This is a genomic window from Paenibacillus sp. VTT E-133280, from assembly GCF_002264385.1.
In the GTDB taxonomy this organism is placed as follows: Bacteria; Bacillota; Bacilli; order Paenibacillales; family Paenibacillaceae; genus Paenibacillus_AQ; species Paenibacillus_AQ nitricinens.
The window spans coordinates 1-57671 of sequence record NZ_NFUX01000032.1; the positions used below are offsets into that span (position 1 = coordinate 1).

Genomic DNA, 57671 nt, shown 5'->3' on the forward strand with positions numbered 1-57671 from the left:
ATCTGACCGGGATGACGAAGGGGTGAATCTGCCCGGCGGCTCCATTCCGATGTCTCAAGGCATTATAGATTATCAGAATGAGAAAATTAAGAAGTTACAAGCAGAAGGCAAATACGCTGGTAAAATCATTTTTTCTGGCTTTGAGTGGGATATGCCCCAATATGATCATGCTGCGGTTGGGATTGTTACAGATCATCCAGGGTCTGCAGAAGCTTTGAAGGCTATTAATCAATTTGAATATTTATTTACTAATCGGGATGTAAGTATGTTTGATCCGGCAGATGTGGCTAAGTGGAGTACGGCAGATAAGAGATCTTTTTCTACAAAAGAAGATACTCGCACAGCTATGAAATGGCTAAGTAGTCATTATCCAGATAGCTATGTACTGATCAATCACCCCTCCAGAAAAAATGGTACAAGCTCGGAGCTTAAAATAGAGGATATCCGTGATTTTAACAATATCGATCCGAATCTTGTCTTCGGCTTTGAAGGTATGCTGGGCAATCAGATGGCGAGTGATCGGGGAGAGACGCCTGAGACTTACGGAGGTACAGACGTCAAAGTTGCACAGCTTGGAGGAATGTGGGACGCACTGCTGGGTGAGGGACGCAGATTTTGGAATTTTGCTAACTCAGACTTTCATTTCAAAACAAAAAATGATCAATTTTCTAGCGGTTACTGGCCTGGTGAATATTCCAAGAACTATACCTGGGTGGATGGCTCCGATATTAACGCTGTCGTAGATGGCATGCGGTCAGGGAAATCCTTCTCTGTTTTTGGGGATCTCATCAACGCATTAGAGTTTAACGTGTCTGGAGATGGACAAGAGGAAGAAATGGGCGGCGAACTGGACGTAAAACAAGGGGACGACCTAGAGCTTACGATCCGTTTCAAAAGTCCACAGCAAAATAATAATGGCGACGCTGTTAAGGTAGATCATGTAGATTTAATCTCCGGTGAAGTCCATGGCAAGGTTGATCCAGGCACACCTGATTACACCAAAGCGACTAACGATTCAACACAAGTGTTGAAACGTTTCACAAGCGAGGACTGGACTACCGATTCCGAAGGCTACAATGTTATTAAGTATAAGGTAGAGGCAGTGGACAAGGATCGTTACTTCCGGTTAAGAGGAACTAACCTGGGAACTGATGTTGCAGGAGAAACGGTTAACGGCGAACCGCAGATTGATCCAAAAAATAATACTTTCGATAACCTGACTCGTTTCGAAGAAATCAATGCCCGTAATTATAGTGATATGTGGTTTTATTCCAATCCGATTTTTGTGGATGTGGAGTCGTACACCGATCAGCAGGCAGTTAATGATACTATGACTGAATTAGATCTAGGAGATACAAGCGCAGTAACTTCTGATCTAACGTTGCCTACAGAAGGCAAACACGGGACAAGTATTGTGTGGAAAAGCTCCAATCCGGTCCTGATGACGAATGCAGGTAAAATCACCTTCCAACCTAAGAAGGATACGAAGCTGACCTTAACAGCTACAATCCAGCGGGGATTAGCTACGGAAACGAAGGCTTTTGAAGTAACGCTGAGCGGAGATGATCGTATCACCCCATTGGCCCTTCATAGCACATTAAAGACTGAGAACGGACAATCTTATTTAAGTGGTGACTGGACGAATCAGAGTGTTTCTGTAAGCGTGTATGCTAGCGTATATATTCCTGGTGCGGATGTATCCATTCAATTGGCGAACGATGTAAACGGCAATTTCCTACCCTATGAAAGTGGGAAAGTGGTTGAGATTTCGGAAGAAGGCCAACATCAACTGCAATTTAAAGCAACGGATTCTTTAGAAAATACGACTACACTGCCCATTGCTGTGAATATCGATCGTACAGCACCTGTGATTACCCTGAAGGGGGATAGTCATCTGAATCTGACCCAAGGGAATGGCTTCAAGGACCCGGGCGCAGAGGTTGCGGACAAGGTTGGGATTGCGGGGGCTATCCTGGTGACAGGAACAGTGGATGTGCAGACTCCAGGAACCTATAAACTGAAATACAATGCCACAGATTTGGCTGGTAATGCGGCTACTGAGGTTGTACGCACAGTAGTTGTAACCGCGGGCACTGGCAGTGGAGGGGGAAATAATAACGGAGGAGGCAGCGGACCAGTTCCAACTCCAGCTCCTACCGCGACGCCATCTCCTACAGGGCAGCCCGCTACAACTCCGCGTGTGGAATTGGAGGTAAAAGCACAGCAGGGAGGAACGGGCACACTTAAAGACGTGGGCAGCTTTACGATTCCGGCTGGAGCGTTGTCTGGTAACAGCGAAATTTCCTTTTCGGTTGTTGCTACTGGTGAGACACCAGCTAAAGGCGATCTTCAGGCTGTGAGTGTAGCCGTTGAGCTTACTAGCGGCAAGACGGGCATGCTCAATAAACCTGTAGAATTGTCTCTGAATTACGATGCTGCTCAGATTACATCAGGTCATAAAGCGGCAATTTACTATTATAACGAACAGCTTAAAAAATGGATTTACGTGGGTGGTCAAAGCCAAACGGCTGGGATTATAACTGCAAATGTGAATCAGTTCGCTAAATATGCTGTATTTAATTATCAGGCTCCATCGATTACTGATTTGAATAATCATTGGTCTTCTACATTTACAGACCGTCTAATCGGAATGGGTGTTATGAAAGGGTATGAGGATCATACCTTCCGTCCGAATGAGGAGGTTACCCGCACACAGTTTGCGTCTATGATTGTACGGGCGCTAGGTTTGCAATCTATGGGTAGCACGATGAAATTCGCGGATCAAAGTGCGATTCCATCTTGGGCTGCAAATGATGTAGCAGCGGCGGTAAATGCCGGAATCCTTCGTGGATATGAGGTAAATGGCAAAATGTTCTTCGAGCCTTTGGAGAAAATTACCCGTGCTGAAATGTCAGTTATGCTCGCCAATGCTTTGAAGGCTAATGCCCATAAGCAAACGGATAAAGAGGGGAACTTCGCGGATCTTACCTCCATTCCACAATGGGCACAGGTATCTGTAAAAGCGGGTGTTGAAGCTGGTATTTTGGGTGGATTCGAGGATCATACGTTCCGACCTGAGAACCATGCTACAAGAGCGGAAGCAGCAGCGACCATTTACAAGCTGCTCGAGGCCCTGTATCTATAATATATGGATGGCGAGGCCATCCTTTAATCTCTAATTAAAAACGCCGCTTTTCCCAATTGTTTTGGGGATAGCGGCGTTTTTAATAAGACAGACTAACCTCCGATTTGAGACATACGCCGAGTCGTCGGCGTGTGGCTTTGTGCTTTTTTCTCCAAGGCTAATGCCATTTCGTGGTTATGCGGCTTGTTACCCAGAGCTTTGCGGAATAAGGCCTGCACTGCTGCAGGATCGCTTATTAGGGGACGGACATTGTACTCGTCTTCCCAATACAGACAAGCTTTGATATGGCCATCTGCAGTTAGTCTTAGACGATTGCAGTTATCGCAAAAGTGATCGCTTACGGGATGAATTAATCCGAACGTTCCTTGCGCTCCAATAACCCGCCGATTCTGGGAGGGACCATTGCCAGAGGGCATCTCTGCCTCCACGGTTTCCCATCCAGCTTCAGTACAGGCATCAATAACGGTCTCCAGCGGCAAATAGGATTGGCGCCAAGAATCAGTAGCACTTCCGATAGGCATATATTCAATAAAGCGTACATTTAGTGGACTGTTCAGCGTAAGGGAGATGAAATCCTTGATCTCGTCATCATTAATCCCTTTCATTAGTACAACGTTAAGCTTGATCGGCGCCAGCCCAGCAGCTTGTGCTGCCTCAATCCCCTTTAGTACCTTGGAGACCTCACCGCCGCGTGTAATCATAGCGAAGCGATCTTGCCGTAATGAGTCTAGGCTGATGTTCACACGTGTTAGTCCGGCTTGTTTTAACAACTTTGCTTTAGCTGGTAGCATTAATCCATTTGTAGTCAGTGAAATATCGTCGATCCCCGGAATGGCAGATATCATAGCCACTAGCTTTTCGAGATCTTTGCGTACAAGAGGTTCTCCACCGGTTAACCTTACTTTACGTAACCCGAGAGGGGCTAGCGAATCCACCACTGCGGTGATTTCCTCATAACTCAGAATCTCGTCCTGTGGCTGGAATTCCATCCCTTCCGCTGGCATACAATAAATGCAACGCAGGTTGCAGCGGTCGGTAACCGAAATGCGGATGTAATCGTGTAAACGCCCAAAAGGGTCCGTCAGCGGCTCCATAGCGTTGCTCCCTTCAATTGTCGGTATAGTGAATGCTTCTCTCCTTAAGAGGAGATGAGGGCTGTTATACTTGTTTAGAATTTTAAAGATCACTTGGGGGTACGTCAATGAGCAAAGTAGTGGACGTGTTAAGCACCCCCCCTAATTAAATAAGGAAGGTTATGATTTTATTGCATAATTATGGACAAACTAAATAGAATGATGAAGCCGAAATAGTCTTGCGAAAATGTGACAAAAGTACGACAAATGATGTGATTAGTCATAGAATGCTCACGGAAAGCGTTTTAAATATCCGATATAATCTAGGTGCGGATTACTTTATTCTTTCACTTTTGCGAAAACAGAAAGGATACCGGGAACTTCACATCGTAATGTGACGGTGTGTGACCGGGAAACCCAATGAGGAGGATTTGCAAAATGACTATGCAAACTGTTCCATCGCTCGCCGTGCCGGAGGCATTTAGCCATTGGTTGGAAAGTCGGGGATTAATATATCAGCTTTTAGTGGATTTTTTGGGTAGAAAACCATCACTCTCTCTTGTGGCTCAGTGGAGCCGCAATCGCAAGATGAGTGTTGCTGCAGAAATGACGGAAGGCGGGCGGGAACTGAAGCGTTATCTGAGTCAGGAACCGAACCAGCTCCTGAAGATATGCGAGAAAGAGTGCCTGGAGTATAAACGGCTTATGCACGAACAGACAGTAAGCTCTTTTAAATTACGTGAAGCTGCTATTCTGGGTCGTTCTGAAGATTTCTGCAACGTGCTTGCTGATGTGTATACTTCCGCAGGAATTGTTTTTAACAAATGTAATGGTGAAGCTGATGATCATATTGCTATTGAGCTGGAATTTATGGCAGTAATGCATGAGCGTATGTTGTATAATAGCTTTTCCATTAGAAGTGCTATGGAGCTGCTTGATATTCAGGAAGCCTTTTTGGAAGAACATTTACTGCAATGGACCCCACAGTTCTGCGACAAATTGAATGCAGCAACAGATAGTCCGTTGTATCTGGGGCTTTCCCATATGCTCGCAGAATTTCTGCCCCTTGATCTACAAATGCTGCGTTCCTGGAGAGCTTCACTAGAGAGCAGTGCAACAGCAATGCTATAAGAACACTATAATACAGAGCCCGGCCTATAAATTAGGTCGGGTTTTCCTTGCTGTGGAAGTGTAAATAGCGATTTAAATGAAGGTCCAAGTAAAAAAGAAGCTGTCCCCTAAGTAGTATTCACTACTTTGGAGACAGCTTCTTCATGTTTACTTGATATGCATCAAGTGTTCTAGTCAATTACCTTTTTACTGCGGAATTTCATCAGGAACTCATACACGACTGGTACTACTACAAGTGTCAGTAGCGTGGAGCTGATCAAACCGCCGATAACAGTAACGCCTAGTCCTTTGGAGATGATACCTGCACTGTTTTCAAGTCCTGTAACCAGTGGCAGCAATGCGCCAATCGTTGCAAGTGCAGTCATCAGGATTGGACGTAAACGTGTGCCGCCTGCTTCAAGCAAGGCTTGACGTGTGGTCATTCCTTCTTTTTCCTTATGAATAACGCGGTCGATGAGGACAATGGCATTCGTGACTACGATACCAATCAACATCAGCGCACCCATGAGGGAGGAGACGTTTAAGGTTTCTCCAGCGATTAGAAGAGCCACTAGTACCCCGATAATGGTGAAAGGAAGTGAGAACAGGATAGCAAATGGAGCTAATCCACCGCCAAATGTAACCACAAGCACGAAGTAAACGATGGCAATAGCAGCCGCCATAGCGATACCTAATTGACCAAATGTGTCATTGATCTGCTCGGTTACACCACCGAAGCTAACTGTTACGCCGTCAGGTAAGTCCATAGCATCTACTTTTTCCTTCACGAGGTTAGAAGCACTGTTGACGTCACTTGAAATAATCTCGGCAGTGACATCCACCTTCATTTTACCGTCCATCCGAGTAATCGAGTCTGGGGAAGACCCATTTTCAATTTTAGCGACTTGCCCGATTGGCACGGAGATGCCTAGTGGGGAAGTCAATGTAGCTTCTTCCATTTCTTTAATGCTCTTATACGTTTCTTTATCAGTTTCGATATAGACTTTGTAGTTCTTGCCGTCCATTTCTACTTCTGTGAGTACTGGACGTGTACCTGCAGGAGCAAGCTTCATCGCAATTTGTCCCGCTGTAAGTCCAAGGGAGCTAAGCTTTTCTTGGTCCGCTACAATCGTATATTGATCGTAAGCTTCTTTGAGACTTGTTTCTCCATCTTTGAAATTAGTGGTATCAGCCTGCACGATTTTGGCGATCTCATCTGCGACTGGCTTGATTTGATCTAAATCATCTCCGAATACATTCACGGTTAGTGAGCTTCCACCCATACCTCCGCTCATCATCGCAGACATATCGCCCCACACACCATCTGGGACTTCTGCGGTTAAGCCCTCGATCAACTTCTCTTTCACGGATTCGAAATCAGGAGTTTTGCTATCATAAACGATGAAGAAAAGTCCCGAATTGCTCGATCCGCCCATACCCATAGGGCCGCCGCCGCCGATGGAATATTGCATTTTATCTACATGCTGTTGCGCTAAAATATATTTCTCTGCTTTCAGACCTTGCTCTTGGACTTCTTCAGTTCTTTGCCCAGCCTTCGGTGAGTAGGTTAGCATAACCGTTTTATCCTCTTGGGAAGGCATAAAGCTAACGCCGATAGGCTTGATCAGGAACAAGCTGCCCGCAAGGAGCAGAACGGCTACTCCGAACGTAACGAGTTTATGGGAAAGACACCAGTTCAGAATCTTTTGGTAACCGGCAGACATTCTGTCTGGTTTCTCACTATGCGTCTTCTTACCTTTCAATCCGTTCCGGAACAGGGAGTGCGCCATTGCAGGAACTAGGGTAATCGCAACTACCAATGAAGCGAGCAGGGCGAAGACCATGGTTAAGGCGAAAGGCAAGAACAGCTCTCCAACCATGCCACTTACTAAAGCAAGCGGTAAGAACACTGCGATGGTTACAATTGTAGAGGACATGATTGGTACGAACATTTCACGTGTGGCTGCACTGATTAATTCCCGGCCTTTTAGCTTCTCCCCAGATAAGGAGAGTCGCCGGTATATGTTCTCTATGACTACAATCGAGTCATCGACTACCCGTCCGATGGCAACGGTCATCGCACCAAGGGTCATCATATTAAGCGTAATGTCCATTTGACGCAGACATAACACTGCGATCAGCAATGATAAAGGAATAGAGATGATAGAAATGATCGTCGAACGAATATTCCGCAGGAAGACCAAAATGATAATGACTGCGAAAAGGGCGCCAAATACCGCTTTGGACAACATTGTATTTACGGAGTCCTCAATCGGCTTACCTTGGTCAAGCAGAACTGTAAGGTCAATGCCTTTATATTGTGCTTTTAATTCTTCAGTTTTGTCCTTAACACCATTTACGACATCAACAGTGTTGGCATCGTTGGCTTTGACAATCTGGATACCGATCGATTCTTTACCATTCGTACGGGAGATCGATTCAGAATTCCCAACAACCTCAATTGTAGCAAGCTCTCCCAGCTTCACGGTCGGCAAGCCCATATTTGCAGCTCCGCCAGCAGCGCCTGCACCGGCAGCGCCAGCTCCAGGAGCTCCAGCACCAGCAGCACTCGCAGCACCAGTTGGCATTACTGGAATAGTCACATTTTTAAGATCCTCAACGGTGGTGATGTTGCCATCCACGACAACTGCCTTTTGAGCTTTGTCCATCTCGAACAGTCCTAGTGGAACGCGGAGGGAAGAGCCTTGAATAATCCCTTTAACCGTATCTTCTGTCAGTCCGTATTCCTTGAGCTTCTCTTGATTGAACTTAAGCGAAACTTCTTTGACGTATTGTCCAGAAATTTGAATAGAAGCAACACCCTCAACATCTTCAAGGGCGGGGCGAATATCGTTCTCGGCAATACGGGTTAGTTCTTCGAGATCTTCTGAATCCCCATTCGATAAACTAAGGGAGACTACAGGCATTGAGCTAAGGCTAAACCGGGAAATGGAAGGCTTTTGCACATTGTCCGGCAATGAGACCTCATTTAGCGCTTCGCGAACTGCTGCTGTAGCATTATCCAGATTCGTTCCATAATCAAACTCAATTTGAATACTGGAGGCATTCTCCAGAGAAGTGGAGGTGATTGTCTTTACGCCATCCACATTGCGCAGTTTTTGCTCTAATGGTTTGCTGACATCATTAACAACGCCTTCTGGTGCAGCCCCCGGATAGATGGTTGTTACGCTAAGATAGGGTATACTAATATTAGGTAGGGTTTCTTGCTTCATTGTCAGTCCGCTGTACAAACCGGCAAATACAATAATTATCGTCAGAAGCCAAATGGCAAATTTATTTCTGAGCGAGAAATTAATTAAGCTTTTCATAAGTTTTGTTTCTGCTCCTCTCGGGCCTTATCTTTACGAAATAGGGCGCCATTTTGAAAATTTATAATACTCACTATCCATTTTCTTCTCTCTCACGAACTCTTTATAGAGCAATTAACGAAATACGCATGAATGATTTGAAAAAGAGGTAACCAGCTTCCTCAATTCTTTCAATGGTGTAGTGAGCTCTGAGCAGGATTGGAGGTTGGACAACATCCCCTGTATGATTGCTTTGCGTGGGTGTGGTAAGAGAACCTCGCCTTCTAGAATGTTGAGTGATTCCAGTAAATCGGCTGACTCTTCGGGAACAATACTATCTAATTTACTGACCAGAGTCTTCATGTCCTTAATGATCTGTAGTGGGTTTTTTCGCTTACTCTCCTCATTCTCTTCCATCCAGCTTGCTAAAATAGTCGAGTTGATGAGTGGAGCCTGCTTACTTGTAAGAAGACCAGCTACAATAATATCCAATAGATTCATTAGATGATCAGCCATAACAGCAAGGGACAAATGGGTGTCCTGACGAAAAATAACCGCAATATACGATTTGATTAGTCCATGACCTACAATACATAAATCTCCGGTATAGGGAACGATCTCTTTTCCATAAAGGGTCTCCATCTTCACCTGAAACCAGCGCAAGAAGGAAGCATTGTTTCTGCGCAGCCATTCCGGTACTTCAGTATCAAACCCTTTTCCGGCAACCTCCTGGATCTGACGCTGCAAGAACTCACGTAATTCGTACACATGACTCAGTAGAATTTCTATTTGATTCCTAAGCTTCTCACGCGGTGTTCTTTGGGTTTCTTGTTCTTCACGTAATAAGGGATCACGAATCATTCGGTAACAATAGAGAAAAATGCTGCGTTCCAGCTCCTCTTTTGATTTGAATACTAGATACAAGCTTCCCTTCGAAATTCCGCATAATTCGGCGATCTCTTGCATAGACGTGGAGGACGAGCCTTTCACAGCGAATAATTGCATGGCGATCTTAATAATCTGTTCCTGCTTGTCCATCGTTTTATCACTCATTGGGGAATAACCTCCTTTCTGACTACTCAGTTCTATAATTGACTAATCGGTCAAAATAATTATATTCGATCCATCCTGTCATTACAAATTTCACCACAGAAGGGTTACAGTTTTGTTGTAAATAGATTTTTACATAGTAATTAGCTAGGAAGAAATAGGTTCTTCATGTAATATATAAATGTGTCATTTCAGTGTTGTTTGTATGAATAAGAAGGTAGGTACAATATGAGAAGAGGACTTCAATCTATAATTATCATTGGGGCATTTATAGCATTTTATTATTTTGGTTTTGGTATTTTTGGGAGTACTGCAGGAACGATTATTAGTATTTTCTCCACACTGACCGTCATTTCGATTAGCTTGGCTATTTTTATGGAGAACCGTAATCCTTCCACTACGATGTCTTGGATTCTTTTGCTTGCGTTGATCCCGGTGCTCGGACTGGTCTTCTATTTTCTATTTGGTCAGAATGTGTTTAAACGTCGTAAATATGATAAAAAAGCACAAAGAGATCTTATGGCTTATGAGCGAATTGAGAATGACGCTTTGCGTACGCATCAAGATTGGTCGGTCTTTGACCCCTCGCGTCAAAAACTACTATTATTATCCAAGACTCTAGCACGTACTCCTATTTCCTTTGCTTCAGAGACGCGTATCCTAACCAATGGTGAGGAGACGTTTGGGACATTACTGCTAGAGCTGAGACAAGCGAAGCACCATATACATATGGAGTATTACATCTTCCGTGCAGATCACATTGGAACGCGTATTCAACAGATTCTGATCGCGAAGGCGCGTGCGGGAGTGTCTGTCCGATTTATGTATGATGCTGTAGGTAGCTTTCAACTCTCCAGAGCCTTTTTGAAGGAGTTAGTTGACGCTGGAGTACAGGTGGCTTCGTACGGTAATTCCACCTCCTTTTTCTCTAGCCGGGTCAATTACCGGAATCACCGAAAAATCGTCGTCATCGACGGTGATGTCGGGTTCATGGGTGGACTCAATGTGGGGGATGAATATCTAAGCCGTAGTAAAACTTATGGATTCTGGCGTGACACCCATATGTTAGTTAGAGGTGAAGCGGTACGGACGATGCAAATCATCTTCTTGCAAGATTGGATGCATACTACAGGTGAAAAAATATTGGAGCAGGATTATCTCACACCACAGCTACACTTTATGACAGGGGACGGAGCTGTACAGATCATTGCGAGTGGGCCGGACAATGAACGCCGTGCACTCAAAAATATATTTTTCTCCATGATCACCTCAGCTGAGAAATCAGTTTGGATTGCCAGCCCTTATTTCATTCCGGACGAGGATATCCTGACTGCGATACGTGTAGCGGCTATATCTGGTCTAGATGTTCGATTATTATTCCCTGCTAAGCCGGATAAATGGATTCCGTTTCTGGCTTCGCATTCTTATTTCCCGGCATTGCTGGAGGCTGGGGTGAAGATTTATGAATACGAGAAGGGCTTTATACACTCTAAGCTGTTAATCGTGGATGGTGAAATAGCTACTATTGGTACAGCAAACATGGACATGCGGAGCTTCCATCTTAACTTTGAAGTTAACGCACTATTGCTTCAAACAGAGAGTGTTACCCGAATCGTTGCTGATTTTGAACGGGATTTATTATCTACCACTCAGATTGTGCAGGAGACCTTTATGAATAAACGCATGGTGGTACGTATGCTGGAATCTGCGGCCAGACTAATGTCTCCGCTGCTATAGCCTTATAACAGAAAAACCACCGTAGAGGGTGTAGCCTTCTCTACGGTGGTTTTTTGAAATATAAGAAAGTATAAGATTAGTACCTATACTTTATGTTTTATATTTCTCACTTAAAAAGTAGTAAAGCCCAGGTTGGTCTGCAATCGGAACAGGATGTACTTAAACCAGGTCACATCGCTCTGATAGGCCTCAAAGGGTAAAGTGAACACATGGCCTTCATTATTCCACAGCCGATTGAAATAGGCTTCCATTTCTGTGAACAGCGGCTGATCACGCTTCATAGAAATCCACAGATCATTCTCCAGATTGTAGTCATCCAGATTACGTTTGGTAAAGTTAGTAGAGCCGCCAAGAAGGATGGAACTGCCGGTTTGTTTGGCGATAAAGAGCAACTTCGGATGATATTGCTCCTTGGTTGTATTGTACCAGCGAATAGAGATTTCGCCATTCGTGCGCTTGTTCAGGTCCATGGCAACTGGACGGTTAGGGATCCCGATTTTATCACGCCCGAAGGTGTTCTGATTGGGATCCAGAATTAGGTTTACCTTAGCCCCGCGTGAAGTCGCCTCCACCAACGCATCCAGAATGGCATCATCAGCAAGATAGAACATACCCATCCATACGGTATCCCCCTTCTGGGCGGATCTGATGCCTTGCAGCGCATACTTGTACACCTTTCCTTCTGTTAAATAGCGAACCTCCAGGGGTTCAGCTGACGGTACGCTCTTTTCTTGGGTGAATTTGGGCTTATGAACCAGCAGAGGGCCTGCGTCGGAAAGATTGGCTGCTGCTTGCTCGGTCTGGAGAATATCAGCAATAATTGGACCTTGTACCTCTAAAGCAATATTGGAGTGGTAGGCGCTGGCATCGTGAACATTTCCAGAGGAAATTAGTGCAGTGTTCTCACTGACAATTACTTTACGATGGTTCGCCTTCACATTCAGCAGCTTCAGATAAGATCGAGCGGTAATATCCGGTCCGCCACTGGCCATAAGATTGGGAATAAAGCCCTTACCGGATTGTCCGAACCATTGAATGAAGGTGCGCCAGACGGCTGAATAGGCAGGTGTAGAATCTCGCAGCGCATTAACATCGGTCATGATGACTCGGATCCCTACGGCCTTCATTTCTTCCAGAAGATGGTTGGACGCTGAGTTATAATTGGTATTGACCTCATCGGTGATAAAGACAATCTCCATTTCAGGATAGGTTTGCTTTTGTGAGATTAATCTATCTGTCAGCATTCGACTGACTGGAGGGAATGACTGATCTTTATGGGTATAATCATTAAACAGGAACAGGTCGATGACTAAGAACTCCCTTGACTCCTCGATGATATGCAGCATTCTCGGGAGGATTTCACTCTCCTGCTTACCTGTATCCGTACCGTCTGGATAGGTTAGGTCATGCCAGAAGGATACATTATTCACTTTGTATATAGGACTTTCATAGGAAATCCCTGCGGGAAGAGGTTTATGTGTCTGGTATATCGTGACGCCGATTAACCAGAGAATTAGAATGATGCAAGCCCATATCACTCTTTTGCGGCGTCGTGAAGAGGTGCATTTCTTTGGATCAGGAGAATGGGTTTGATTTTGAATGATTTGAGGCTGAACGGATTGTTCGTGATCTGATTTCATTAGTAAATCCTCCTGAAAGTATTACAGTGCGCATTTCTTTAAGTTAATATGCGCCGGCATGTTACCAACCTATTAACACTTAGTGAGGAGAAATGAAGCAGTCTCTGTATTTTCATTGACCTCATATTGTAAATTCAACTGTAGGGATATGTTATAATAAGTACAGTTTAGGAATAGGAGGAACGGAGCATGAATCATACGCCAGAAGAGGCCGTGCCATATGATGCGAATAGGCAGTCTGGCGCGGATCATGACAATGGCCTACCAATTGTAGAGGTTTCGGACAAGAAGTCTTTATTGCCTGCATCAAGGACAGGTGAACGCAAAATAGAACATGTACGCCTTTGTCTAAATGAAGAAGTCGGTGGCGTCGGTGTGACTACGGGGTTTGAACAATACCGATTTCGGCATAATGCTCTTCCAGAGCTGAATTTTGATGATATATCCTTGCAGACTACCTTTCTGGAACGTGAGCTGCGTACACCGCTGCTGATCAGCTCGATGACAGGTGGAAGTGCCGCTACCGGAGCCATCAATGCCCGATTAGCAGAGGCAGCACAGCGTCGTGGATGGGCGCTGGGTGTTGGTTCTGTGCGGGCGGCGGTGGAGCGCTCTGAGCTAACCGAAACCTTTTATGTGCGGGACAAGGCACCTGATATACCGGTTATCGCTAATATCGGCGCCGTACAGCTGTCCTATGGTTTCGGGATTGAGGAATGCCGCCGGGCTGTGGATATTGCTGGTGCAGATTTTCTTGTCCTGCATCTCAATGGTCTGCAAGAGGTCTTTCAACCGGAAGGGAATACTGGCTTTGCCTCCTTACTATCGCAGATAGCAAACGTATGCCGTGCACTTGAGGTTCCTGTAGGTGTAAAAGAAGTCGGCTGGGGCATTGACGGTGATACAGCAGCGCATCTTTATAATGCAGGGGTAGCTTTTGTTGATGTAGCGGGTGCGGGTGGAACATCATGGAGTCAGGTCGAGAAGTTTCGGAGTAGAGACCCTATACGGCGCGCAGCGGCTGAAGCTTTCGCGGACTGGGGTACTCCAACCGCAGAATGCATTGCAGAAGTGCGTGCTGTCTCCCCGAAAGGGGCTTTAATTGGCAGCGGCGGCTTGAAGCATGGCGTGGATGCGGCGAAGGCATTAGCTCTCGGTGCTAATTTAGCAGGTTTTGGACGCAATCTGTTAGGGCCAGCAGTAGATTCCGAAGAGGCGCTAGAAGCTGCACTGGCTCAGGTAGAGCTGGAGCTTAAGATAGCAATGTTCGGTATCGGAGCTCCCGATTTAGCAACTTTACGTGGGACTCCCCGTTTAATACGTAAATAAATGAATGTGGTAAATATAGAAGCGAGGAAGTGAAAAAAGAAGATGATTAAATTGGTTCATATGGATGAGTCCGCCTTTCAATTTTTCTTGGGTCAAGCTACCCGTGACTACGCTGAAGACAAGATTAAAGCAGGCGCTTGGGATCCTGAAATCGCGATGAAGCTATCGGAAGAAGCAATAACACAATCTCTGCCCAAAGGGTTAAATACAGATGGCGCTTATCTATACTCCATAGTAGAAATAAGTAGTGATATCCAAGTGGGATATATCTGGTTTAATGTAAGTGAAGGCCGCGGTGGGCGAGAGGCGTTTATATATGATTTCTACATTTTCGAACCGTATCAGAGTAAAGGTTATGGCAAGCAGGCTATGATCGCACTTGATGAAGAAGCTCGTGAAATGAACGTCACAAGAATCGGGTTACATGTCTTCGGTCAGAACAATCGTGCATTTGAACTGTACAAAAAAATGGGATATACCGTAACCGACATTACGATGTCTAAAGATTTATAATACTATCCGTGCAGACCTCGAAAGAGGTCTTTTTTTTGTTGTTCTAAGAAATACAATGTAAATAATTGTGATAAATATATTTGAATTAGGAGGAGTAGAAAAATATGATTATTAAATAAATTCCTGAAAATGGATTCGGTGATATGGAATATTAGAAGGGGGATTAAGGTGAGACCAAGGTTTGTATTGTCGGTGGTTATATCTGCGACTGCAATACTGTTAATGGTTAGTTGTAACAGTGGAGATTTGCCAGGGAGAAAGCAATTGGAGTCTGAGCAAGTTCAGGCAAGTCCGAATGCGCCGGTAGTCTCTTCAAAGGTAGCGGAAAAACTGCCTGAAGCAGCGGTGTCTCCATTGACAGTGAAGCAGAGACTAGAAGACTTTGATTACATGTGGAAGATTATTGAGGAGAATTATCCTTTCCTAGAGGTGAATAAGCGTCTGAACGGAGAGGATTGGCTTGCAAATAAAGAAGAGTACCGTAATAAAATTGCAGCCACAAAGACGGATGATGAATTTTTGAGACGAATGAGATTCGTCCTTAGCAGGTTAAATAATGGGCATACGAATTTTATTTCTAAGGAAGAATACCCTTGGTATCTAAATATCTATGTTCAGTTAGGTTTTGGTTATGAGCCTTGGATCAACGTGTTTCAGCAGCCTAATGTATTGGCACGTTATAACCAGAAATCTTTAGCGGAGCAGCAAAACTCTAATGACATCGTTAACGATATGAATAGTGGTGCGGCAGGGAGTCAAGCAGGAGAGACTTCCGGAAATATAAAAAAGGTCATTTTAGAGCCTGATCAAATAGCGTATCTAGGTCTGCGAAGCTTTGACGGCAGATTTATGGAGATGGACAGTTCAGAAATTCATGATTTTCTGGTAGAAGTAAAAGATTATAAAACATTAATTCTAGATATCCGTGGAAATGGCGGAGGAAACAGTAATTACTGGAGAGTTCATATTGCTCCTCTGCTGATTAATAAACCTATCGAATACAATACATACTTACTTTATACAAGAGGCAGATATGCTGAGACCTTTATGCAGGCACGTCAGATCACAAAGGGGCAACAACCTATTTCCGGCATCAAAGACGAGCAACTGCCCAATCTGCCAGCTGAAGCTTTAAAGATGTTTAAAACTTATAGAAAAATAGCTGATGTAGTAACTCCTAATCATTATGTTGGATTTAAAGGGAAAATCTATTTGCTGGTAGACAGCTCTGTGTATTCAGCATCGGAAGGTTTTGCAGCATTTGCAAAAGGCACCGGGTTTGCAACGGTTGTAGGTGGCAGAACAGGTGGGGATGGACTAGGGATAGATCCGCTTGTCGTTGCATTGCCTAATAGCGGTTTTGTGTTCAGATTTTCCTTTGAGATGGGTCTGAACTCTGATGGAAGCTGTAACGAGGAAGTGAAGACGGTCCCTGATGTGGAAGTTGATCCAGATACTTCTAAGCCCCTATTGGATCAGCCGGCGGTGCAAAAGGTATTGCAACTTGCCAAATCCCATTGAAATGGACGCGCTTGGATAAGGCTGGATTGACACATCTGTAAGACATCCGGTGTTGCTGGAGAATATGTTCTAATATATAATGGTTTAGATCGTATTACTTATTCGGATGATCAATTTAGCTGAAAATAGGAGTTGTCATATAAATGGCTTTGAAAGCTGGAATCGTCGGTCTTCCTAACGTAGGAAAATCCACATTGTTTAATGCAATAACGCAAGCGGGAGCAGAATCCGCAAACTACCCTTTTTGCACGATTGATCCTAACGTTGGTGTCGTTGAAGTTCCGGACGAACGTCTTGATAAACTGACTGAGCTGGTACAACCTAACAAGACTGTACCTACTGCTTTTGAATTCGTTGATATCGCTGGCCTTGTGCGCGGTGCAAGTAAAGGTGAGGGATTAGGCAACAAGTTCCTAGCTCATATTCGTGAAGTGGATGCTATCGTTCATGTCGTTCGCTGCTTTGAAGATGAGAACGTTACCCACGTGGATGGAAAAGTAAATCCGATCAGCGACATTCAGACCATTAATTTGGAACTGATTCTTGCTGACATTGAGAGCATTGAGAAGCGGATTGAGCGTTCCCGTAAGAACATCAAAGGCGGCGACAAGAAATACGCTCAAGAAGTTGAACTGCTAGAACGTGTCAAAGAAGTGCTCTACGAAGATAAGCCTGCACGTAGTATAGAATTGTCCGATGACGAGAAGCTTATTATCCGTGATCTTCACTTGTTAACATTGAAGCCAGTGCTGTATGCGGCGAATGTAAGTGAAGAAGAAGTAGCAAGTGCTGAGAATAATCCTTATGTGCAGCAAGTGCGTGAATTTGCAGCAACTGAAGGTGCTGAAGTTGTTCCGATCAGCGCTAAAGTAGAAGCTGAAATTGCCGAGCTTGAGGGCGAAGATAAAGCGATGTTCCTAGAAGAACTTGGGCTAGAAGAATCTGGCCTGAACCGTTTGATCAAAGCGGCTTACAAGCTGCTAGGCTTGTATACGTATTTCACGGCAGGCGTTCAAGAAGTTCGTGCGTGGACCATTCGTAAGGGGACTAAAGCACCCGGCGCTGCTGGTGTAATTCACACAGATTTTGAACGTGGATTTATCCGTGCTGAGGTAGTGGCTTACGCAGATCTTGTGGCAGCGGGTTCTATGAATGGTGCGAAAGAGCGTGGTCAATTGCGTCTAGAAGGTAAAGAATATTTGGTGCAGGACGGCGACGTTATGCATTTCCGTTTCAACGTTTAAGAGGACTAAAGTTTACCAAGAATAAGAGGATCATCTCAGTCGGTAGAGGATATCTACTACTGGGATGGTCTTTTTTAAAATATAAGTCATTTATTAAGGTGTTTTCGCGTACCGAACTGTAGCCATTTCACAATATCTTTGGTATAATATAAAGTCGTATATCTAATTTTATGACATGTGTTTTAATGTCTTTATTTGCGAATTTGAAATTGAACTAGGAGAGGTGAATTCCCTTGTTGGACCGATTGCAATCCCTGGCGGACCGCTATGAGAAGCTCAGTGAACTGCTTTGTGATCCGGATGTTGCAAACGACAGTAAGAAACTGAGGGATTATTCCAAAGAACAATCAGACCTACAGCCTGCATTTGAGGCGTATACTGAATATAAGAATGTAATGGAAGAGCTTGAAGCTGCTAAGCAAATGCAAGGCGAAAAGCTTGATGATGAGATGAAGGAAATGGTCAAGACGGAAATTGACGACCTTTCCAAACGTCAGGTAGAGCTGGAAGAGCAAATCCGAGTATTACTGCTGCCTAAAGACCCAAATGATGATAAGAACGTAATCGTCGAAATTCGTGGTGCAGCGGGCGGAGATGAAGCAGCATTGTTTGCTTCCGATCTTTACCGGATGTACACCCGGTTTGCAGATTCACAAGGCTGGCGCGTGGAGTTAATGGATGTCAACGCGAGTGACCTTGGTGGATTTAAAGAGGTAATCTTCCTTATTAACGGCCGCGGTGCATACAGTAAGCTGAAATATGAAAGTGGTGCGCATCGCGTACAACGTATCCCAGCGACTGAATCCGGTGGACGTATTCATACCTCTACTTCTACCGTATCGGTGATGCCGGAAGCTGAGGCATTTGAGATTGAAATCCATGATAAAGATATTCGTGTGGATACCTTCTGTTCAAGTGGTGCAGGCGGACAGTCTGTAAATACAACCAAATCTGCAGTACGTGTAACCCATGTACCTACAGGCATCGTTGCTACCTGTCAGGATGGTAAGTCACAGAACTCCAATAAGGATAAAGCGTTACAAGTTCTTCGTGCCCGTATTTCTGATATGAAACGGCAGGAAGAAGAAGCGAAGTATGCTGGTGAACGGAAGAGCAAAGTAGGTACGGGTGATCGTAGTGAGCGTATTCGGACGTATAACTTCCCGCAGAGCCGGGTTACAGATCATCGTATTGGCTTGACACTGCATCGTTTGGAGCAGGTTATGAACGGAGAAATCACTGAAATTATTTCGGCTCTTTCAATTGCTGAACAAGCTGATTTGATGGATAGTATGGACAATGGATAATAATGCTTTGAACGATGGCGTATTTGTCATGTCGGAAGTGAAAAGCATCCGGGAAGCCTTTGCGGAGGCTTCTTCTTTTTTGAGCCAGAGCGGTTGTAATGAACCGCAGCGTAGTGCGCAATTACTGCTTGAGCATGTGCTTGGCTTGTCCGGGGCAGCGTATTATATGGCGCTGGCGGATTCTTTTCCGGCTGCGGTCAAGGAAAAGTGGGAGGCGGGAGTTACCCGCCGGAGTGAGGGTGAGCCGGTGCAATATATCATCGGCGAGCAAGAGTTCTACGGGCGTCCCTTTGAAGTGACGCCGGATGTGCTTATTCCACGGCCGGAGACGGAGCTGCTCGTCGAGGCGATTTTGCGGTACGGCGCGGAGCTCTGGCCGGACGGTACGGTTGCGCCGAGTGAACTGGCGCAGGAAGAAGGCGCTGCTTCGTTAGCAGCAGCGCAAGATCGTGCGGGCGGCGCGGAAAGTGGACGCGCCGTACGGCCGCTGACCGCCGTCGATATCGGCGCCGGCAGCGGAGCGATCTCCGTCACGCTGGCGGCGGAAGCGCCGGCGTGGCGGGTCTGCGCCGGCGACATTTCGCCGGCGGCCCTAGCTGTGGCGAAGCGCAATGCGATGCGCTCAGGCACAGCCGTGGACTTTCGGCTCGGCGATCTGCTCGAGCCGTTCGCGGGGATGGAGACGGAAATTCTCGTCTCCAACCCGCCGTACATTCCCGGCGAGGATATCGCCGGGCTGCAGCGTGAGGTGCGCGACCATGAGCCGCGCACTGCGCTGGATGGCGGAGCGGACGGGCTGGACCCGTACCGCCGCATGATGGAGCAGTTGGCGCTGCTCCCGGCACCGCCGCGCCTGATTGGCTTTGAACTCGGCTTCGGGCAAGCCAAGCAAGTGGCCGCGCTACTTGAAGCGGCGGGCTATTGGAAAGAGATCATTACCATTAATGATCTTGCTGGAATTCCGCGTCATGTGCTGGGTATAGCGCGATAATACTGCATTCTTGCAGGGGGTTCATATGTTCGAGAGAGTGAAATTTGTATTTTCGATCTGACTTCCTTTACAATAGAATTTAACAGGATTTCTTGGCGGGTCATAAGGAAATTCCAGATATAGAGTAGGGAGGCAGGGCATGCTTCAGAAGATTAAAAAGATTGATGGTGCTATTGTAATCGTTCTATTATTACTCATGGTTGTTAGCATCCTTGCCATCTACAGTGTTACTCATGGTAGAGATAAGCTGGATGGACATCATATTCGTATGATGATGTATTATGCTATTGGTTTTGTGGCTTTTATTGGAATGACCTTTTTAGATTACAGAATTTTAGTGAAATATGCGATATATATTTATTTGTTTGGGATAGGGATGCTGGTGCTCGTCAGCTTTTTAGGTGAGACCAAGAATAATGCCCAAGGCTGGTTGTCCCTCCCTGGAGGACTGAGCCTTCAGCCTGCCGAGCTATTCAAGCTAATATTGATTCTATTTCTGGCAGCGATGCTTGTTCGTAAGAATAAAAGTAAACTCTTGTTTTGGCGGGATGTTGTGCCGCTCGGCCTCTTAACCTTATTTCCGTTTCTTATTGTGCTTACACAGAATGACCTTGGGAATGCCTTGTCTTACATTGTGATTCTTGCAGGTCTGTTGTGGATTGGCAATATTAAATACACGCATGCTTTAATCGGGCTGGTAATCGTGGCTAGCTCCGCGATTGCGGGGATTATGAGTTATATCCATTATCACGACCAAATTAAAACCTTTCTTACGGATATTGGACGATCTCACTGGATTGAACGTTTTGATCCGTGGCTTGTTCCCGAAAAGGCAACAGAAAAGGCTAAGTATCATACCACCAATGCTAGAATTGCTATTGCCTCTGGAGGAATGAGTGGTGATGGCTATATGAAAGGCGATTCCGTTCAAACAAATCGTGTGCCATATACCTACTCGGACTCCATTTTCGTGCAAATTGCCGAGGAATTCGGTTTTGTGGGGGCGGCACTGCTGCTGTTGCTGTACTTTATCCTCATTCACCGAATGATTCTGATTGCGTTGGAGTGTAAGGACAGGGCCGGGCCGTTCCTGATTGTCGGAATTGTCGCCATGATGCTATATCAGATTTTTGAGAATATTGGCGCGTTTATTGGTTTGATGCCTTTGACAGGTATCACGTTGCCTTTCATCAGCTTCGGAGGTACCTCTCTGCTTATCAACATGGCCAGTATTGGACTGGTAATGAGTGTGCGTCTGCATGGGCAAGATGTAGAGGAAGATTTACCTAAGCCTACTCCTTATGCAGCCGCCAAACAGGTTTAATCACTAAATCACAATATAACCGTCAGAAACTCATCTTTTAAGGATGGGAACTGGCGGTTTTTTATTTTGGGAAGTGAATCTCTGATATCGGATGTATTACATAAATTTGGAATTGCGGCCTTGAATGCTCTACAATAGAAAGGAGAGACTTTCCTCAGGTGAGGATGGTTGGAACCTTAATAGAGTAGGGAGTTTGCGTATGCTTGAAAAGCTCAAGAAGATCGATAGCGTGATTCTTATTGTTCTAGTTATGCTCATGGTCATTAGTATTCTTTCGATATACAGCGTGACTAATGGTAGATTAGTTCAGAAGCTAGATGGGTTCCATCTACAAATGCTTAAATACTACATTGTAGGGTTTGTAGCGTTTTTTGTGCTTACCTTCGTGGACTATAGGATATTTGTTAAATATGCTCTTTATATTTATATCTTCGGTATTGGTCTGCTAGTGTCGGTTAGTTTTTTTGGAAAGGTAAAGAACGGTGCGCAATTAGGGCTAGAGATAGGTGGACTTAGCTTTCAACCTGCGGAGCTTTTTAAGTTGATATTGATTCTTTTACTCGCGTCCATACTGGTCCGTAAACAAGGAGCCACGCTAACCTTCTGGAAGGGAGTCGTCCCACTGGCGCTTCTTACATTGCTCCCCTTTACGATAGTTATTGTACAGAATGATCTGGGAAATGCGCTAAGCTACATCGTAATATTAATCGGTCTTCTATGGATCGGGAATATCAAAATTTCACATGCACTCATCGGATTACTAATCGTTGGCGGATTGGGTCTTGCAGGAATTCTGAGCTATATTCACTATCATGATGAAGCGGTATATTTCTTTGAGGAGACCCTTGGCAGGAAGCATTTAGTGGATCGTTTTGATCCTTGGCTCGTACCTGATTTGGCGTCAGATGATGCAAGCTATCACACGAAAAATGCTAAAGTGGCTATTGCCTCCGGAGGGATGAACGGCGAGGGGTACATGCAAGGAAGCTCTGTGCAGAGTAACCGTGTTCCATATACGTATTCGGATGCCATATTCGTGCAGGTTGCAGAGGAGTTTGGATTCGTAGGTTCAGCGCTGCTGCTGCTGCTGTTCTTTATTTTGCTCCATCGGATGATACTGATTGCTCTAGAGAGTAGGGAGCGCAGCGGTCCGTTTTTAATTATTGGAATTACAGCTATGCTGCTATATCAAATCTTAGAGAATATTGGAGCTTTTATCGGCCTAATGCCGCTTACTGGAATTACACTTCCGTTCATCAGTTATGGAGGCACATCACTTTTAATCAATATGGCCTGCATGGGGATTGTGATGAGTGTGCATCTATATGGACGGGGTGTTGAGGATGATTTGCAATTGCCTAACGCGATTCCCATGAAGTTATAGATTTAATAGATTCATAGGTTTGTAGTCTCTCATCTCTGGACATACTACTAGCATGAGTGTTAAGAGGAGAGGGGCTGCTACAAATGAACGATAATCATATGGATAAAAGAGATTCCTTACGTGTAACTTTTAAGTATACTGCCATTTTAATTTGTTTTTTCATGATCGTTATCATGGCCTGGGAAGGTCAAAAAACCGATGCAGCGGTAGCCGAAGTAACGATTCCACAGGATTCTATCCGGCTGCGTATTTTGGCGAATTCGGATGGAACGCAGGATCAGTTAGTGAAGCGGCAGATCCGCGATACAATCGTGGAGCAAATGAACCAGTGGGTAACTGCACTTGAGGACCCGCAGAGCTTAGAGCAGGCACGCGCTTTAATTAGAACTCATCTACCAGAGCTAAATGCATTGGTTGGATCGGAGCTGGAGAAAAGAGGCATTCAGTATTCCTATAACGTGGAGCTCGGTGTAGTTCCTTTTCCGACTAAATTATACGGTGGTACGGTCTACCCTGCCGGAGAGTACGAGGCTGTGCGGGTTACACTGGGTGAAGGCAAGGGACAAAATTGGTGGTGTGTACTGTTTCCGCCACTATGCTTTATCGATGCGGGTTCCGGAGATGCGGCAGCACCTGCTGCTAACAAAGCGGTGAAGACGGTTTCGGCTGCCGGGGCAGAGAGTGGAGCTAAGGCACAACCAGCAGTAGGGACAGCTGTACAAGCAGATTCTTCGGCAAAGGATGCTGCGGCAGCAGATTCCGCAGAGCCAGAGGTACGGTTCTTCGTTTGGGAACTGCTGCAAAACCTTTGGAACTGGATTAGCGGATTATGGTCGTAATGCTGATGCTAGCCCTTTGGTTTTGTGGAAATGGTCTATAGTTTTGAACCTAGATATGTTACTATTTCATAAGCAGATCGACTGCGGCGCCTTCATTGGGGCCGCTTTTTGGTAAGATCAGAGTTAATGAATATCCAGAGTATTTATCCTAAGATTGCAAGAAAAGCTATTGTTCAATATATATCCTGTAGAAAGCCTGTGATGAGAATGAATGAACCACATGACCCTTTATTCGCCGTTCAACGGCGGAGTGGGAATAGGAATAAGACTGTATATTGGGAACTGGATTTGTTGGAAGATGCAGCTTCGGATTCCGTTGTACTTCAGCCTAATGAGGAGAATAAGTTAGCCATCGTGGAGGCGGCAACCATGCTTCGTGAAGGTGGAGCGGTCGCTTTTCCGACCGAAACGGTCTATGGACTTGGTGCGGATGCACGGAATACTGCGGCAGTTGAGGCTGTTTTTGCGGCAAAAGGGCGACCGTCTGATAATCCTCTAATCGTTCATATTGCCGATTCAGGAGCTTTGGACGAGCTGGTTACAGAAGTGCATCCTACGGCTGCGGTATTGATGGATGCTTATTGGCCTGGACCACTGACAGTCGTGCTTCCTGTTCGTGAGGGTGTTTTGTCACCCTGTGTGACGGCAGGGCTGGACACGGTAGGTGTGCGTATGCCTGACCATCCGGTAGCTTTGGCGCTGATCAGTGCAGCGGGCTGTCCCGTTGCGGCACCTAGTGCTAACCGTTCAGGTCGTCCGAGTCCGACTTTAGCTTCACATGTGATGGAAGACTTGGCCGGATACATTGACGGTGTACTTGATGGCGGCGCCGCTGGAGTCGGACTGGAGTCAACTGTGGTTCAGGTGCAACCTGATGGAAAGGTTGCCGTGCTGCGCCCTGGTGGGATTACTACGGAGCAGTTAGCTGCTGTAGTGGGGGCAGAAGCCGTTGCTGCTGAGCCAGCTGTGGTTAAAGAATCCGGAACTTCCGCAGCAGCGGAAGCTCCAGCGGCCAATGAACCGGGGGTGTACCACGGTGCAGAAGCTGTTTCCGACAGCTCGGCGCCACGCGCGCCGGGCATGAAGTACACGCACTACGCGCCGCGCGGCTGGCTCGGTGTGGTGAGCGGATCTTCTCCGCAACGTGTTGCGGATGAAGCCGCGAGTCTACTTCAGGCGGCGCAGCTGAGCGGCGAGGTAACGGGCTTGCTCCTCTTCGAGGAGCATAAGTCCCTTTATCCCGCCGCCCCTGCCGCCTGTGTCCTTTCCCTCGGCTCGTTATCCTCGCCGGAGGAAGGGGCACGCTCCCTGTATGCCGCGCTGAGGCGCTTCGATGAAGCGGGAGCGACATACATCTTGGCCGAGGCTTGTCCGTATACAGGCCTCGGCGCTGCCATTATGAACCGGCTTATGAAGGCAGCCGGTGGTTCTGTCATTGACGCCGGATAGCCACGGCGCCCCTTCTTTACAGCTTTAACACCGGTTCTTCAAATTTGGAATCTCCTATGAAGTCATGATTACCCCCTTGTCCGCATATCGTTGTTGTACAAGATATTTCGGACTTGGGGGGTTAAGCATGGGCATAGGAGATGTATATGCCGGTTGGGGGCAGACGGTTACGATTGCTATAATGGCGATTGCATTAGGGATGGATGCATTTTCCCTCGGTGTAGGCATTGGGATGAAAGGGATTCGTCTGTTGCACATTCTACAAATGAGTGTGCTCATTGCTTTTTTTCATATGCTGATGCCTCTTCTGGGTTTATTAACGGGAAGTTATGTCGGACATTTGCTAGGTCAAGTAACGACTTATGCCGCCGGAGGGCTGCTTGTGCTGTTAGGCGGACATATGGTGTATAACTCCTTTCGTCCGGAAGTGGTAGGTACGCGAGCTATGAATCACCGAACCTTATGGGGAATGCTGCTTCTTTCACTCAGTGTTAGTGTAGATTCATTTTCTGTTGGGGTATCCTTAGGGATGTTTGTGAATGGTGTGCTTCTGACCATACTGGCTTTTGGTGTCTGTGGAGGTCTAATGTCCATTGTCGGCTTACTTCTTGGGCGGCATGTCAGTCGTGGACTCGGGGAATATGGAGAAGCGCTGGGCGGGGCTATTTTATTAGGGTTTGGCTTGTTATTCATCTTTTGATACAATAACGGCATTACCATATTTTAATTTCATGGGGGTGCAAAAGCATGCTGCATATTTTATTCGTCTGCACCGGTAATACATGCCGTAGTCCTATGGCTGAGGGGCTTTTACGAAAGCTCGCGAAGGAACGTGGAATCGACCTGGAAGTGCGGTCTGCAGGTGTATCTGCCATTTCTGGTACTTCTATATCGAGACATGCTGCAGCTATTTTGCAGGAAGAAGGCATTCATGATCATTTAGAGTCGTCGCAATTAACGGGGCAATCCGTTGCATGGGCCGATCTTGTGCTTACCTTGACCAGTGGACATAAGCAGCATTTGCTGCAGTATTTTCCGGATGCCGTATCGAAAACATATACATTGAAGGAATATGTGCATAATGAAGAAGCTGTGACTGAGGATATTAAAGAATTGGACAGCCTATACGCGGATGCTGAGTTAAGCATAGCTCTAGGTGGTGAACCGAGCGCAACAGATCTACAACGAATGATTGAAATCCGCCAGCGTATCCCAAGCTTTGATATTTCTGATCCATTCGGGGGTACGCGTGAAGATTATGAGCTTACTGCTGCAGAGATTCGCACTTCGTTGTTTAGTTTATTAGATAAACTGGAATCCTTACGCCATTTGTAAATGGTTGATTTTCAGTCCGCTTTGCTTTAAGATGAAGTTACAACTAATCGGTTCCGATGTAACTGGCGACAAATGTGGATCAAACCACGATGGAGCATCGGAATAAACGGCCGGTCGCCTGGGCAAAAGAGCAAATCCGCAGCTACCTGCGGACTGCTCTTTTTTGTTTAAATGAAGCTTGTTTGAAGCTTGAGGAGGTAGGGTGATGGACAAAGTTGTGGAGTTATCTTTAACTGAAGCTACTGTCACTGTGTTAAGGGAGCTGGCGGAAGCTGGTAACCTCGGATCTGGTAAAATTGTTGTCCTTGGAGTTAGTACAAGTGAGGTTGCTGGTGTCCGGATTGGAACCGGTGGTGCGCTTGAAGTGGCACAGCAGCTGCTTGAAGGGGCTCGTTTGGTCGCAGCGGAAAAAGGATTTCATCTCGTTTATCAGTGCTGCGAGCATCTGAATCGTGCGCTTGTAATGGAACGCTCTTTGCTAGAGTCACTTGGGTTAAATGAAGTTTCAGCTGTACCTATACCAGGTGCAGGCGGTTCGATGGCTGCGGCTGCCTATCACGCTATGAAAGATCCTGTTTTGGCGGAAACGATTGATGCTCATGCTGGTCTAGACATTGGTGAAACGCTGATAGGAATGCATTTAAGACGGGTAGCTGTTCCTTTTCGTCCGTCTCTAAGATACATTGGAGCAGCCAGAGTGAATGCGGCATGGACCAGACCTCCACTTATTGGCGGTGAACGTGCGGTATATCGCGCCCCAGAACAAAGCGGCTCACAGGTTTGCGATTAATGAACTTTATTTTTATATTTTTTGCAGAAACATTGACCTTAGCTTCTGTCTAGCAGGTAAATCGTTTCTACTTAAATACAACATATCTACACACACTAGGGAGGAAATAAGAACATGGAACAATTACGTAAGAGTGACCCGGCAGTACTGGAAGCGATGGAATTGGAACTGAAACGTCAGCGTGCCAACATTGAGCTTATTGCCTCAGAGAATATCGTTAGCGAAGCCGTAATGGAAGCTATGGGCTCGGTGCTTACGAACAAATATGCTGAAGGCTATCCAGGCAAACGTTATTATGGTGGTTGTGAAGATGTTGATATCGTTGAGAATCTGGCACGCGATCGTGCAAAAGAATTGTTCGGTGCGGAGCATGTTAACGTACAACCGCATTCCGGAGCACAAGCGAATATGGCTGTTTATTTGGCGGCGCTCAAGCCGGGCGACACGGTTCTTGGTATGAACTTGGCACATGGCGGACATTTAACACATGGTAGTCCAGTCAATGCTTCCGGTTTGCTATATAACTTTGTTGCTTATGGTGTGCAAGAAGATACTTTCCTTATTGATTACGACGAAGTGCGCAAAGCAGCGTTCAAACATCGTCCTAAAATGATTGTTGCTGGTGCGAGTGCGTACCCGCGTATTATTGATTTCGAAAAACTTGGTGCTATCGCCAATGATGTCGGTGCTTTGTTTATGGTAGATATGGCCCATATCGCAGGTCTTGTTGCTGCTGGCCTTCACCCAAGCCCGGTTCCTCATGCTCATTTCGTTACAACTACTACACATAAGACTTTACGCGGCCCTCGCGGCGGTATGATTATGTGCAGACAGCCATGGGCCGCTGCTATCGATAAAGCCGTATTCCCTGGTTCCCAAGGCGGACCATTGATGCATGTGATTGCGTCAAAAGCAGTGGCGCTCGGCGAAGCTTTGCTTCCATCCTTTAAGACTTATGCTGAGAATGTAGTGAAAAATGCCAATGTTCTCGCGGAAACGCTAATCAGCGAAGGGATTAACATTGTATCCGGAGGCACAGATAACCACCTGATGTTGCTGGATACGCGTAACCTGAACATTACCGGAAAAGATGCGGAAAAAGTACTAGATTCCATTGGAATCACTGTGAATAAAAACGCAATTCCATTTGATCCTACAAGTCCTTTCGTAACAAGTGGTATTCGTATTGGTACACCTGCAGTTACTTCCCGTGGTATGGACGAGCAAGCAATGGTGGTTATTGGCCGTATTATTGCTAATGTTCTGAAGAATCCGAAGGATGAAGCGAAATTGGCTGAGGCAGCTCGTCAAGTTGCTGATTTGACGGACCAGTACCCGCTTTATCCAGAACTGAAATACTAGTTCTTATTTGTATTAATGAATGAGTTCACCTCCATCGAGTCCTGATTTTAGGGTTTGATGGAGGTTTTTTGTTGTTTATTGTTCACATAATTATATAGGGGAATGGATGGAAAACTGATGAAATTGTTTATGAAAGTTCATGAAATTTTCATAAACAATAGTGAAAAGAGTGTGAATAGTATGAAAAACCAAAACTTGCACAACATAATCTAAGTTTTATAAGTGGAAGGTTGCGTATTTCAGCCAATCATTACCTTTCAGGTCAAGGATATACAATAGGAAAGTATTCAATGTAAGTACAAGTGCCTTTCTAGGTGAAATGAAGCGAAGGGAATGCTATAATAGACAGGATTTAGCCACTGAGAAGCAAAAGCGCTTTCTGAGGTTATAGACAAGACTTACAATTACCGGAGGGACATTAAATGGGAAAATTGGTGATTTGCGATCATCCTTTAATTCAACACAAATTAACATTTATTCGCGATGTAAGAACAAACACAAAGGATTTTAGAGAGCATGTTGACGAAGTAGCCACATTGATGGCTTATGAGATTACACGTGATATTCCTCTAGAGACCATTACGGTACAAACGCCGGTCACTGAAACGGAAAGTAAAGTGATTTCGGGAAGAATGCTTGGGCTTATTCCTATTCTTCGTGCGGGTCTAGGGATGCTTGAAGGCGTTCTAAAGCTTCTCCCTGCTGCTAAAGTAGGACATGTTGGCTTGTTCCGTGATCCGGAAACACTTCAACCGGTCGAGTATTACATCAAGCTTCCTACAGATGTACAGGAACGTGAGCTAATCGTAATTGATCCAATGCTAGCTACAGGGGGATCTGCGATTGCTGCTATTACCTCGTTGAAGAAGCGTGGTTGTACACAAATTAAAATGATGAACCTGATTGCAGCTCCAGAGGGTGTCGCTGCAGTTCAAGAAGCTCATCCAGATGTAGATATTTACGTAGCTGCGCTTGATGATCATTTAAATGAGCATGGATATATCGTTCCGGGACTTGGCGACGCTGGGGACCGTTTGTACGGAACTAAGTAAATAGTAATTCGTGATTAGGATACGAAATTTTTGAATTTTTTGATGAGAGGGTAGGGGTTATGTCCAAAATTAAAGTGATGACTATTTTCGGAGTGCGCCCCGAGGCGATCAAGATGGCTCCTCTAGTTCTTGAACTAGAGAAGCATCCTGAGCACATCGAATCCATTGTTTGTGTCACAGCACAGCATAGAGAACTGCTTGATCAAGTGTTAGAAGTGTTTAAAATCACTCCTGATTATGATTTGGATGTGATGAAGGACCGTCAGACACTGAACGAGATTACTATTCGTGTGCTTGAAGGTTTGGAGCCTGTGCTGAGAGAGGTTAAGCCTGATATCGTGCTGGTGCATGGGGATACATTAACGACGTTTCTAGCTAGTTATGCCTCTTTCCTGCAGCAAATTCAGGTTGGGCACGTAGAAGCAGGTCTTCGGACATGGAACAAACTGTCTCCTTATCCTGAGGAAATGAACCGCCAACTAACAGGTGTTTTGGCCGATCTGCATTTCGCTCCAACCGATTGGTCAGCTAGCAATTTGAAACACGAGAACAAAAAAGAATCAAGTATTTATATCACAGGCAACACCGTAACTGATGTGTTTCAATATACCGTACAGCCGGATTACCGGCATCCTGTTTTGGATTTTGCTTCAGGAAAAAGACTTATTTTGATGACTGCTCACCGCAGAGAATCGCAAGGTGAACCGCATCGTAATATCTTCCGAGCTGTCAAAAGAATCGCTGATGAATTCGAAGATGTAGCCATTGTTTATCCTGTGCATCCGAGTCCGGCAGTTAAGGAACCTGCACATGAAATTCTGGGTGGACATCCAAGAATTAAGCTGATTGATCCGCTGGATGTCGTGGATTTGCATAATTTTTATCCGCATACCCACTTGATATTGACCGATTCCGGCGGTTTACAAGAGGAAGCTCCTTCATACGGAGTTCCTGTACTTGTGCTTCGTGATACGACGGAGCGTCCTGAAGGGATAGACGCTGGAACGTTAGAGCTTGTGGGCACGGACGAGGAGAAGGTGTATGAACGGACACATGCTCTTTTGACTGATAATGAGCTCTATCAGTCGATGAGTCGGGCCGCCAACCCGTACGGAGATGGCAAAGCCTCCCAACGAATTGTCAATGCGATTTTGCACCATTTCGGTGTAAATAAGGAACGTCCTGAAGAGTTTCACAGAATGTTCACAAAAAATAAATAATTTCATTTAAAGTAATATCTGATCTGATTAAAATCAACATACAGTCAAACTGTACGGTTTATATGGTTTTGGAACATTTTGCTGTGATTATTTTCATGTTTTCAAGGGTTTTTGGGCAATGTTCAATGAATTGACAAAGACTCCAGAAATTCAGTAAAATTAGTTGGGATTGTAGCCCATGAAAGAACAAAATAGCAGGGACAGCTTGTTACAGACCGCGCTTATCATTGGAAGTGCAGGCACTATACTCGCCGCTTACATTGTTATTGGTTTTTTTGCGGCAAGGTGGCTGAAAGACTTAATGGAGGGTCCGAAATATTGGCTCGCTATTGGCACTATAACCGGAATGATTCTGGGAATTGTGAACGTCGTCCTGTTAATTAAAAAATTTTTGGGGGAGCAGAATGGATAATATGACTCCCATGATCAATACCGTCACTAGAGTTACGCTCGTCCTTATGGCAGGACTCTTAATGGGCTGGGCGCTTCATCATGAGACCAGGGATATTACACTGGGCATGACTCTGGGTCTGGTGGCGGGATTGGTAAACTTTCGTTATCTGGCCGTCAAGGTTCGACGGGTAACGCAGTCGATTGCGAGCAACGAAGGGAATGCCTTCAGCCTCGGTTTTGTTACACGGATTAGCTTCGCAATTTTGGTCACCATGTTCGCGGTCAAGATTGAGCATTTCTCCCTGGTAGCAACTGTTTCGGGCGTGTTCATTCCTCAGCTTCTCGCCATTCCTGCGGGGATATATCTGAGTGTGAAGAACAAACTTTAACCAGATTAAAGAGAAAGGGGGATGATACTATGCATGAGATGCCGAAAATCTTTGTCGGGGGAATACCGATAGATATATCAGCCGTATTGATGCTTCTGATCAGTTGTACAGTAGTATTTGTACTGGTGATGCTTTCGGTTCGTAAGCTTTCGGTTGAGAATCCATCTAAGCTTCAGAATTTTATGGAATGGGTTGTAGAATTTGTTGAAGGTGTCATAAGCAGTGCCATGGACCTGAAGAAAGGAAAACCTTACATATCTTTGGGGCTAACATTGATTCTGTTTATCTTTGTTTCCAACCTTCTTGGATTGCCTTTCTCAGTTGTAACTGAAGCACATGGACCTGTAACCGTGTTTGGCCATGTGATTGAAGCAACCAAGAACTTGGCGCATGGTGATCATGTTGAGATCTTATGGTACAAGTCGCCGACTGCTGACATTAATATCACTGCAGGATTGGCAATTATTGTGTTTATACTGATGAACTTCCTGGGCATCAAGCTCAACGGCAAGCATTATTTCAAACACTATATTGAGCCGTTTCCAATCTTTTTGCCACTGAACATTATCGAGAACTTGGCAAAACCAGTAGCGCTGGCTATTCGTCTATTTGCTAACATTTTTGCCGGAGAAGTACTGATTACAGTCATTTTGAAACTGGGCATTCTCAGTATTCCGTTCCTGGCTGTATGGCAAGGCTTCAGTATTTTCGTCGGGGCACTACAGGCGTTTATCTTTACCATTCTGACGATGGTTTATATCGCACAGATGACGATTCACGAAGAAGAAGCACATTAATGAACTGCTGCGAAGAGAACGGCTATCGTCTGATTTTCTTTCGCGGGAGATATCTTATATCATTAAACACATTATGAACCGAAATTAAAGGAGGATATTTACAAATGGAATTTTTAGCAGCAGCAATAGCGGTTGGATTGGGTGCACTTGGCGCAGGTCTTGGTAACGGTATGATCGTTAGTAGAACAGTTGAGTCTATCGCTCGTCAACCAGAAGCTCGTAACGCGCTTCAAACAACAATGTTTATCGGTGTAGGTATCGTCGAAGTTATTCCGCTCGCAGCAACAGTTATCGCATTCCTGATCATGTTTTCTTAATAAACCGTATTTACGGTTTGGCGGGGACGGCCGATGCCATCCGCGCCTTACTTTTGTATACGTCCGCATGACGCGGTAACGGAAGGGAGTGACCTCAGTGGATATTGTTTGGACAAACATCGTATTTTCAATTGTAGCCTTTGGGATTCTATATTTCTTGCTCAGTAAGTATGCGTTCAGCAAACTGTTCGCAGTTATGGAGAAGCGCCGTGAGCTGGTAATGCAGCAAATGGATGAAGCTGCGAAGACTAGAGAGCAAGCGGTCGCGTATGTGGAAGAGCAGAAGCAAGCGCTGAACAGTGCACGCCAGGAAGCTCAACAGATTATTCAACAATCGCAAATTACTAGCAATCAACAGGTAGAACAAGCTTTGGCTCAAGCCAAAGTTGAAGCTGCACGTGTCAAAGAAGAGGCCGTGCGCGATATCGAGAACGAGAAGAATAAAGCAGTGGAAGAGTTGCGCAGTGAAATTGGAACGGCATCTGTTCGTATTGCTTCTAAACTTCTTAAAAAAGAAGTTAGTGCTAGCAGTGAGCAGGAGCAGCTTGTGAACCAATACCTCAATGAGGTAGGAGGCCGATCATGAGCCGCGATACGGTAGTTGCCAAGCGCTACGCTAAAGCATTGTACAGTGCAGCGGTAGAGAAGGGGATTACCCTTGAAGTAGAAGAAGAGCTCAAGGCAGTGGTCGAAGTATTACATTCTGACCAAGAGGTTAAGCGGTTTATTCTTGCACCGCGCATCTCGGAGTCCGACAAGCTGAAAGTGCTGCGCACAGCACTTCAAGATAAGATCTCTCCTATCGTGATGAACATTGTAGAACTGTTAGTAGAGCGAGGCAGAACCGATATTTTTGCCGAACTGCTGGATACGTATATCAAGATTGAAGGAGACGCTCTTGGCATTGGTGATGCTAAGGTATACTCCGTTTATTCTTTAAGTGAAGAAGAACAAGCGGCTGTAGCTGCAGAATTCGGCCAGCTCGTAAACCGTAAAATCCGGGTTACGAATGTGGTGGATCCAAGCCTGCTGGGAGGACTGAAAGTTTATATCGGCGATACGCTGTATGACGGCAGTCTGTCTAGTAAATTGGAACGTCTCGAGAAATCCTTTAATGATAAGCATAGAAGATAGGGGTGAGGATATTGGGCATCAGACCTGAAGAGATCAGCACTTTGATCAAAAGTCAAATTGAGCAATATAAAGCCGATATCGAAGTTGCCGAAGTGGGCACCGTCATTCAAGTCGGAGACGGTATCGCTCGTGTCTACGGTCTGGAAAACGCAATGGCAGGCGAGTTGCTAGAGTTCTCCAACGGTGTAGTGGGCATGGCGCTCAATCTGGAAGAAAGCAACGTCGGTGTTGTTATTCTAGGTGAGTACAAGGAAATTCGTGAAGGTGATCAAGTAAAACGTACCGGACAAATCATGCAAGTCCCAGTGGGAGAGGCCCTTCTGGGTCGTGTTGTTAACGCACTCGGTATGCCGCTTGACGGTAAAGGCCCAATCCAAACGACGGAATTCCGTCCGGTTGAGAATAACGCTCCTGGTGTTATCGACCGTAAATCGGTTCATGAGCCAATGCAAACTGGCCTTAAAGCGATTGATGCGATGGTACCAATTGGTCGTGGACAACGCGAACTTATCATTGGTGACCGTCAAACAGGTAAGACTGCAATCGCAATCGATGCGATTATCAACCAAAAAGGCAACGGAATGAAATGTATTTATGTTGCCATTGGACAAAAACAATCAACAGTAGCACAGGTTGTAGAAACTCTCCGCCGTCATGGCGCGTTGGAGTATACAATCGTTGTAACTGCTTCGGCTTCCGAGCCATCCCCACTGTTGTACATTGCTCCATACGCAGGTTGCGCAATGGGCGAGTACTTTATGTACAAGGGCGAACACGTACTGATCATTTATGATGACCTTTCAAAACAAGCTTCGGCTTATCGCGAATTGTCCTTGCTGCTTCGTCGTCCACCGGGTCGTGAAGCGTTCCCTGGTGACGTGTTCTACTTGCACTCCCGTCTTTTGGAACGTGCGGCTAAGCTTAGTGATGAGCTTGGTGGTGGTTCATTAACCGCACTTCCGTTCATCGAAACACAAGCATCTGACGTATCGGCTTACATTCCTACGAACGTAATCTCGATTACAGATGGTCAAATCTTCCTTGAATCCGATCTGTTCTACTCTGGTCAGCGTCCGGCGATCAACGTCGGTATCTCCGTTTCCCGTGTAGGGGGCTCCGCTCAGATTAAAGCGATGAAGAAGGTAGCTGGCTCGCTCCGTTTGGATCTTGCCCAATATCGTGAACTTCAAGCTTTCTCACAGTTCGGCTCAGATCTTGATAAATCTACGCTTGCTCGTCTGAATCGCGGAGCACGTATGATGGAAGTTCTGAAACAAGGTGTAAATCAGCCGCTATCTGTTGAGCATCAAGTGCTTAGCTTGTACACAGCTGTAAAAGGATACTTGGATGATATTCCTGTTAAAGACGTAAAACGTTTTGAAAAGGAATTCCTTGCTTACATGGATAGCAGTGCTGCTGAAGTTGCTCAATCCATCAGAGATACCAAGGATTTGACAGCAGATAACGAAGCCGCTCTTAAAGCAGCAATTGATAAATTTAAAAGAGGCTTTGCTACTAGCTAATATAGACCGTACCTAAACGAATCTTACGAAGTGAGCTTTGGCTCTGCCGAAGCTCAGGCTATTACTTATAAAGTTGGCTTTGAATTCGTCAAAGCCAAGAAGATGCTTACGAAGTTAGCTTTGACTTCGTCAAAGCTTTAAGGTGGTGAAATCATGGCAAGAAGCATGCGTGATATTAAACGTCAAATTAAGAGTGTTCAAAACACAAGACAGATCACAAAAGCGATGGAAATGGTAGCCGCCTCCAAGCTGAGAAAAGCTCAGGAGAAGGCTATTGCCGCCCGTCCTTATGCTGAGAAGCTGAAAGAGGTTGTATCGAGCATTGCTGCTGGTACAGAAGGCGTTCAGCATCCCATGCTGGTCAGTCGCCCTGTGAAAAAAACTGGTTATCTTATCGTGACCTCTGATAGAGGGCTTGCGGGAGGGTACAATGCTAATATTTTACGTAAGGTGACGATGCTCATCGCGGAGCGACATAAATCCAAAGATGAATACGCCTTGTTCGTTATCGGTCGTAAAGGCCGTGACTTCTTACGCCGCCGTGAATATCCGATTGTACAGGAAGTTACTGAGCTATCGGATGCGCCGAAGTTTGCTGATATTAAGTCTATCGCTAATTCGGCAGTACAACAGTTTGTAGATGGTACGTATGACGAGTTGTACGTTTGTTACAACCAATTCGTCAATGCGATTACCCAGATCCCAACCGTTGATCGACTGTTGCCTATGGAAGGCGTAGGAAATCATGAGCATCATGAAGCGTCTGCAAATTACGAATATGAACCTTCACCAGAAGGCGTGCTCGAAGTGCTACTTCCGAAATACGCCGAAACTTTGATTTATAGCGCAATTCTGGATGGCAAGGCCAGTGAGCTGGGTGCGAAAATGACAGCGATGGGCAGTGCAACAAAGAACGCGTCGAAAATGATCGGAGAACTTACCCTTACGTACAACCGTGCCCGTCAGGCGGCAATTACGCAGGAAATTACCGAGATCGTGGCCGGAGCGAACGCTCAGTCTTAAAAATCTTAAAATATAAGAAAGTGTAGGTTCTACACTATACAAAACACTTATATTTCTACGAGAAACGGTTGTCATCATTTAAGGTGACAACGTTGTTTCTTCTTGATGTAATAGCTTTCGAGGAGGGAAATGAAGATGAACAAAGGACGCGTTGTAAGCATTATGGGTCCGGTTGTCGATATTGAATTTGAACGCGGCCAGTTGCCCGAGATTTTCAACGCTATCAAAATTGAAACCGTCTTGGACAATGGTCGCCAGATTAACCTAACGCTTGAGGTTTCCAACCACTTGGGAGACAATTTGGTACGTTGTATCGCGATGTCTTCTACAGATGGTCTGGTTCGTGGACTGGATGCGATTGACCAAGGTGGACCTATTTCGGTACCTGTAGGGGAAGCGACATTAGGCCGGGTATTTAACGTACTTGGAAATCCAATTGATAACGCTGGTGAAGTTGTTGCTGAAATTAAGAACCCGATTCACCGTTTGGCTCCGACATTTGATGAATTGTCAACACAAGCCGAAATTCTGGAAACGGGTATTAAAGTTATCGACTTACTTGCACCTTATGCTAAGGGCGGTAAAGTTGGTCTGTTCGGCGGTGCCGGTGTAGGTAAAACCGTAACAATTCAAGAATTGATTAATAACATTGCCCAAGAACACGGTGGTATTTCCGTATTCGCAGGTGTGGGTGAACGTACTCGTGAAGGTAATGACCTTTATCACGAAATGACGGACTCCGGCGTTATTAAGAAAACAGCAATGGTGTTCGGACAAATGAATGAGCCCCCAGGCGCGCGTCTGCGCGTAGCTTTGACTGGTCTTACTATGGCGGAATATTTCCGTGATGTAGAAGGCCGCGATACGCTGCTCTTTATCGATAATATATTCCGCTTTACCCAAGCGGGTTCCGAAGTATCCGCTCTTCTCGGACGTATGCCGTCCGCAGTAGGTTATCAACCAACCCTGGCTACTGAAATGGGTCAGTTGCAAGAGCGTATCACTTCTACCAAAAAAGGCTCCGTTACTTCCATTCAAGCAATTTACGTACCAGCGGATGACTACACTGACCCTGCTCCGGCAACGGCGTTTGCTCACTTGGATGCAACAACTAACCTTGAGCGTAAGATTTCCGAGAAGGGGATTTTCCCAGCAGTTGATCCACTGGCTTCCAGCTCGCGTCTGCTAGCTCCGGAAATTGTTGGTGAAGAGCATTACAATGTGGCACAAGGTGTTAAACAATTGCTGCAACGTTATACCGAACTTCAAGACATCATCGCCATCTTGGGTATGGATGAATTGAGTGAGGATGATAAGGTTATCGTAGCCCGTGCCCGTAAAGTTGAACGGTTCCTGTCACAGCCTTTCCACGTAGCTGAACAGTTTACCGGCTTCAAGGGTAAATACGTGCCAATCAAAGAAACTGTACGTAGCTTTAAGGAAATCCTGGACGGTAAGCATGATGATCTTCCAGAAGCAGCGTTCCTTTTTGTGGGTACAATCGAAGAAGCGGTTGAAAAAGCGAAATCGATGTAACACTGAGCTTAGTGAATGCTTTCGAAGCGAGCTTTACTTCGTAAAGCTAAGTGTATGCTTTCGATGAGAGCTTTACTTCGTAAAGCTTTAAGGAGGAATGGAAGTGAACACCTTTTTGTTGGAAATTGTCACGCCGGAGCATCTCGTCTATTCGAAACAAGTGAATAGCTTGACAGTACGGGGAGTCGAAGGCGAGTTGGGTATTTTGCCGGGACACATTCCGCTTGTGACTCCACTTCAGGTTGCTCCGTTATCCGTCAAATCGGACGGTGTTACGATCTCCATCGCCGTTCATGGCGGTTTCGTTGAAGTGCATAAGGATAAAGTAACAGTGCTGGCCGAAAGTGCCGAGCTGCCAACGGATATTGATGTTGAACGTGCCGAAGCTGCTAGAGAACGCGCTCAGCGCCGTCTCCAGACTCGTAGCAAACAAGATGATATCGATCACCGCCGTGCGGAGTTGGCGCTGCAACGCGCTGTTACACGGATTAAAGTGTCCACTGGTAAAGGACAACAGTAGGATATAAGCGGTCAAGCTCTAAGCTTGACTGCTTTTTTTGTTATAGTAATCTATGTAGTAAAGGTTAAGATTTCTTCATTTTTTTGGATAATGGCATTGAATTGTTTAAAAATTTGTAAAAGTACTGGATTCTTTTGCCCTACGCAAGTATGATATAAGAGTCGATTTCCGAGTAATACGAACACGGAGGGTTAACATGGGGGATATATTGTCCAATGGATGGTCTAGTGCCGCTGGGACCAGCAGCATGATCTCAATGATTGTTTCTTTGCTCAGTGTTGTATTATCTTGGTGGGCATTGCAGAACCTTAAGCTGGATTTGGTCATAAGATATCCCAAGAGTCCTCAAGGAAGGCTGCTGCACTTGCTTCTGGCTATTGTACTTGGTCATTTTGTTGCAGGATTCTTTCTGGATTACCTTAGCTGGAGTGGGATGATCCGCTATATGTTTTAGGAATATGTAGTTTGGTTATAAGTGTCATAGGTCGCAATGGTCAAAAAGTGTCGAATAATAAGGTTTTATTATGTCAACACTGAACTTTAAGGAACATGCCCGGCTGAATGGGCATATCGATGGAGTATGCGAATTTTTTTGCAATTACTTTTAATCTAAAAAATAATTTAAGAAATAATGGACGCGGAGGGAAACCGAAAATGAGCAAATTTATCGTCCGCGGTGGCAACAGATTGACCGGGAGCGTGAAAGTTAGCGGCGCAAAAAATTCCGTATTACCGATCATAGCCGCCTCTCTATTGGCAGAAGAAGGAGTAAGCGTCATTGTGGACGCACCTCCGCTTGATGATGTAATGACGATATCAAAAATGTTGGAATCTCTGGGTGCAGGGGTTACATATCAAAACGATATTATCCAGGTGGATGCTACAAACATCACTTCCTGTGAAGCACCTTATGAATGGGTACGGAAAATGCGGGCATCTTTTCTAGTCATGGGCCCTCTGTTATCACGGCTTGGTCATACAAGAATTTCTTTGCCTGGCGGCTGCGCCATTGGCACACGACCGATTGATCAGCATTTGAAAGGATTTGAAGCGCTTGGTGCGGAGATTAGTCTCGGCCAGGGCTACATTGAAGCGAAAAGTAACGGTCGCCTGCGCGGAGCCAAAGTGTATTTGGATGTAGCTAGCGTGGGTGCGACCGAAAATATAATGATGGCAGCGGCACTCGCCGAAGGCGTGACCGTGATTGAGAATGCGGCTAAGGAGCCTGAAATTGTCGACCTGGCCAATTATTTGAATGGTATGGGCGGAATCGTTCGCGGTGCGGGTACAGGTGTTATCCGTATTGAAGGCGTAGAACGTCTGCATGGTGTTAAACATCATGTGATTCCTGACCGTATTGAAGCTGGTACCTATATGGCTGCCGCAGCAATTACAGGTGGGGACGTATATGTGGAAGGCGCAATCGCGGATCACTTGGGACCTGTTATTGCTAAGATGGAAGAGATGGGTGTGACCATTATTCCTGATGAAAATGGAGTTCGTGTCATTAGTGACAAGCCACTTAAAGCTGTTGATTTGAAGACTTTGCCGTATCCAGGCTTTCCAACGGATATGCAGTCACAAATGATGGCATTATTGCTGCGCTCTGAAGGCACTAGTGTCGTTACAGAGACTGTATTCGAGAACCGGTTCATGCATGTGGATGAATTCCACAACATGAATGCTGAGATTAAGATTGAAGGTCGCTCAGCAATCGTTACAGGTAATGCGCAATTGGTCGGAGCTAAAGTTTGTGCTACGGATTTACGTGCGGGAGCTGCGCTTATTTTGGCAGGTCTTGTTGCTGAAGGCACTACTGAGGTAAGCGGAACTCATCATATTGACCGCGGATACGTACATTTGGCTGAGAAGCTGTCCGGACTAGGTGCGGAAATTTGGCGCATCTCCATGGAAGACACAGCCGTGCAAACAGTGAAAGATGAAACTCTTAAACCAGAAGTAGCCAAGAGCGAATCAAGCAAAAGCGAAGAGGTTAAACCTCGCTTTCAGGTTCAAGCAACTTGGGTATAATATCAGTCATTAGATGAGAACAGGCTGCAGTGATGCGGCCTGTTCTTTTTTATATTATTAGAAAGTAAATTTGAATCCTCATCTAATGGGGATTTTTTTTGTTTGTAATTTTTTAACGCGGGGCATAGTGATAGATACGAGAAGGGGACTCTCTTTCTCTCAAATATTGTTCTAGTAGTTGCTGTAAATTCATATCTATAAGAATCAACAGTGACTCACGGAAGGAGCCATAGAGATGAAAGATTTCCGCTACTTGCGACGTAACAAGTCAACGCGCTGGCACTCGCGTCCCCTTGCTTCCCGGCTCAGGCGCCTCGGTCCCGTCGCCTGGCTCGCAGCGCCTATTCTGGCGGCGCTGCTGATTCCACTGGTGGTTGTCCCGCTGCACCGGGGACAACCGGCGCCTCCGGCTTTGCCGGTGGTAACGGCCTCACCAGCCGCACCAGCGGGGCCGGAGGCAGCTGCGCAGGAAGCGCCGCAGCCGAAGGTCTCTGTCTATTTGTCGCGTAGCGGACAAATAGAGACGTTGCCGCTGGAGGAATACGTCAGCGGCGTGCTTGCGGCCGAGATGCCGGCCAGCTTTGAGCTTGAAGCGCTCAAAGCGCAGGCCGTAGCGGCCCGCACCTTTATCCTTCGCCGCCTGCTGGCTGGCGACAGAAGCGGCGTCCCCGTTCCGGGGGCGGATGTAACAGATACGGTAAGCCATCAGGCTTACGTATCTAAGGATACGCTGGAACGGAAGTGGAAGCTCGGCGGAAGAAGCGCCGACCTCGCAAAGCTTCAGCGCGCGGTTCTTGAGACGCGCGGTGTCATTATGACCTATAAAGGGCAGCCGATTACGGCCTCCTTTTTCGCCTCCAGTGGAGGATATACCGAGAACTCGGAAGAATACTGGAATGCAGCGATCCCCTATCTGCGCAGTGTAACTAGTCCTTGGGAGAAAGAGATTACCCCGAACTATGCGGTGACATCTACATTCACCATCTCGGAAATACTTACTAGACTTGGATTAAACGACAGAGTAATCCCTGCATCAAAAGGTACTACCCAATCAGGCATGACAAAGAATATCTCTACTTCCTCTGAATTGCCGGTAGAAGTCTTGTCTCTCACCACTGGACATAGGGTTAAGCAAATCTCTATTGGAGGTACTATTTTTACTGGAAGAGAAGTGCGAGAGAAGCTAGGGTTACGTTCCAGCCAATTTAGTTGGGGGCGAAAAGGGAACAAAATCTATATAACTACTTTCGGAAATGGGCATGGTGTGGGAATGAGCCAGTGGGGAGCAAATGGGATGGCGAAGGAAGGCGGAACGGCTACTCAAATTCTCAAACACTATTACAGTGGTATCTCTTTTACGCAAATCTCAACTCTTCTGAAAAAATAACTTGAAAGATACGTATAAAAGATAGAAGCCCGGTAACACTGGTTACTGAGGTGATAACCATATGAATGAACAAGACAAAAACAAAACAAACCATGATGAATCTCTCAAAAAATCGCAGGGAGATTTAGGTGCTAAACCTTCTTCATGGAGCAAGATGTTATCTAAACGTTGGGTGTTCCCAGCAGTCTACACGGCGGCAGCGGCAATTATACTAACTTTGGTGTGGGTCTATCAGGATGCCGGCCAAAAACCGCTTAAACAGGACACCGCCGCCACATCACAGCAAGTAGGAGCTTCGACCAATGAAGCTGGTACTGCAAACAGTAATCCAGATGCCCTTGAAGTTCTTGCTTCAGCGGAAAGCCTGGTTTGGCCAGTAGCCAATCCAGGTGAAGTAGAAGTAGTCAAACCGTATTATGATGAAAATGGTACAGAGGACAATCACGTTGCCGCAATGGTGCAGTATAACGACAAATTTATTCCTAATGTCGGTATCGATCTTGCCCGTGAAGACAACAATACGTTCGACGTTAAAGCAGCGCTTAGCGGTGAAGTTACTAGAGTGGAAGATGTTGCAGTGTTAGGTAAGGTCATTGAGATTACCCATCAAGGTAACATGAAGACCGTGTACCAAAGTCTTGGTGACACAAAAGTGAAACAAGGCGATGTTGTGAAGCAAGGAGATACGCTTGCAACCGCAGGTCGTAGTGAAATCGAGAAGGATCTTGGCAATCATGTACACTTTGAAGTGTACAAGGATGGCAAAGTAGTTAATCCATCAGAGTTACTGCCAGGACGATAAGAAAATTTATAACAGGGGGCCTTCGCCCCCTGTTTTTGTGTGTAAATAAGGCTCTTCGTAAGCAGTATGCTTATAAAGAGCCTTATTTTTCTATGAGAAACGGTTTATGTCTTTAAAGGACTAACGACGTTCCGTCATGCGAATAACAAGGCTTCTTGGGTTGTCCATTAAATAAAATGAGCCCTCGGAGGCTTGTCATGTCTTGAAAGCGCGAATATATAAGCCCGCCCCTCATATAATGTACCAAACTATCCACAGTTGGGAGGCGGGAGCGTGCACGATTACATCAAGGAACGTACGATCAAAATCGGACGCTGCATCGTGGAAACCAGGCATACGGTCCGGACCATAGCCAAGGAATTTGGCGTTTCAAAGAGCACGGTGCACAAAGACTTGACGGAGCGTCTGCCAGAGATCAACCCTGATCTGGCCGATCAGGTGAAGCACATTCTTGAATATCACAAATCCATCCGACATCTTCGGGGGGGAGAAGCCACAAAAATTAAATATAAAAAAACGACGGGGAAAAAACGTGAGGTTGCTGTAGCATCAAAGCCATGAGATTTTCGGAAATTTAAGGAAATATTAAGCTTTAAAACATTGTGTAGTTCCCCTAAAGTATGTTATTTTTAAATTTAGTACTAACTGCTGTTTTTCAATTAAAATAACACTTTGGGGGCTCTTTCATTATGTTTAGCAAGGATATCGGAATCGACCTCGGCACGGCCAATGTGCTCATACATGTTAAGGGAAGGGGAGTCGTTCTGGATGAACCTTCCGTGGTCACACTTGAAAGTGATACGAAGAGAGTCCTTGCGGTGGGAGAACAGGCACGTCGCATGGTTGGACGTACACCCGGAAATATAACAACGATCCGTCCTTTACGGGATGGTGTCATTGCAGATTTTGAAGTCACGGAAATGATGCTGAAGTATTTTATTGACCGTGTTGGCGGTCGTACCTGGTATTCACGGCCTCGCATTCTGATATGCGCCCCTACAAATATTACATCTGTGGAACAAAAGTCCATTCGGGAAGCGGCAGAACGTAGCGGGGCTAAGGAAGTATTTATGGAAGAAGAGCCAAAGGCCGCTGCGATTGGAGCGGGAATGGACATTTATCAGCCAAGTGGAAACATGGTCGTCGATATCGGTGGCGGAACGACGGATGTAGCCGTACTTTCAATGGGCGACGTCGTTACCGCTTCTTCGATTAAAGTCGCTGGAGACAAGTTCGATGATGCCATTTTAAGATATATTAAACAAAAGTATAAATTGTTGATCGGTGAACGGACAGCAGAGGATATTAAGGTTACTATTGGTACGGTTCGACCTGGTTTGATGAAATCCGAAATGGACATTCGTGGCCGGGACATGGTAAGCGGACTTCCCCAGACGCTCACTATTACGGCGGGAGAGGTAAAGGAAGCATTATGGGATCCGGTTTCATCCATTGTGGCTGCAGCTAAATCGGTACTGGAGCGTACACCACCAGAATTGTCTGCGGACATCATTGACCGGGGTGTGGTTCTCACTGGTGGAGGTGCTTTGCTTAACGGATTGGACGAGCTACTCTCAGAAGAATTACATGTACCTGTCTGGGTAGCGGAAGACCCTATGCACTGTGTGGTAAAAGGAACAGGAATTATGCTGGACAATTTGGACAAGGTCGTAAAGAAAAAGTTCTAAGCAGCCGATATAAATGGTAGCATTAGATTCGGAAGGAGACTACCTTCATGATAAGAGGATTATATACGGCCGCCGCAGGTATGGTTGCGCAGCAACGTAGACACGATACGGCAACACAGAACATCGCTAACTTAAATACAACGGGATATAAGCAGGTTGATAGTGTTAATCATGCTTTTCCGGATGTCTTGATCTCAGCTATGAGTAATGGCACCACTACACCGGTTGGGCGCCTTAATACAGGGGTTTTTGCAGAACAGTCGATTTCCCAATATTTACAGGGTGATTTAAGGGAGAGCGGCAAATCTATGGATTTTGCTTTATCTACGGATTTGCAAGTCGCCGACCCTGTGACGGGTCAGAATATAGCTTTTGATGGTTCAGGGAAATATGTAAGTCCTGAGGGTGAGGTTATTTACCGTCCGCAGGCTTTCTTTACTGTGCAGGATACTGATGGCAATAACCTATTTACCCGAAATGGAAGCTTCTCAGTAAATGCAGCTACGGGAGAAGTGTTGAGCAGTGGAGGCTTCAAGGTTCTTGATTCCACTGGCAAACCTCTCGTCTTGACAGGAAATCAGGACACCCTTAAAGTGGACGGGCAGGGCAATGTATTAAATCCAGAAACAGGACTTCCGACAGGGACCAAAATTGGTGTGAGTGTAGTTACAAAGCCGCAGGAGCTTGTGCGTGATGGTAAGGGTGTGTTTCATGCTGATGATATAGCGGCAGCGGACATTCGTTACTCCAATGCAACTGATAACTTACAGGTGCGTCAAGGATATTTAGAGGGCTCCAATGTTGACCCTACTCAGGTAACTGTAGATTTGAATGCCGCATATAGGGCTTATGAAGCGAACCAAAAGATCGTTCAATACTATGATAGCAGCTTGCAGAAGGCTGTAACTGAAATTGGCAGGGTATAGGCACTGCTTATGAAATGAGCTTTACAGGTAAAGCTTATAGGAGGTTTGATCTATGAATAACTCAACGATTAGTGCAGCAGTCTCCATGTCCAGCCTTCAGCAGCGGCTTGATATTATAGCGGATAACCTAGCCAATATGGATACAAATGGTTATAAGAGCAAGAAGGGCTCCTTTGAGGATGTGCTTACTCGTGTGCAGCAGCAATCGGATGACTATGATCAGCCGGGTCGCGCTACACCCTTAGGCTTTAATATTGGATTTGGGACATATGTGCCTTCGATTACGACTAATTGGGAAGAAGGCCCCCTTAAAGAAACGGGTAATCCAACCGATTTGGCACTTCAGGGTAATGGGCTGTTTGGCGTTCAGGTCAATGGAACTACAGCTTATACAAGACAAGGCGACTTTCACTTTACGCCTGACACTACCGATGCAACGAAGATGGTTCTTGTAGATAATACGGGGAATCCGGTACTGAATACAACAGGTAATCCTTTAACGGTCCCTGTGGGCGTGAATGCAGCTATTGATGAATCCGGTCGTGTATTAACGAAACAGTCAGAGAATGGACCTGTTCGGGTAGCAGGTACTATAATGATTGTAGAACCTAAGACACAGAATGCTTTAAAGGCAGTGGACGGGAATTTCTATATGCTTGCCGATGGAGTTACAGCACAGCAGGCTTTTGTACAAAGAGCGGCAGGTGAGGCGTCTGGAATTGGAGTACGCTCAGGGTGGCTGGAGCAGTCAAATGTCGATATGACCACAGAAATGACAGAAATGATGCAGATTCAACGTACGTATCAACTCGCAGCTCGGGCGCTTTCTTCCAGTGATCAGATGCTAGGTCTGGCCAATAACATGCGCGGGTAGAGGTGAAGGAATGGAACGTCAGAAAAAGGTGAAGTCGGAAGACAAACCAGAAGACAAGAAAGAGCCGAAGCGGCGAGGATTATCAAAATGGACACTTATCCAGTGGATTCTTATTCCTTTGCTTCTCGTAGTTGCACTTGGAGGCGGGCTGGTCGTCGGTTACGTTGTCCTTGGCAAAAAAGAGTTTAGCGATGTTCTACAATGGAGCACATGGAGACATGTCTATGATTTGGTTTTTGCTCCATAATTTAAAAGGATAACGACTCCCTTCTTGCTTAAGGGAGTTTTCTTTTTTATACGGATAAATGTATAATGGTGGGGGGCTGCGGGCAGCAAAAAGGGCCCTCTCCGCCATGCTATCGCATCTGGTGGAGAAAACCCCTTATCTCAACCTCCACTTCTGCAGGTGGTGAAGGATAATATAGTTTTTACCGAAGCTGCCTAAATTTATGCATTTCGGCGAAGAATAATATGAAGTAACATCCGAAAGGAGTTTTATTTATAATGCTGGATATCAATCAAATTCAAGAAATCATCCCCCATCGGCCTCCATTTCTGCTGGTGGACAAAATCACTGAGATCGAAATGGGTAAACGAGCAGTCGGCATTAAAAATGTAACGATCAACGAGCCTTTCTTCGCAGGTCATTTTCCGGGTTATCCGGTAATGCCGGGCGTACTGATTACAGAAGCTCTTGCACAAGTGGGTGCAGTTGCTATTCTGGGGGTGGAAGCGAATCGCGGTCGGATTGGCTTTTTAGCCGGGCTTGATGGATTCCGTTTCCGTGGTCAAGTCGTACCGGGAGACACCCTCACTCTTGAAGTAGAGATTACTCGCCTTAAGGGCAGTATTGGAAAAGGACAGGCTACTGCGTCGGTTGAGGGGAAAGTTGTTGCCTCTGGGGAAATTATGTTTGCTCTGAGCTAATATTACTTTGAATTATTTATTATACATGGAGAAGGAGAGATTCTAAATGACTCAATTAAGCCCGAAAGCGGCAGAAACCTTATCACGCTGGCTGGAGAACGCCTCCGTTGATGAATCTACGAAGGCGGAGCTGCGCGCGCTGGAGAACGAGCCACAGGAGCTAGAGGAACGATTTTATAGAGATCTAGAATTCGGTACAGGTGGTCTACGTGGTGTAATTGGTGCGGGTAGTAATCGTATCAACCGTTATACGGTAGGTAGAGCTACGCAAGGTTTCGCTAAATATATTCTGGAGACGCATACTGGAGAGGGAAGACCTTCTGTTGTTATCGCTCATGACTCTCGTCGTTTCTCGCCTGAATTCACACTTGAGGCTGCTCTTGTACTGGCTGCTAATGGCATTGAGGCTCATTTATTCACTTCTCTGCGCTCAACACCACAATTATCGTTCAGCGTGCGGCATTTGAAGGCAACGGGCGGTATTGTCATTACTGCAAGTCATAATCCGCCTGAATATAACGGGTATAAGGTTTATAATTCTGAAGGTGGACAGCTTGTCCCTGACGAAGCCGAAAAGGTCATTTCTTACATATTAGGGGTTGACACTTTTGATGGTGTGAAACGGATTTCCCAAGAAGAAGCAGAGCGTCAAGGCCTGCTGCACTGGCTGGGTGAGAAGGATGACGAAGCGTTTACCGATACGGTCGCTGCGGTTAGTCTTGCAAGTGAAGAGATCGCCTCTACGCTTGGAAAAGACTTCAAAATCGTATACACCCCGCTACATGGTACTGGTAACCTGCCAGTCCGCCAAGTGCTTGAGAAAATTGGTTTCACACAGGTGCATGTTGTGCCTGAGCAAGAACAACCAGATTCCGAATTTTCCACTGTAAAATCACCGAACCCGGAAGAACGCGAAGCCTTTACACTGGCTATGAGGCTGGGCGAGGAGTTGAATGCAGACATCTTAATTGGCACAGATCCCGATGCAGACCGTATGGGGGCAGTGGTTCGTGACAATGAAGGTAAATTTGTTGTTTTGTCGGGCAACCAATCTGGAGCTTTGATGATTCATTATTATTTGAGCCGTTTACAGGAACAAGGTAAGTTGCCTAGCAATGGTGCAGTTGTGAAGACTATCGTGACGAGCGAGATGGGGGCTGCTGTAGCCTCTCATTATGGTGCAACTGTATTTAATACGCTAACAGGCTTCAAATATATTGGTGAAAAAATGACTCAATTCGAACAATCCGGAGATTACACATATCTTTTCGGTTATGAAGAAAGCTATGGTTATCTTGCAGGTAACTATGCCCGTGATAAGGACGCCGTTCTTGCGGCTATGTTGGTCGCTGAAGCAGGTGCTTATTACAAAGCTCAAGGCAAAACATTATATGATGTCCTTCAGGAATTGTATGAGCAGTTCGGGTACTTCTTGGAAAGCCTGGAGTCTCGTACATTGAAAGGTAAGGATGGCGTTGCGCAAATTCAAGGCATCATGAATGATTGGCGTACAAATGCACCACAAGAAATTGCGGGATCTGCCGTTACAGAGGTGCTGGATTATTCGCTAGGCTTGAATGGTCTGCCGAAGGAAAATGTACTAAAGTATTTGCTGGCTGACGGTTCGTGGTTCTGCCTGCGTCCTTCAGGTACCGAGCCAAAGATTAAAGTTTATTTTGCGGTTGTGGGTGAATCCTTGCAGAATGCTAAAGACAAGGTAGCTACACTATCCAAGCTGGTTATGGCCCGCGTTGACGGGGAACAATAAAATAAGAATATAGATCGCATTCTATATTTTGAAATTATATTTTTAACGTAGAAACGGGTACCGTCTCTAAAGGATGACGATCCGTTTCTACTTTTGTAAAAAGAGTTTTGAAGTGAAAGAGGAGGTACTTTTGGTGCAGCAAAAATGGCAACGTTGGAATATTTCTTCCCGGAAGTGGCTGTGGATCATAGTTGTGGTTGGCGTTTTAGCTGCCTTGCCAGTTGTCTATGACCGTCTGCAGACGGAGAAGTCTTCCAAGACAGTGGAATTTGTATTTGATTACCGGGATTTAGTTGAAGTAGCAAGCTATCGTGCAAATCCGCAGGATTATATTTCCGAACAGTTAGATCGTCTAAAAGATGCTGGTGTTCAGAGTATGGCGATTTACGAAAGCACGCTGGAAGATTATCGTAAGGCACGTCGTCTCATGATGTGGGGAGCGGCTGATATCGCTAATCTTACGGATACAATTATTCCGGTGAATGAGAACTATACTTATATTCTTTTTACTAATCCTGATTACTACCAGGCCCTGGCGCCTGTCATTAAAGAGGCATTCGGTAATCTTGGGATTACTTCGAAGGAATGGAGTTTCCGCGGACAACAAGGTCTTATTATTGAGACTCCAATAGAAGATGCTACACTGAAGCCACTTCAGCCAGATCCATTTACACTGGAGATGTTGCATGACAAAGGATTTACCATTGTGCCGCGTCTGGTGGATTCTCTGACTTATAATAAAGCGACCGTTAAGAAGCTGTTAGATCGTTATGAAGAATTGGGTGTGAAACGAATCCTATTCGAGGGAGAGTCCGTTAAAGGGTTTAATGATGATGCCGATACGGCTAGTATCACTGACTTTGCAAATCTCCTCAAAGAACGTGGAATCGGGATTGCAGCGATTGAGAATATTAAGAAGCAGCAGAAGGGCTTTAACAAGCTTGCTTATTTGCTGGACTATAACGTAACACGGTTGTATTCCCTTAGCGAAGGGGACTCTGCCTTAGATCCAAAAGTGATCTCAGATCGTTTCGCTTTGGCAACAAAAGATCGCAATATTCGCATGATTTATTTAAATACAATTCCTTCACGGAATACAGCAAAGGCACAGATTACAGATACGCTAGACAACCTTGTCACCAGTCTGAGTGAACCTGGAGGCGCCGTTGAACAGATCAAAGATAATGGCTTTAAACTAGGACAAGCTACGGCATTTGAGGTTGTAGATTCGTCTTATCAACGTTACTTCAAGCTTGTTGCGGTAGTTGGTGCAGTCTCTTTAGTAGCGCTGCTGATTTCTTACTTTATTCCATGGCTTACGATTCCTGCATGGGTACTTGGATTACTGGGAAGTGCAGGACTGCTGGTCTTGAAACCAGAAATGTTTGAGCAGGGGCTGGCACTAGCAGCAGCGATAAGTGCGCCGACTCTTGCTGTTGTACTGGCCATTCGTAAGGTCAATGAAATGGGGCCTCCTCTACGGAGCAATAACCTTACCTATAAGGCTATGAGCCCGCAACGTCGGTTCACACATAGTCTGGTGCTTTATCTGAAGACTTCATTAATTTCTTTGAGCGCCGTGCCATTTGTGATCGCACTGCTCAACAACATAACTTATAGTCTAGTGCTGGACCAGTTCCGTGGTGTTAGTCTGCTTCATATGGCACCTATCGGCCTTGTGGCACTATATGTACTTTTGTATCGTGGGGAATTTGTGTTCAACAAGACGGGCAAGCTGCTGCGGACACCTATTACACTAGCTTGGGTTATTGCCGCTGCAGTTCTTGGAGTAGTGGGTATGTATTATTTGAGCCGAACCGGAAATGGGGGCAACGTAACACCTTTAGAGATGGCCTTCCGTACATTCCTTGAGAATACAGTCGGCGTCCGGCCACGTAATAAAGAATTTTTACTAGCTCATCCACTCTTAATTCTGGGTGCATTCTTAGCCTTTAGATACCGGAGTGCAGCGTTTATCATGATTATTGCCGTAATTGGTCAGCTCTCCATGGTGGATACCTTTGCACATATTCATTCACCAGTTCTGATCTCGCTAGTTCGTGGACTGTTAGGTCTTGGACTCGGACTGATCATTGGTGTAATTGCCGTAATCGTATGGCAGATTGCAGAAGGGTGTTGGAAACGATGGTCGCCACTCCTAAAAAGATAGTTATCTCTGGTTTCTATGGTTTTCGTAACAGTGGAGATGAGGCGGTATTGCAGTCTATTCTAATTGCACTGCAGAAACAGTCTCAAGCTTTGGGTATATCCATTGAGCCTATAGTACTATCCATTGATCCTGAGTGGACAACTGCGACCTATGGAGTCAAATCCGTGCACCGGATGAAGCTTGTTGAAGTCCGTCAAGCGATTTATGAGAGCGAGGGTCTGATTAGTGGCGGGGGTAGCTTGTTACAGGATGTAACAGGTAGCAAGAGTATTCCGTACTATTTAGGGATTATCAAACTTGCTCAATGGATGGGGAGACCCACCTTTATCTATGCTCAAGGCATTGGGCCAGTGAATCGCAAACTTTTTTACCCTTTTATCAAATCAGTGTTTCGTAAATGTACCTATATATCTGTGCGGGATGAACAATCCCGCGAGCTTCTTCTATCTATGGGACTAGAACAGAAGAACGTAGAAGTTGTTCCCGATCCGGTTATGGGCTTGTCTCTACCGGAGGAAGACCCTGATGCTGCTGTACAATCTTCGGCATCAGCAGACTCGCTTCCGGTGATCGGGATATCAGTACGTTTTTGGGAGCAAGATCGCAGAGAACTGGATACTCTTGCGCAAGGCCTGATTAAGGCCAACCGTGAGATTCCATTGCATTTGCGATTCCTCCCTTTTCACACTCCTTCGGATAATGAGGCTTCACGTTATGTGATGGAGAAGCTGAAAGGAAGTATAACCGAGCAGGGTGGGCAGGTTAGTATTTGTGAGGATGCTATTCACCCGCAGCAAATGTTACGGGAAGTGGGACAATGTGATGTTTTAATCGGAATGCGACTTCATAGCTTGATTTATGCGGCTGGAAGACGTGTTCCGCTGATAGGTATTTCTTATGATCCGAAGATCGATCATTTTCTGAAGAGAATCCAGTGCCATCCTGTTGGAGCGACAAACACACTAGATGCTGAACATGTTGCTAACGAGATTGTCCATCTTTTGAACACCGCAAAGAAATGGAGAACCGAACGGGATGAGGTCATCACCAAGTTGATTCAAGCAGCAGAGGCACCAGCTCGGCAAATTGTAGAATATTTTCACCATAAAGGATGATCTAAAGTGAAAGCAGACAGCGCGGTACCTACAGTTCCTATTTTTGGGATTAGAGTCTCGAAAGTGGATATGGCAGCTACAGTTGCTTATTTGACGGAGGCTGTTCAGACCCGTATCCCGCATCAAGTGATTACAGCCAATCCAATTATGGTTATGGCTGCACTGGAAGAGCCAGCTTATATGGATATTATGAAATCGGCTGAATTGGTTGTCCCCGATGGGACAGGAGTTGTCTGGGCTTCTAATTATTGTAATGAACCGGTAACCGAACGGGTAGCAGGTTATGATCTGTTACATGAATTGATGCGACAGGGTGAAAGATATAGCTGGAAGGTATATCTTCTAGGTTCTACGCCTGAGGTGATTCGGGAAACCGCTGAAAGGTTACAATTGCAATATCCGGGTGTTATCATTGCAGGATATCATGACGGTTATTTTGGTTCGGATGCGGACGAAGAGGTTATCGCTGAAATTGTTAATACTAACCCTGACTTATTATTTGTGGCCAGAGGTGCAGATAGTCAGGAACCTTGGATTGCTAAATATAAGTCCAAACTTGGCGTTCCGATCATGATGGGGGTCGGTGGCAGCTTTGACGTGATCTCTGGGAAGAGCAAAAGAGCGCCAATAGCGTTCCAAAAAATGAGAATTGAATGGTTGTACCGTCTCCTAAAAGAACCTACACGGTACAAACGAATGCTTGCACTGCCGAAATTCGCATTAAAAGTGGTGCGTGAGAAAGATAAAGTAACAAAAGTCTAGCAAAATGCCGATATTCACCTAGAAAATGAGATAAATAGCCTAAATAAAGGATTGGAATTTGTTTTTGTAACAGCGTATAATTCAATGCGGTAGAGAAATGGGGGTCGACTGATCAAATGTTAATCATATACATCGCTGGATTTATCGTATGCATGGGACTCGCACTTGGCCTCACACCTTTGGTGAAGAAATTCGCCATCAAGATTGGTGCAACAGATGTGCCGAATGCTCGTAAAGTGCACACGAAAATTATGCCCCGCCTTGGCGGATTAGCTATTTTTCTAGCGTTTGTGTTAGGCCTGCTTGCCGTATTGCCGATTATTCCATACGAGTTCACTCCGCGGGAGGTCAACTTCATCAAAGCGCTGCTATGTGGTGGCGGACTGATTGTACTTATCGGGGCACTTGATGACCGGTTCGAATTATCAGCAAAAGTGAAGCTACTGGGCCAAATTATCGCAGCCTGTATCGTTGTTTTCGGCTTTGGTATTACTGTAGATTTTGTGAATATTCCATTTAACAATACGTATTCCTCACTGGAGAGTTGGATTGCTATCCCGCTTACGATTTTCTGGATTGTCGGTGTTACCAATGCCGTTAATCTGATCGACGGGCTGGACGGGCTTGCGGCTGGTGTATCAGGAATTGCAATTGCTACGATTGCGGCAATGGCTTTTGTGATGGGAAACACCATGGTGGCAATGCTGTGTCTGTTGCTTCTGGGTAGCATCATCGGGTTCCTGTTCTTTAACTTCCATCCTGCTAAGATTTTCATGGGAGATACGGGTTCGCTGTTCTTAGGCTTTTGCTTGGCATTACTTGCTTTGTTAGGATTTAAACAGATCGCTGTAGTTTCGTTTATTACACCTTTGCTTATTATCGGTGTACCTTTGTCGGACACGTTCTTTGCGATCGTGCGCCGTAAGCTGCAGAAGAAACCAATCTTTGCACCAGATAAAGGTCACTTGCATCACTGTCTACGCGAGCTTGGCTTTAGCCACCGCCAAACTGTACTCATTATTTATGGTATTGCTGCATTTTTCGGTATTTTAGCTGTTATTCAATCATCCGCAGCTCTTTATGAAGCAAACTGGGTTACATTCGTGGTTATCTGCATCATGCTCTTCTTCTTGCAGATCGGTGCTGAAATCACAGGTTTGATTGGTAAGACTAAACGTCCACTGATTGATTTCTTTTTAAGAATGCGCATGAAGGCTGATCCGGAAAGAGGCTCTAAGTCTTAAGCGACTAAGCAATTATTCTAAAATTTTCTAAACTTAACAAAACTCATCCGATTTCGGATGAGTTTTTTGTTGTTTTCCCTAAAAATATCGCTACTTATGACCGATAAAGAACAAAGTGAAGGTTTACGAGAACTTATACTCAAAGGAGAGATATAACACATGCAACGCTTTAAGAGACCGTTCGTTTGGCTGATGCTGGCGGCTTTGATCGTTTCTATGTTCCCAGGTAAATACACGCCGATAGCGGCAGCGGCTACCACGAGCTCTACGACTTTCTTCAGTCCGGATGATCTCACATTACGTAATACTGTTTTGTTGAAGCAGGACGTTGTGCCAACAACAGATAATCAAAACCCAGAGGGGTTAATTAGTCGTTCTAGTGTCTACAAAATAAGTAATCCTACCTTTTCGATTACAGGGACTTACTCACAGGTAACTTCATCTACAATGAAGGTTACTGTTGAGCAGTTGACTCAGGATAGCTCATCTAAAAAATGGGTAACGGATTCGACTCGATTGACTACGGGAACAGTTACAACAGATAACAATAGTCCGGACAATCGCTTCGTAGCGTCTGGTCTTGTTTTGTATACAGGCTTTAATAAGATTACTTTCTCTGGAATGCAAGGTAATCTCCAACGCTCAGAATCTTTCTATGTGCTTTATGATCAAGTTCCTTACGTAACCGAATTAAAAGTATTGGGTGGACCTTCTGCACTTAATTTAAATGAAGGAACACAAGTAGTTGTGCCGGTATCTACAGTTACTCTCCAAGGTAAAGTAGCGAATGCAACGAAAGTTAGTGTCTCCGTGAATGGCGGAACAGCTCTGCAAACCTCCTTATTGGAAGACGGAACATTTTTTACACCTGCTTTGAATTTGAATCCGGGATTAAGTACTCTTAAAATCGTAATTCAAAATGCTTCGGATTCAATAACCATTGACAGATCGGTTTATTTCTTTGATAAGGATCAACCGTTTGCTTCTTTGAACATCAATCATAATTCAGTCGACTATAATATTCTAAATGACAAAGTACCGACATTAACTGCTGACCTGACACCTAGTGTTGCAGGTTTTACAGGACAAATATTGGTGCCTTATAATGTAGCTCCATTCAAAACAAGTGCTGTACTAACTCTTAACAAAGGTACTACCAGTACTGAAAAAGTTGTTACGATAAAAAACGTGGATGAGGAATTAACTATTCCTGGTCCTGATGGCGTTACTCCAACGTACAAATTGGTTAAATTTACGACTAACACAAATCTAGATATTCTCCCAGGTGTAAATGACTTTAAGCTATCCGTTGATTATGGTACCCACAGTAGTTCTCATATCTATTCTTATAAATTCTTAAAAGATGAGACTGTTATAACAGAAATGTACTATCTCCCTGGATATACAGGTTCAGGAGCTCTTACTAATATCTCTAAATTGCCTTTAAATGGTCAACAATTAGAAAGTGATACCTTTTATATTTTAGCAAAAACAAATAAATCAACTTCAGCTATTTTAACTGCTAACTATTTACCTTTGAGTAATAAACCGTTAAGTATACCTCCTGTTCCAGAAGCGGTTACCGGTACAAACGAATACGTTTATAAAATAACGGGTTTCTCTAACGGTCAGCAGAAAGTACAGTTCCGATATACAGGATCAGAGTCTTATTATAATGCTGATATTTCATATGTATCTAAAAATTATATTTACGTAAGCAACTTGCAGGATGGACAAACCTATGAATTCGATTCAAGTGCCAATAATAGACTAACTGTAGCCGGCGAATATATTGGATTTGAGAATATCACAAACGCACAAGTGCAGATTAATGGTATTGATAGTCAATCATTACCTGAAAAACCTAAGTTTGAAGTATCAATGACAAAACCAGATTTCAATTTCGACTTAAAAATCAGTCAGACAGGGCCTCTTGTGTATGGTGAGAATAAAATCGTATTCACAGGAGTCTCACTAGATAATGCTGGGAATCAGCGGATTATTAAAAAAGAATTGAAGATTTATATTATTGATACCAATACTTCTGGTATAAAACAATTCCACCCTACTTTGGGAGATAATCGTCTACCTTTTACAAGAACAACGCTTTCTAATGAAGTTGAGCGTAATGCCATTCTGGCATTGCCAGCAGAAATTGTATATAAGGATGAAAAATATACAACGAGCAAAGATAAATTCGACTTGGTGCTACAAGGTAGCGGTGCTACGACGCTGAATCTGTATCAAGGTTCTACGTTGGTCTTTTCTTCGACGGGTCAAGATAAGCTGCTTACAGACATTGAACAGGAACCTATTGGGCCAAAACGTTACCCTGATGAGTTGGCTGCAAATGGCCTGTACTATGAGTACATCGGAAGCGCTAAGAACTTTATCTTACGATTACGTGACATTAAATTTGATGCTCCAGGAAGTCAAGTTTATACCCTTGAGCTTATTAATAAGACTGGGGCAAGAACTACACAGCGTCTTGAGGTAGTACGTGAAGTAGCTCCATATCGTCTTCTCTCACCTGTACCAACGGTAGGTAAACAAATTGTTGTTAACAAGAACTTTGTTCGTTTTGATATTGAGGCAGAAGGCGCTACCAAAGTAATAATTGGTAAGGATGAAGCCAAAAAACGTACGGATTTTCCGAATTCAGATCGTTTTACCTATGATTATGTAGGTTTGAAGGCAGACAAATCCACGCCAATTAAGATACAAATCGTACGTGCTAACTCTACAATTAGCGATACTATAGATGTCTATTATGCCAGTGCGGTACAGATCGATACACAGTATATGGCAGAGAAGGTAGCTACGAAGTATAGTGTTTTCAATAAAGCTCTGGAATTGAATTTCCCTAAAGGGACTATTATGAAGGGATTTACGAGCTCTGGTGCTGCGAAATATTATCCTAATACAAAATTATTGTTTGGTATTGCTGACCCCGCTGACGGTGTCGTTGAACGAAAGAATGATTACGGGAATATAATTAACGTCACTGGTAGCGATGACAGAACAGAAGGTGGGGGAGGCCAACTTGTGATCCCGCAGGATCTCGCTTTGCGCTTTACATCAACCGTCTCTACAAATAATTTTTCAAGAGTATCTGATATCTACTGGCTCAGTGGTGGTCTAGGAGAAGATGGTGTTAATATTGAAACCAATGGCGTTACTCCGCATTTTGTGGACGCTAGCGGGAAGACGGGGTATTTTACGCAGTACAGTCAAACTCGTAAAATTGTACCTTCTCAACGCGGTGAATTGACGCTTACTTTTAACTCCAGCATTGTGGATGAAGTGGGGTCGACAATAACAGTATTCCGCTATACCGATGCTGGGAAATGGGAAAACATAGGTGGAGAAGTTGATACGAAGAAGCACACCATCACAGTTCCATTTGATGAGTTTGGTTATTACACTGTTATGAAGCTACGTCGTGGTTTTGTTGATATTACAAATCACCCCTGGGGTAGAAATATTATGAATGGATTGTATTCGAAAGGGTTCATGACTAATCTTCGTGCAGATGCATTTGGCGCAGATGATTTAACAACACGTGGCGAATTCGCTACATTACTGGTGAAATCTCTGAGTATTCCTTTAAACTATGATGCCA

49 protein-coding genes and 1 riboswitch (1 of these 50 running past the window's edge) are annotated in these 57671 nt (G+C 45.2%); of the genes, 45 read left to right on the forward strand and 4 right to left on the reverse strand.

Annotated features, from left to right (window positions below; translation table 11 throughout):
• Positions 1-3145, forward strand: a 3145-nt coding sequence (locus CA600_RS15185) for an S-layer homology domain-containing protein (protein ID WP_094871095.1), incomplete at its 5' end; no start/stop codon positions are given.
• 92 nt (positions 3146-3237) lie between these two features.
• Here CA600_RS15185 and moaA read toward each other — a convergent pair.
• Positions 3238-4239, reverse strand: coding sequence for a GTP 3',8-cyclase MoaA (moaA, locus tag CA600_RS15190; protein ID WP_094871097.1), 1002 nt, complete (start codon positions 4237-4239; stop codon positions 3238-3240).
• 417 nt (positions 4240-4656) lie between these two features.
• Here moaA and CA600_RS15195 point away from each other — a divergent pair, with 417 nt between their 5' ends.
• Entirely contained in the window at positions 4657-5349 is a 693-nt protein-coding gene (locus tag CA600_RS15195) for a TorD/DmsD family molecular chaperone (protein ID WP_094871099.1), read from the forward strand.
• Positions 5350-5519: 170 nt separating this feature from the next.
• Here the strand turns inward: CA600_RS15195 and CA600_RS15200 are convergent, their stop codons facing one another.
• The gene (locus CA600_RS15200) at positions 5520-8657 is read right to left on the reverse strand and encodes an efflux RND transporter permease subunit (RefSeq protein WP_094871101.1); all 3138 of its coding nucleotides are present in this window, start codon (positions 8655-8657) and stop codon (positions 5520-5522) included.
• A 114-nt stretch (positions 8658-8771) separates the two neighbouring features.
• Entirely contained in the window at positions 8772-9689 is a 918-nt protein-coding gene (locus tag CA600_RS15205; protein ID WP_094871103.1) for a TetR/AcrR family transcriptional regulator, read from the reverse strand.
• A gap of 225 nt (positions 9690-9914) precedes the next feature.
• Here CA600_RS15205 and cls point away from each other — a divergent pair, with 225 nt between their 5' ends.
• Positions 9915-11423 (forward strand): cardiolipin synthase, encoded by a 1509-nt coding sequence (gene cls, locus CA600_RS15210; protein WP_094871105.1) that lies wholly within the window; start codon positions 9915-9917, stop codon positions 11421-11423.
• A gap of 110 nt (positions 11424-11533) precedes the next feature.
• Here cls and CA600_RS15215 read toward each other — a convergent pair whose 3' ends face one another.
• Positions 11534-13063, reverse strand: coding sequence for a phospholipase D family protein (locus tag CA600_RS15215; RefSeq protein WP_094871107.1), 1530 nt, complete (start codon positions 13061-13063; stop codon positions 11534-11536).
• Between the two features lie 189 nt (positions 13064-13252).
• On the opposite strand from CA600_RS15215, the gene fni reads away from it, so the two are divergent.
• From fni to CA600_RS15425, 42 genes are all read left to right on the forward strand, one after another.
• Positions 13253-14392 (forward strand): type 2 isopentenyl-diphosphate Delta-isomerase, encoded by a 1140-nt coding sequence (fni, locus tag CA600_RS15220; protein ID WP_094871109.1) that lies wholly within the window; start codon positions 13253-13255, stop codon positions 14390-14392.
• Between the two features lie 42 nt (positions 14393-14434).
• Positions 14435-14905 (forward strand): GNAT family N-acetyltransferase, encoded by a 471-nt coding sequence (locus CA600_RS15225; protein ID WP_256989866.1) that lies wholly within the window; start codon positions 14435-14437, stop codon positions 14903-14905.
• A gap of 168 nt (positions 14906-15073) precedes the next feature.
• Positions 15074-16426, forward strand: coding sequence for a S41 family peptidase (locus CA600_RS15230; RefSeq protein ID WP_179281634.1), 1353 nt, complete (start codon positions 15074-15076; stop codon positions 16424-16426).
• Between the two features lie 143 nt (positions 16427-16569).
• The gene (gene ychF, locus CA600_RS15235; RefSeq protein WP_094871113.1) at positions 16570-17670 is read left to right on the forward strand and encodes a redox-regulated ATPase YchF; all 1101 of its coding nucleotides are present in this window, start codon (positions 16570-16572) and stop codon (positions 17668-17670) included.
• 233 nt (positions 17671-17903) lie between these two features.
• On the forward strand, positions 17904-18977 hold the full coding sequence (gene prfA, locus CA600_RS15240) for a peptide chain release factor 1 (RefSeq protein ID WP_094871115.1): 1074 nt from the start codon (positions 17904-17906) through the stop codon (positions 18975-18977).
• Positions 18970-19968, forward strand: a complete 999-nt coding sequence (prmC, locus tag CA600_RS15245) for a peptide chain release factor N(5)-glutamine methyltransferase (protein WP_094871117.1) — start codon at positions 18970-18972, stop codon at positions 19966-19968. Before prfA ends, prmC begins: the two co-directional genes overlap by 8 nt.
• Positions 19969-20107: 139 nt before the next feature.
• Entirely contained in the window at positions 20108-21292 is a 1185-nt protein-coding gene (locus CA600_RS15250) for an FtsW/RodA/SpoVE family cell cycle protein (protein ID WP_094871119.1), read from the forward strand.
• A gap of 199 nt (positions 21293-21491) precedes the next feature.
• Complete coding sequence (locus CA600_RS15255; RefSeq protein WP_094871121.1) at positions 21492-22676, forward strand: FtsW/RodA/SpoVE family cell cycle protein; 1185 nt, start codon at positions 21492-21494, stop codon at positions 22674-22676.
• 83 nt (positions 22677-22759) lie between these two features.
• Positions 22760-23515, forward strand: coding sequence for a stage II sporulation protein R (spoIIR, locus tag CA600_RS15260; protein ID WP_256989867.1), 756 nt, complete (start codon positions 22760-22762; stop codon positions 23513-23515).
• A 207-nt stretch (positions 23516-23722) separates the two neighbouring features.
• Positions 23723-24964 (forward strand): L-threonylcarbamoyladenylate synthase, encoded by a 1242-nt coding sequence (locus CA600_RS15265; RefSeq protein ID WP_094871175.1) that lies wholly within the window; start codon positions 23723-23725, stop codon positions 24962-24964.
• Between the two features lie 127 nt (positions 24965-25091).
• A complete protein-coding gene (locus CA600_RS15270; RefSeq protein WP_094871122.1) occupies positions 25092-25664 on the forward strand; it encodes a manganese efflux pump MntP in 573 nt (190 codons plus the stop codon).
• Between the two features lie 47 nt (positions 25665-25711).
• Entirely contained in the window at positions 25712-26299 is a 588-nt protein-coding gene (locus tag CA600_RS15275; RefSeq protein ID WP_094871124.1) for a low molecular weight protein arginine phosphatase, read from the forward strand.
• Between the two features lie 48 nt (positions 26300-26347).
• Positions 26348-26430, forward strand: a riboswitch (ZMP/ZTP riboswitch).
• Between the two features lie 74 nt (positions 26431-26504).
• Entirely contained in the window at positions 26505-27089 is a 585-nt protein-coding gene (locus tag CA600_RS15280) for a TIGR01440 family protein (protein ID WP_094871126.1), read from the forward strand.
• 114 nt (positions 27090-27203) lie between these two features.
• The gene (glyA, locus tag CA600_RS15285) at positions 27204-28451 is read left to right on the forward strand and encodes a serine hydroxymethyltransferase (RefSeq protein WP_094871129.1); all 1248 of its coding nucleotides are present in this window, start codon (positions 27204-27206) and stop codon (positions 28449-28451) included.
• Between the two features lie 422 nt (positions 28452-28873).
• A complete protein-coding gene (gene upp, locus CA600_RS15290) occupies positions 28874-29503 on the forward strand; it encodes a uracil phosphoribosyltransferase (RefSeq protein ID WP_094871130.1) in 630 nt (209 codons plus the stop codon).
• Between the two features lie 59 nt (positions 29504-29562).
• Positions 29563-30723: a non-hydrolyzing UDP-N-acetylglucosamine 2-epimerase gene (gene wecB, locus CA600_RS15295; RefSeq protein ID WP_094871132.1), complete on the forward strand. Its 1161-nt coding sequence runs from the start codon at positions 29563-29565 to the stop codon at positions 30721-30723.
• Between the two features lie 178 nt (positions 30724-30901).
• Positions 30902-31135 (forward strand): AtpZ/AtpI family protein, encoded by a 234-nt coding sequence (locus tag CA600_RS15300; RefSeq protein ID WP_042192476.1) that lies wholly within the window; start codon positions 30902-30904, stop codon positions 31133-31135.
• On the forward strand, positions 31128-31505 hold the full coding sequence (locus CA600_RS15305; protein ID WP_094871134.1) for an ATP synthase subunit I: 378 nt from the start codon (positions 31128-31130) through the stop codon (positions 31503-31505). The genes CA600_RS15300 and CA600_RS15305 overlap by 8 nt, the downstream gene beginning before the upstream one ends.
• Before the next feature lie 29 nt (positions 31506-31534).
• Positions 31535-32302, forward strand: coding sequence for a F0F1 ATP synthase subunit A (atpB, locus tag CA600_RS15310; protein ID WP_042131372.1), 768 nt, complete (start codon positions 31535-31537; stop codon positions 32300-32302).
• 104 nt (positions 32303-32406) lie between these two features.
• A complete protein-coding gene (atpE, locus tag CA600_RS15315) occupies positions 32407-32619 on the forward strand; it encodes a F0F1 ATP synthase subunit C (protein ID WP_039877624.1) in 213 nt (70 codons plus the stop codon).
• Between the two features lie 97 nt (positions 32620-32716).
• Complete coding sequence (gene atpF / locus CA600_RS15320) at positions 32717-33205, forward strand: F0F1 ATP synthase subunit B (protein ID WP_094871136.1); 489 nt, start codon at positions 32717-32719, stop codon at positions 33203-33205.
• Positions 33202-33753 carry a F0F1 ATP synthase subunit delta gene (locus tag CA600_RS15325; RefSeq protein WP_094871138.1) on the forward strand — a complete coding sequence of 184 codons (552 nt, stop codon included), beginning with the start codon at positions 33202-33204 and terminating at the stop codon, positions 33751-33753. Before atpF ends, CA600_RS15325 begins: the two co-directional genes overlap by 4 nt.
• A gap of 11 nt (positions 33754-33764) precedes the next feature.
• Complete coding sequence (atpA, locus tag CA600_RS15330; RefSeq protein WP_042131369.1) at positions 33765-35276, forward strand: F0F1 ATP synthase subunit alpha; 1512 nt, start codon at positions 33765-33767, stop codon at positions 35274-35276.
• Between the two features lie 153 nt (positions 35277-35429).
• Positions 35430-36299: an ATP synthase F1 subunit gamma gene (atpG, locus tag CA600_RS15335; RefSeq protein WP_094871140.1), complete on the forward strand. Its 870-nt coding sequence runs from the start codon at positions 35430-35432 to the stop codon at positions 36297-36299.
• Positions 36300-36434: 135 nt separating this feature from the next.
• Positions 36435-37835, forward strand: a complete 1401-nt coding sequence (gene atpD / locus CA600_RS15340) for a F0F1 ATP synthase subunit beta (RefSeq protein WP_042192466.1) — start codon at positions 36435-36437, stop codon at positions 37833-37835.
• Between the two features lie 103 nt (positions 37836-37938).
• Positions 37939-38355 (forward strand): F0F1 ATP synthase subunit epsilon, encoded by a 417-nt coding sequence (locus CA600_RS15345; protein WP_042131365.1) that lies wholly within the window; start codon positions 37939-37941, stop codon positions 38353-38355.
• 196 nt (positions 38356-38551) lie between these two features.
• A complete protein-coding gene (locus tag CA600_RS15350; protein WP_094871142.1) occupies positions 38552-38809 on the forward strand; it encodes a DUF1146 family protein in 258 nt (85 codons plus the stop codon).
• Between the two features lie 200 nt (positions 38810-39009).
• Positions 39010-40386, forward strand: a complete 1377-nt coding sequence (murA, locus tag CA600_RS15355) for a UDP-N-acetylglucosamine 1-carboxyvinyltransferase (RefSeq protein ID WP_094871177.1) — start codon at positions 39010-39012, stop codon at positions 40384-40386.
• Between the two features lie 235 nt (positions 40387-40621).
• Entirely contained in the window at positions 40622-41773 is a 1152-nt protein-coding gene (spoIID, locus tag CA600_RS15360) for a stage II sporulation protein D (RefSeq protein WP_094871144.1), read from the forward strand.
• A 61-nt stretch (positions 41774-41834) separates the two neighbouring features.
• Complete coding sequence (locus CA600_RS15365) at positions 41835-42575, forward strand: M23 family metallopeptidase (protein ID WP_094871146.1); 741 nt, start codon at positions 41835-41837, stop codon at positions 42573-42575.
• 273 nt (positions 42576-42848) lie between these two features.
• Entirely contained in the window at positions 42849-43136 is a 288-nt protein-coding gene (gene spoIIID / locus CA600_RS15370; RefSeq protein ID WP_019915029.1) for a sporulation transcriptional regulator SpoIIID, read from the forward strand.
• Positions 43137-43264: 128 nt separating this feature from the next.
• Positions 43265-44263: a rod shape-determining protein gene (locus CA600_RS15375; protein ID WP_094871147.1), complete on the forward strand. Its 999-nt coding sequence runs from the start codon at positions 43265-43267 to the stop codon at positions 44261-44263.
• A gap of 47 nt (positions 44264-44310) precedes the next feature.
• Positions 44311-45189 (forward strand): flagellar hook-basal body protein, encoded by an 879-nt coding sequence (locus tag CA600_RS15380; RefSeq protein ID WP_094871149.1) that lies wholly within the window; start codon positions 44311-44313, stop codon positions 45187-45189.
• Positions 45190-45241: 52 nt separating this feature from the next.
• Positions 45242-46063 (forward strand): flagellar hook-basal body protein, encoded by an 822-nt coding sequence (locus CA600_RS15385; protein ID WP_094871151.1) that lies wholly within the window; start codon positions 45242-45244, stop codon positions 46061-46063.
• A gap of 10 nt (positions 46064-46073) precedes the next feature.
• Positions 46074-46310 (forward strand): DNA-directed RNA polymerase subunit beta, encoded by a 237-nt coding sequence (locus CA600_RS15390; protein WP_094871153.1) that lies wholly within the window; start codon positions 46074-46076, stop codon positions 46308-46310.
• A 257-nt stretch (positions 46311-46567) separates the two neighbouring features.
• Positions 46568-46990, forward strand: a complete 423-nt coding sequence (fabZ, locus tag CA600_RS15395) for a 3-hydroxyacyl-ACP dehydratase FabZ (RefSeq protein ID WP_042192447.1) — start codon at positions 46568-46570, stop codon at positions 46988-46990.
• Between the two features lie 46 nt (positions 46991-47036).
• On the forward strand, positions 47037-48758 hold the full coding sequence (locus tag CA600_RS15400) for a phospho-sugar mutase (RefSeq protein WP_094871155.1): 1722 nt from the start codon (positions 47037-47039) through the stop codon (positions 48756-48758).
• 133 nt (positions 48759-48891) lie between these two features.
• Entirely contained in the window at positions 48892-50928 is a 2037-nt protein-coding gene (locus CA600_RS15405) for a DUF5693 family protein (RefSeq protein WP_094871157.1), read from the forward strand.
• Positions 50904-52043 carry a polysaccharide pyruvyl transferase CsaB gene (gene csaB, locus CA600_RS15410; protein ID WP_094871159.1) on the forward strand — a complete coding sequence of 380 codons (1140 nt, stop codon included), beginning with the start codon at positions 50904-50906 and terminating at the stop codon, positions 52041-52043. The genes CA600_RS15405 and csaB overlap by 25 nt, the downstream gene beginning before the upstream one ends.
• Before the next feature lie 6 nt (positions 52044-52049).
• Complete coding sequence (locus tag CA600_RS15415) at positions 52050-52805, forward strand: WecB/TagA/CpsF family glycosyltransferase (protein WP_256989868.1); 756 nt, start codon at positions 52050-52052, stop codon at positions 52803-52805.
• A 116-nt stretch (positions 52806-52921) separates the two neighbouring features.
• Positions 52922-54049, forward strand: a complete 1128-nt coding sequence (locus CA600_RS15420; protein ID WP_042131352.1) for a glycosyltransferase family 4 protein — start codon at positions 52922-52924, stop codon at positions 54047-54049.
• 159 nt (positions 54050-54208) lie between these two features.
• Positions 54209-57671: the 5' portion of an S-layer homology domain-containing protein gene (locus CA600_RS15425; protein WP_094871161.1), read on the forward strand. It continues 446 nt past the right edge of the window; 3463 of the gene's 3909 nt are visible here — the first part of the coding sequence; it begins with the start codon at positions 54209-54211; its stop codon lies beyond the right edge, outside the window.

Bases quoted from the DNA above. Each gene is read 5' to 3' on its own strand.
- ychF (WP_094871113.1), top strand. From the start codon at position 16,570: ATGGCTTTGAAAGCTGGAATCGTCGGTCTTCCTAACGTAGGAAAATCC.
- CA600_RS15375 (WP_094871147.1), top strand. From the start codon at position 43,265: ATGTTTAGCAAGGATATCGGAATCGACCTCGGCACGGCCAATGTGCTC.
- CA600_RS15420 (WP_042131352.1), top strand. From the start codon at position 52,922: ATGTTAATCATATACATCGCTGGATTTATCGTATGCATGGGACTCGCA.
- CA600_RS15205 (WP_094871103.1), bottom strand. From the start codon at position 9,689: ATGAGTGATAAAACGATGGACAAGCAGGAACAGATTATTAAGATCGCC.
- atpD (WP_042192466.1), top strand. From the start codon at position 36,435: ATGAACAAAGGACGCGTTGTAAGCATTATGGGTCCGGTTGTCGATATT.
- spoIID (WP_094871144.1), top strand. From the start codon at position 40,622: ATGAAAGATTTCCGCTACTTGCGACGTAACAAGTCAACGCGCTGGCAC.
- spoIIR (WP_256989867.1), top strand. From the start codon at position 22,760: ATGAACGATAATCATATGGATAAAAGAGATTCCTTACGTGTAACTTTT.
- CA600_RS15225 (WP_256989866.1), top strand. From the start codon at position 14,435: ATGATTAAATTGGTTCATATGGATGAGTCCGCCTTTCAATTTTTCTTG.
- CA600_RS15400 (WP_094871155.1), top strand. From the start codon at position 47,037: ATGACTCAATTAAGCCCGAAAGCGGCAGAAACCTTATCACGCTGGCTG.
- cls (WP_094871105.1), top strand. From the start codon at position 9,915: ATGAGAAGAGGACTTCAATCTATAATTATCATTGGGGCATTTATAGCA.
- wecB (WP_094871132.1), top strand. From the start codon at position 29,563: ATGTCCAAAATTAAAGTGATGACTATTTTCGGAGTGCGCCCCGAGGCG.
- CA600_RS15325 (WP_094871138.1), top strand. From the start codon at position 33,202: ATGAGCCGCGATACGGTAGTTGCCAAGCGCTACGCTAAAGCATTGTAC.
- atpG (WP_094871140.1), top strand. From the start codon at position 35,430: ATGGCAAGAAGCATGCGTGATATTAAACGTCAAATTAAGAGTGTTCAA.
- murA (WP_094871177.1), top strand. From the start codon at position 39,010: ATGAGCAAATTTATCGTCCGCGGTGGCAACAGATTGACCGGGAGCGTG.
- CA600_RS15390 (WP_094871153.1), top strand. From the start codon at position 46,074: ATGGAACGTCAGAAAAAGGTGAAGTCGGAAGACAAACCAGAAGACAAG.
- CA600_RS15270 (WP_094871122.1), top strand. From the start codon at position 25,092: ATGGGCATAGGAGATGTATATGCCGGTTGGGGGCAGACGGTTACGATT.
- CA600_RS15365 (WP_094871146.1), top strand. From the start codon at position 41,835: ATGAATGAACAAGACAAAAACAAAACAAACCATGATGAATCTCTCAAA.
- upp (WP_094871130.1), top strand. From the start codon at position 28,874: ATGGGAAAATTGGTGATTTGCGATCATCCTTTAATTCAACACAAATTA.
- atpB (WP_042131372.1), top strand. From the start codon at position 31,535: ATGCATGAGATGCCGAAAATCTTTGTCGGGGGAATACCGATAGATATA.
- csaB (WP_094871159.1), top strand. From the start codon at position 50,904: ATGGTCGCCACTCCTAAAAAGATAGTTATCTCTGGTTTCTATGGTTTT.
- CA600_RS15255 (WP_094871121.1), top strand. From the start codon at position 21,492: ATGCTTGAAAAGCTCAAGAAGATCGATAGCGTGATTCTTATTGTTCTA.
- prmC (WP_094871117.1), top strand. From the start codon at position 18,970: ATGGATAATAATGCTTTGAACGATGGCGTATTTGTCATGTCGGAAGTG.
- CA600_RS15195 (WP_094871099.1), top strand. From the start codon at position 4,657: ATGACTATGCAAACTGTTCCATCGCTCGCCGTGCCGGAGGCATTTAGC.
- CA600_RS15250 (WP_094871119.1), top strand. From the start codon at position 20,108: ATGCTTCAGAAGATTAAAAAGATTGATGGTGCTATTGTAATCGTTCTA.
- fabZ (WP_042192447.1), top strand. From the start codon at position 46,568: ATGCTGGATATCAATCAAATTCAAGAAATCATCCCCCATCGGCCTCCA.
- CA600_RS15380 (WP_094871149.1), top strand. From the start codon at position 44,311: ATGATAAGAGGATTATATACGGCCGCCGCAGGTATGGTTGCGCAGCAA.
- CA600_RS15300 (WP_042192476.1), top strand. From the start codon at position 30,902: ATGAAAGAACAAAATAGCAGGGACAGCTTGTTACAGACCGCGCTTATC.
- CA600_RS15385 (WP_094871151.1), top strand. From the start codon at position 45,242: ATGAATAACTCAACGATTAGTGCAGCAGTCTCCATGTCCAGCCTTCAG.
- CA600_RS15215 (WP_094871107.1), bottom strand. From the start codon at position 13,063: ATGAAATCAGATCACGAACAATCCGTTCAGCCTCAAATCATTCAAAAT.
- CA600_RS15265 (WP_094871175.1), top strand. From the start codon at position 23,723: ATGAATGAACCACATGACCCTTTATTCGCCGTTCAACGGCGGAGTGGG.
- glyA (WP_094871129.1), top strand. From the start codon at position 27,204: ATGGAACAATTACGTAAGAGTGACCCGGCAGTACTGGAAGCGATGGAA.
- moaA (WP_094871097.1), bottom strand. From the start codon at position 4,239: ATGGAGCCGCTGACGGACCCTTTTGGGCGTTTACACGATTACATCCGC.
- fni (WP_094871109.1), top strand. From the start codon at position 13,253: ATGAATCATACGCCAGAAGAGGCCGTGCCATATGATGCGAATAGGCAG.
- CA600_RS15350 (WP_094871142.1), top strand. From the start codon at position 38,552: ATGGGGGATATATTGTCCAATGGATGGTCTAGTGCCGCTGGGACCAGC.
- atpE (WP_039877624.1), top strand. From the start codon at position 32,407: ATGGAATTTTTAGCAGCAGCAATAGCGGTTGGATTGGGTGCACTTGGC.
- CA600_RS15280 (WP_094871126.1), top strand. From the start codon at position 26,505: ATGGACAAAGTTGTGGAGTTATCTTTAACTGAAGCTACTGTCACTGTG.
- CA600_RS15305 (WP_094871134.1), top strand. From the start codon at position 31,128: ATGGATAATATGACTCCCATGATCAATACCGTCACTAGAGTTACGCTC.
- CA600_RS15275 (WP_094871124.1), top strand. From the start codon at position 25,712: ATGCTGCATATTTTATTCGTCTGCACCGGTAATACATGCCGTAGTCCT.
- CA600_RS15200 (WP_094871101.1), bottom strand. From the start codon at position 8,657: ATGAAAAGCTTAATTAATTTCTCGCTCAGAAATAAATTTGCCATTTGG.